Source organism: Neotabrizicola sp. VNH66, from assembly GCF_049445895.1.
Taxonomy (GTDB): Bacteria; Pseudomonadota; Alphaproteobacteria; order Rhodobacterales; family Rhodobacteraceae; genus Pseudogemmobacter.
Genome location: NZ_JBMSDW010000022.1, coordinates 1 through 55,648 on the forward strand (window position 1 = coordinate 1; position 55,648 = coordinate 55,648).

The 55,648-nt window shown below is 67.0% G+C and carries 51 protein-coding genes and 2 pseudogenes (1 of these 53 cut by a window edge); 22 read left to right on the top strand and 31 right to left on the bottom strand.

Going from position 1 to position 55,648, the window contains the following annotated elements; translation table 11 throughout:
- From ACO2Q5_RS21010 to ACO2Q5_RS21040, 7 genes and pseudogenes are all read right to left on the bottom strand, one after another.
- Positions 1 to 832, bottom strand: a pseudogene (locus ACO2Q5_RS21010) (dihydroorotase); the annotation flags it as partial.
- A 2-nt stretch (positions 833 to 834) separates the two neighbouring features.
- Complete coding sequence (locus tag ACO2Q5_RS21015) at positions 835 to 1,494, bottom strand: aspartate/glutamate racemase family protein (RefSeq protein ID WP_423294708.1); 660 nt, start codon at positions 1,492 to 1,494, stop codon at positions 835 to 837.
- A gap of 105 nt (positions 1,495 to 1,599) precedes the next feature.
- Positions 1,600 to 2,307, bottom strand: coding sequence for an ABC transporter ATP-binding protein (locus tag ACO2Q5_RS21020; RefSeq protein WP_423294710.1), 708 nt, complete (start codon positions 2,305 to 2,307; stop codon positions 1,600 to 1,602).
- A complete protein-coding gene (locus tag ACO2Q5_RS21025) occupies positions 2,304 to 3,071 on the bottom strand; it encodes an ABC transporter ATP-binding protein (RefSeq protein WP_423294712.1) in 768 nt (255 codons plus the stop codon). The genes ACO2Q5_RS21020 and ACO2Q5_RS21025 overlap by 4 nt, the downstream gene beginning before the upstream one ends.
- Positions 3,068 to 4,078, bottom strand: a complete 1,011-nt coding sequence (locus tag ACO2Q5_RS21030) for a branched-chain amino acid ABC transporter permease (RefSeq protein ID WP_423294714.1) — start codon at positions 4,076 to 4,078, stop codon at positions 3,068 to 3,070. Before ACO2Q5_RS21030 ends, ACO2Q5_RS21025 begins: the two co-directional genes overlap by 4 nt.
- Positions 4,075 to 4,950: a branched-chain amino acid ABC transporter permease gene (locus ACO2Q5_RS21035; protein WP_423294716.1), complete on the bottom strand. Its 876-nt coding sequence runs from the start codon at positions 4,948 to 4,950 to the stop codon at positions 4,075 to 4,077. The genes ACO2Q5_RS21030 and ACO2Q5_RS21035 overlap by 4 nt, the downstream gene beginning before the upstream one ends.
- 131 nt (positions 4,951 to 5,081) lie before the next feature.
- Positions 5,082 to 6,251 (bottom strand): ABC transporter substrate-binding protein, encoded by a 1,170-nt coding sequence (locus tag ACO2Q5_RS21040; protein ID WP_423294718.1) that lies wholly within the window; start codon positions 6,249 to 6,251, stop codon positions 5,082 to 5,084.
- A 182-nt stretch (positions 6,252 to 6,433) separates the two neighbouring features.
- Here ACO2Q5_RS21040 and ACO2Q5_RS21045 point away from each other — a divergent pair, with 182 nt between their 5' ends.
- The gene (locus ACO2Q5_RS21045; RefSeq protein WP_423294720.1) at positions 6,434 to 8,020 is read left to right on the top strand and encodes an NAD(P)-binding domain-containing protein; all 1,587 of its coding nucleotides are present in this window, start codon (positions 6,434 to 6,436) and stop codon (positions 8,018 to 8,020) included.
- A 52-nt stretch (positions 8,021 to 8,072) separates the two neighbouring features.
- Here the strand turns inward: ACO2Q5_RS21045 and ACO2Q5_RS21050 are convergent, their stop codons facing one another.
- The 4 genes from ACO2Q5_RS21050 to ACO2Q5_RS21065 form a co-directional block, all read right to left on the bottom strand.
- Positions 8,073 to 8,231 carry a DUF2474 domain-containing protein gene (locus ACO2Q5_RS21050; RefSeq protein ID WP_423294722.1) on the bottom strand — a complete coding sequence of 53 codons (159 nt, stop codon included), beginning with the start codon at positions 8,229 to 8,231 and terminating at the stop codon, positions 8,073 to 8,075.
- The gene (gene cydB, locus ACO2Q5_RS21055; RefSeq protein WP_423294724.1) at positions 8,231 to 9,241 is read right to left on the bottom strand and encodes a cytochrome d ubiquinol oxidase subunit II; all 1,011 of its coding nucleotides are present in this window, start codon (positions 9,239 to 9,241) and stop codon (positions 8,231 to 8,233) included. The genes ACO2Q5_RS21050 and cydB overlap by 1 nt, the downstream gene beginning before the upstream one ends.
- A gap of 3 nt (positions 9,242 to 9,244) precedes the next feature.
- Complete coding sequence (locus ACO2Q5_RS21060) at positions 9,245 to 10,654, bottom strand: cytochrome ubiquinol oxidase subunit I (RefSeq protein ID WP_423294726.1); 1,410 nt, start codon at positions 10,652 to 10,654, stop codon at positions 9,245 to 9,247.
- A 233-nt stretch (positions 10,655 to 10,887) separates the two neighbouring features.
- Positions 10,888 to 11,565, bottom strand: coding sequence for a hypothetical protein (locus ACO2Q5_RS21065; protein ID WP_423294728.1), 678 nt, complete (start codon positions 11,563 to 11,565; stop codon positions 10,888 to 10,890).
- A gap of 501 nt (positions 11,566 to 12,066) precedes the next feature.
- On the opposite strand from ACO2Q5_RS21065, the gene ACO2Q5_RS21070 reads away from it, so the two are divergent.
- Positions 12,067 to 13,374 carry an AAA family ATPase gene (locus ACO2Q5_RS21070; protein WP_423294730.1) on the top strand — a complete coding sequence of 436 codons (1,308 nt, stop codon included), beginning with the start codon at positions 12,067 to 12,069 and terminating at the stop codon, positions 13,372 to 13,374.
- Positions 13,371 to 14,462 (top strand): ParB/RepB/Spo0J family partition protein, encoded by a 1,092-nt coding sequence (locus tag ACO2Q5_RS21075; RefSeq protein WP_423294732.1) that lies wholly within the window; start codon positions 13,371 to 13,373, stop codon positions 14,460 to 14,462. The genes ACO2Q5_RS21070 and ACO2Q5_RS21075 overlap by 4 nt, the downstream gene beginning before the upstream one ends.
- Positions 14,463 to 14,773: 311 nt before the next feature.
- Here the strand turns inward: ACO2Q5_RS21075 and ACO2Q5_RS21080 are convergent, their stop codons facing one another.
- From ACO2Q5_RS21080 to ACO2Q5_RS21090, 3 genes are read right to left on the bottom strand one after another with little or no spacing between them, the layout of a single operon-like run.
- Positions 14,774 to 15,253 (bottom strand): flavin reductase family protein, encoded by a 480-nt coding sequence (locus ACO2Q5_RS21080; RefSeq protein WP_423294734.1) that lies wholly within the window; start codon positions 15,251 to 15,253, stop codon positions 14,774 to 14,776.
- A complete protein-coding gene (locus ACO2Q5_RS21085; protein ID WP_423294736.1) occupies positions 15,240 to 15,869 on the bottom strand; it encodes an FAD synthetase in 630 nt (209 codons plus the stop codon). The genes ACO2Q5_RS21080 and ACO2Q5_RS21085 overlap by 14 nt, the downstream gene beginning before the upstream one ends.
- Before the next feature lie 54 nt (positions 15,870 to 15,923).
- On the bottom strand, positions 15,924 to 17,477 hold the full coding sequence (locus ACO2Q5_RS21090) for a 4-hydroxyphenylacetate 3-hydroxylase N-terminal domain-containing protein (protein WP_423294738.1): 1,554 nt from the start codon (positions 17,475 to 17,477) through the stop codon (positions 15,924 to 15,926).
- A gap of 147 nt (positions 17,478 to 17,624) precedes the next feature.
- Here ACO2Q5_RS21090 and ACO2Q5_RS21095 point away from each other — a divergent pair, with 147 nt between their 5' ends.
- On the top strand, positions 17,625 to 18,371 hold the full coding sequence (locus tag ACO2Q5_RS21095; protein WP_423294740.1) for an IclR family transcriptional regulator: 747 nt from the start codon (positions 17,625 to 17,627) through the stop codon (positions 18,369 to 18,371).
- 14 nt (positions 18,372 to 18,385) lie between these two features.
- On the opposite strand, the gene ACO2Q5_RS21100 is transcribed toward ACO2Q5_RS21095, so the two are convergent.
- On the bottom strand, positions 18,386 to 19,303 hold the full coding sequence (locus ACO2Q5_RS21100) for a LysR substrate-binding domain-containing protein (protein ID WP_423294742.1): 918 nt from the start codon (positions 19,301 to 19,303) through the stop codon (positions 18,386 to 18,388).
- A gap of 224 nt (positions 19,304 to 19,527) precedes the next feature.
- Here ACO2Q5_RS21100 and ACO2Q5_RS21105 point away from each other — a divergent pair, with 224 nt between their 5' ends.
- The 4 genes from ACO2Q5_RS21105 (at position 19,528) to pcaD (ending at position 23,001) form a co-directional block, all read left to right on the top strand.
- Positions 19,528 to 20,706, top strand: coding sequence for a muconate/chloromuconate family cycloisomerase (locus tag ACO2Q5_RS21105; RefSeq protein WP_423294744.1), 1,179 nt, complete (start codon positions 19,528 to 19,530; stop codon positions 20,704 to 20,706).
- Positions 20,707 to 20,715: 9 nt separating this feature from the next.
- Positions 20,716 to 21,006 carry a muconolactone Delta-isomerase gene (gene catC, locus ACO2Q5_RS21110; protein WP_423294746.1) on the top strand — a complete coding sequence of 97 codons (291 nt, stop codon included), beginning with the start codon at positions 20,716 to 20,718 and terminating at the stop codon, positions 21,004 to 21,006.
- A gap of 70 nt (positions 21,007 to 21,076) precedes the next feature.
- Positions 21,077 to 22,015 carry a catechol 1,2-dioxygenase gene (gene catA, locus ACO2Q5_RS21115; RefSeq protein WP_423294748.1) on the top strand — a complete coding sequence of 313 codons (939 nt, stop codon included), beginning with the start codon at positions 21,077 to 21,079 and terminating at the stop codon, positions 22,013 to 22,015.
- Between the two features lie 188 nt (positions 22,016 to 22,203).
- A complete protein-coding gene (gene pcaD / locus ACO2Q5_RS21120; protein ID WP_423294750.1) occupies positions 22,204 to 23,001 on the top strand; it encodes a 3-oxoadipate enol-lactonase in 798 nt (265 codons plus the stop codon).
- 8 nt (positions 23,002 to 23,009) lie between these two features.
- Here the strand turns inward: pcaD and ACO2Q5_RS21125 are convergent.
- From ACO2Q5_RS21125 to ACO2Q5_RS21200, 16 genes and pseudogenes are all read right to left on the bottom strand, one after another.
- Positions 23,010 to 23,315 (bottom strand): annotated as a pseudogene (locus ACO2Q5_RS21125) (ABC transporter permease subunit); the annotation flags it as partial.
- 100 nt (positions 23,316 to 23,415) lie between these two features.
- Positions 23,416 to 24,243: an IclR family transcriptional regulator gene (locus tag ACO2Q5_RS21130; protein ID WP_423294752.1), complete on the bottom strand. Its 828-nt coding sequence runs from the start codon at positions 24,241 to 24,243 to the stop codon at positions 23,416 to 23,418.
- Positions 24,240 to 25,154 (bottom strand): ABC transporter ATP-binding protein, encoded by a 915-nt coding sequence (locus ACO2Q5_RS21135; protein WP_423294754.1) that lies wholly within the window; start codon positions 25,152 to 25,154, stop codon positions 24,240 to 24,242. The genes ACO2Q5_RS21130 and ACO2Q5_RS21135 overlap by 4 nt, the downstream gene beginning before the upstream one ends.
- Entirely contained in the window at positions 25,154 to 26,209 is a 1,056-nt protein-coding gene (locus tag ACO2Q5_RS21140) for an ABC transporter substrate-binding protein (RefSeq protein WP_423294756.1), read from the bottom strand. The genes ACO2Q5_RS21135 and ACO2Q5_RS21140 overlap by 1 nt, the downstream gene beginning before the upstream one ends.
- A 20-nt stretch (positions 26,210 to 26,229) precedes the next feature.
- The gene (locus tag ACO2Q5_RS21145; protein WP_423294758.1) at positions 26,230 to 30,120 is read right to left on the bottom strand and encodes an ABC transporter ATP-binding protein; all 3,891 of its coding nucleotides are present in this window, start codon (positions 30,118 to 30,120) and stop codon (positions 26,230 to 26,232) included.
- Positions 30,080 to 30,994 (bottom strand): ABC transporter substrate-binding protein, encoded by a 915-nt coding sequence (locus ACO2Q5_RS21150; RefSeq protein WP_423294760.1) that lies wholly within the window; start codon positions 30,992 to 30,994, stop codon positions 30,080 to 30,082. Before ACO2Q5_RS21150 ends, ACO2Q5_RS21145 begins: the two co-directional genes overlap by 41 nt.
- 389 nt (positions 30,995 to 31,383) lie before the next feature.
- Positions 31,384 to 32,157 carry an ABC transporter ATP-binding protein gene (locus tag ACO2Q5_RS21155; protein ID WP_423294762.1) on the bottom strand — a complete coding sequence of 258 codons (774 nt, stop codon included), beginning with the start codon at positions 32,155 to 32,157 and terminating at the stop codon, positions 31,384 to 31,386.
- The gene (locus ACO2Q5_RS21160) at positions 32,142 to 32,948 is read right to left on the bottom strand and encodes an ABC transporter permease (RefSeq protein WP_423294764.1); all 807 of its coding nucleotides are present in this window, start codon (positions 32,946 to 32,948) and stop codon (positions 32,142 to 32,144) included. Before ACO2Q5_RS21160 ends, ACO2Q5_RS21155 begins: the two co-directional genes overlap by 16 nt.
- Positions 32,945 to 33,796, bottom strand: coding sequence for an ABC transporter permease (locus tag ACO2Q5_RS21165; RefSeq protein ID WP_423294766.1), 852 nt, complete (start codon positions 33,794 to 33,796; stop codon positions 32,945 to 32,947). The genes ACO2Q5_RS21160 and ACO2Q5_RS21165 overlap by 4 nt, the downstream gene beginning before the upstream one ends.
- Before the next feature lie 22 nt (positions 33,797 to 33,818).
- A complete protein-coding gene (locus ACO2Q5_RS21170) occupies positions 33,819 to 34,886 on the bottom strand; it encodes an ABC transporter substrate-binding protein (protein WP_423294768.1) in 1,068 nt (355 codons plus the stop codon).
- 89 nt (positions 34,887 to 34,975) lie between these two features.
- Positions 34,976 to 35,296 carry a 4Fe-4S binding protein gene (locus ACO2Q5_RS21175; RefSeq protein WP_423294770.1) on the bottom strand — a complete coding sequence of 107 codons (321 nt, stop codon included), beginning with the start codon at positions 35,294 to 35,296 and terminating at the stop codon, positions 34,976 to 34,978.
- Positions 35,293 to 36,900 carry an FAD-binding protein gene (locus ACO2Q5_RS21180; RefSeq protein WP_423294772.1) on the bottom strand — a complete coding sequence of 536 codons (1,608 nt, stop codon included), beginning with the start codon at positions 36,898 to 36,900 and terminating at the stop codon, positions 35,293 to 35,295. The genes ACO2Q5_RS21175 and ACO2Q5_RS21180 overlap by 4 nt, the downstream gene beginning before the upstream one ends.
- Positions 36,901 to 37,099: 199 nt before the next feature.
- Complete coding sequence (locus ACO2Q5_RS21185; protein WP_423294774.1) at positions 37,100 to 38,413, bottom strand: type II toxin-antitoxin system HipA family toxin; 1,314 nt, start codon at positions 38,411 to 38,413, stop codon at positions 37,100 to 37,102.
- Positions 38,413 to 38,664: a helix-turn-helix domain-containing protein gene (locus ACO2Q5_RS21190; protein WP_423294776.1), complete on the bottom strand. Its 252-nt coding sequence runs from the start codon at positions 38,662 to 38,664 to the stop codon at positions 38,413 to 38,415. Before ACO2Q5_RS21190 ends, ACO2Q5_RS21185 begins: the two co-directional genes overlap by 1 nt.
- A 148-nt stretch (positions 38,665 to 38,812) precedes the next feature.
- Positions 38,813 to 39,946 (bottom strand): FMN-dependent L-lactate dehydrogenase LldD, encoded by a 1,134-nt coding sequence (gene lldD / locus ACO2Q5_RS21195; protein WP_423294778.1) that lies wholly within the window; start codon positions 39,944 to 39,946, stop codon positions 38,813 to 38,815.
- The gene (locus ACO2Q5_RS21200; RefSeq protein WP_423294780.1) at positions 39,943 to 40,737 is read right to left on the bottom strand and encodes an FCD domain-containing protein; all 795 of its coding nucleotides are present in this window, start codon (positions 40,735 to 40,737) and stop codon (positions 39,943 to 39,945) included. The genes lldD and ACO2Q5_RS21200 overlap by 4 nt, the downstream gene beginning before the upstream one ends.
- A 377-nt stretch (positions 40,738 to 41,114) precedes the next feature.
- On the opposite strand from ACO2Q5_RS21200, the gene ACO2Q5_RS21205 reads away from it, so the two are divergent.
- The 14 genes from ACO2Q5_RS21205 to ACO2Q5_RS21270 form a co-directional block, all read left to right on the top strand.
- Positions 41,115 to 42,062 (top strand): glutathione S-transferase family protein, encoded by a 948-nt coding sequence (locus ACO2Q5_RS21205; protein ID WP_423294782.1) that lies wholly within the window; start codon positions 41,115 to 41,117, stop codon positions 42,060 to 42,062.
- 91 nt (positions 42,063 to 42,153) lie between these two features.
- A complete protein-coding gene (locus ACO2Q5_RS21210; protein ID WP_423294784.1) occupies positions 42,154 to 43,080 on the top strand; it encodes a succinylglutamate desuccinylase/aspartoacylase family protein in 927 nt (308 codons plus the stop codon).
- A 129-nt stretch (positions 43,081 to 43,209) separates the two neighbouring features.
- Positions 43,210 to 43,920 (top strand): GntR family transcriptional regulator, encoded by a 711-nt coding sequence (locus tag ACO2Q5_RS21215; RefSeq protein WP_225027393.1) that lies wholly within the window; start codon positions 43,210 to 43,212, stop codon positions 43,918 to 43,920.
- A 258-nt stretch (positions 43,921 to 44,178) separates the two neighbouring features.
- On the top strand, positions 44,179 to 45,066 hold the full coding sequence (locus tag ACO2Q5_RS21220; RefSeq protein WP_423294786.1) for a tripartite tricarboxylate transporter substrate-binding protein: 888 nt from the start codon (positions 44,179 to 44,181) through the stop codon (positions 45,064 to 45,066).
- Positions 45,067 to 45,115: 49 nt separating this feature from the next.
- Complete coding sequence (locus tag ACO2Q5_RS21225) at positions 45,116 to 46,006, top strand: substrate-binding periplasmic protein (protein ID WP_423294788.1); 891 nt, start codon at positions 45,116 to 45,118, stop codon at positions 46,004 to 46,006.
- A 13-nt stretch (positions 46,007 to 46,019) separates the two neighbouring features.
- Positions 46,020 to 46,691, top strand: a complete 672-nt coding sequence (locus ACO2Q5_RS21230) for an amino acid ABC transporter permease (RefSeq protein ID WP_423294790.1) — start codon at positions 46,020 to 46,022, stop codon at positions 46,689 to 46,691.
- Complete coding sequence (locus ACO2Q5_RS21235) at positions 46,688 to 47,359, top strand: amino acid ABC transporter permease (RefSeq protein ID WP_423294792.1); 672 nt, start codon at positions 46,688 to 46,690, stop codon at positions 47,357 to 47,359. Before ACO2Q5_RS21230 ends, ACO2Q5_RS21235 begins: the two co-directional genes overlap by 4 nt.
- The gene (locus tag ACO2Q5_RS21240; protein WP_423294794.1) at positions 47,360 to 48,133 is read left to right on the top strand and encodes an amino acid ABC transporter ATP-binding protein; all 774 of its coding nucleotides are present in this window, start codon (positions 47,360 to 47,362) and stop codon (positions 48,131 to 48,133) included.
- Complete coding sequence (locus tag ACO2Q5_RS21245; RefSeq protein ID WP_423294796.1) at positions 48,133 to 50,391, top strand: GMC family oxidoreductase; 2,259 nt, start codon at positions 48,133 to 48,135, stop codon at positions 50,389 to 50,391. The genes ACO2Q5_RS21240 and ACO2Q5_RS21245 overlap by 1 nt, the downstream gene beginning before the upstream one ends.
- A complete protein-coding gene (locus tag ACO2Q5_RS21250) occupies positions 50,388 to 51,554 on the top strand; it encodes an NAD(P)/FAD-dependent oxidoreductase (protein WP_423294798.1) in 1,167 nt (388 codons plus the stop codon). The genes ACO2Q5_RS21245 and ACO2Q5_RS21250 overlap by 4 nt, the downstream gene beginning before the upstream one ends.
- A 1-nt stretch (position 51,555) precedes the next feature.
- Positions 51,556 to 53,514 (top strand): FAD-dependent oxidoreductase, encoded by a 1,959-nt coding sequence (locus ACO2Q5_RS21255; RefSeq protein ID WP_423294800.1) that lies wholly within the window; start codon positions 51,556 to 51,558, stop codon positions 53,512 to 53,514.
- 7 nt (positions 53,515 to 53,521) lie between these two features.
- Positions 53,522 to 54,817: an NAD(P)/FAD-dependent oxidoreductase gene (locus tag ACO2Q5_RS21260; protein ID WP_423294802.1), complete on the top strand. Its 1,296-nt coding sequence runs from the start codon at positions 53,522 to 53,524 to the stop codon at positions 54,815 to 54,817.
- A gap of 22 nt (positions 54,818 to 54,839) precedes the next feature.
- Entirely contained in the window at positions 54,840 to 55,232 is a 393-nt protein-coding gene (locus tag ACO2Q5_RS21265) for a hypothetical protein (protein ID WP_225027887.1), read from the top strand.
- 54 nt (positions 55,233 to 55,286) lie between these two features.
- Positions 55,287 to 55,648 carry the 5' portion of a creatininase family protein gene (locus ACO2Q5_RS21270; protein WP_423294804.1) on the top strand. 523 nt of this gene lie beyond the right edge of the window, so only the first 362 of its 885 coding nucleotides appear in the window; the start codon lies at positions 55,287 to 55,289; the stop codon falls past the right edge of the window.

Genomic DNA, 55,648 nt, shown 5'->3' on the forward strand with positions numbered 1-55,648 from the left:
CGCCCAGCCGTTCACCGTCGCGGGCCGCGTCGAACCACAGGTAATGCACGCAGAGTTCCCCCGTGGCGCGCGCGCCCATGCGGGCAAAGGCCTCGGTGATGCCGAACCCCTCGCCCGTGGTCAGATGCACCGGATGGGCATGCGCCCCCGCCGCCATCCCAAGCGCCATGAATTCCGCCGTGGCCGCCAGTTCTGCCGCCACCGGCCGCGCCGTGGCATGGGCCGCGATGCCGTCCTGCCCCGCGGCGCGGGCCCGCGCCATGCGGGTCATGACGATTTCCTGATTTTCATTGTGCAGGCCAAGCGGCAGATCGGTGCCCGCCAGCGCCTCGAACAGATCCAGCGTCAGATCGCTGGCAATGCGGGGGAACCGGGTCGGGCTGCTTTCGAAAGAGGAAATCTTGAAGGCGCAGACGCCGCCGCCGATCAGCGCGGAAATGTTTTCCACCCCGGTTTCACGGGTGGCCGTGCCGTAAAGCGCCATATCGGCATGGGAATGCGCATGGATGGCGGCCACCTTGTCGGCCAGCCGTTCGGGCCTGTCCAGCGGCAGCGGATTGTCATAGGGCATGTCCACCAGCGTGGTGACCCCGCCGGCCACCGCCGAACGGGTCGTGTCCGCGATTCCGGGCAGACCCTTGTAGCTGGTGGCATGGGTCTGGCCATCCACCACACCGGGCAACACCAGCGCCGCGCCGTAATCCTGCACGCGGGCGGCCGCGGGCGCCTCACCCTGCCCCACCGCGGCGATCCGTCCGTCCTTCACAGCGACCCAGCCGCCGTCCAGCACCGCGCCGGGGGTGACGATGGTGCCCCTGATCAACAGATCCATGGTCACACCGCCCCCGTATAGCCAAGGTCCAGCGCATTGATCGCGGCGGCCACGGCGGCCTGCACCGGGTCGATCACCGTCATGCCAAGGCTTTCCTGAAGCGCGGGCCGGTGGCCGCCCATCCCCGCGCAGCCCAGGATCACCACCCCTGCCCCATCCTCATCCCGCAGGGTCGAGGCGACACGTTCCACCGGGGCGCGGGCGCCATGGGCATCCGCCGCTTCGGCGACGGACATCTGCACCGCCCGGTCCCCCGCCAGACGCCCCGCCAGCCCCAGCCGGCCGATATGGGCGGCGTGGCGCGCGATGGAGGCCGGACCGAGCGAGACCACCCCGAAGCGCGGCGCCTGCTGCAGGGCCGCGTAATAGGCCGCTTCGGCAATGCCGATCACCGGTTTCGTCGTCACCTTGCGCGCCGCCTCGACCCCGGGGTCCGAGAAGCAGGCGATGACATAGGCATCGGCATTGCCTTTCGCGACGATCTCTACCACCAAGGGCGCCACAAAGGCCACATCGGCATCGGATTCAATGCCTTGCGGGGCCGAGGGGATATAGTCGCAGACGATCTCATGCCCCGTCCGCCCGCGCAGCGGCGCAATGCTGCGGGCAATGGTCTCGGTCACCTCGGACGAACCGTTGGGGTTGAGAACAAGGATCTTCATCTTCCGACCTTTCCTCTGCGGATCCTGGCCGAAGCCTAAGATGATCCACAATATTCATAGTGATATATTACAAACATGCGCAGCTTTGCAACCCGTCTGCGCGCCCTAGCCGCCCAGATAGGTGCGCCGGAACTCGGCATCCTGCAAAAGCGCCGCCGCCGACATGTCCGACCGCACCGCCCCCTGCGACAGAACCACGGCGCGATCCGTGACCTTCAGCGCCATCCGCACATTCTGTTCGGCCAGAACGATAGAGACGCCGCTGTCCTTCAGCCCGCCCAGAAATTCGAACACCTGTTCCACCATCAGTGGCGACAGGCCGAGCGAGGGTTCGTCCACCAGCAGAAGCCGCGGACGCGACATCAGCGCGCGGGCGATGGCCAGCATCTGCTGTTCCCCGCCCGACATGGTGCCCGCCGCATGTGCCCGCTTGCGCGCCAGCACCGGAAAGCGGTCATAGGTCGCCGCGATATCCCCGGCGATCCCGGCCCGGTCCTTGCGGGTATAGGCCCCCATCCGCAGGTTCTGTTCCACCGACAGCCGCGGAAACACCCGGCGGCCCGGCGGCACCTGCACGATGCCCAAAGGCACAAGGTCAGCCGTGTCCATGCGCGTGATCGGCTGACCGTCAAATCGGATCGCCCCGGACCGCGGCCGGATCTGGCCGGTGATCGCCTTGATGATCGTGCTTTTGCCCGCACCGTTGTGCCCGATCAGCGAGATACGGTCGCCCGTGTCGATGCGCATGCTCAGCCCGTCCAGAATGACGCGGTCGCCATAGCCTGCGCGCAGATCTTCGATTTCCAGCGTCATGCCGCCCCCGTTCCCAGATAGGCCTCGATCACCCGGGCATCGCGCACGACATCGCCGGGAAGCCCCTCGACCAGCTTCTGCCCCGCATCCATGACGACCATCCGGTCGGCAAAGCGCGCCAGAACCGGCACATTATGTTCGATCACGATCAGCGTCAGCGCGTGGCGCTGGCGCATGGCGGCCACCAGTTCAAGGATCTCGCCCGCCTGCACGTCGTTCATGCCGGCAGTCGGCTCGTCCAAAAGCAGGATGCGCGGCCGCCCGTTCAGCGCCCGCGCCAGTTCCAGCCGCTTGGTCTGGCCATAGGACAGTTGCGTGGTGAAGGCATTCTCATAGGCGCCCAGCCCCACATCGGCCAGACAGGCGCGCGCATGCTCGCGCCCCTCGGCCTCTGCCCGGCGAACGCGCGCGGTCTGGGCGATCTGTCCCAGAAACCCGGTAGGCGCCTCCTTGTGGCCGCCACAGATCACATTGTCCAAAGCGGTCATCCCGCCGAACAGCCGCAGGTTCTGGAAGGTCCGCACGATGCCTTGGGCGGAAATCCGGTGCGGCGGGGTGCGGGTGATATCCCGCCCCTCCAGCAGGATTCGCCCCGCATCGGCCCGTTCCAGCCCCGAGAGGATGTTGAAGAAGGTGGTCTTGCCCGAGCCGTTGGGGCCGATGATCCCCAAAGTCTCGCCCTCGGCCACGCTGATCGACACATCGACCAGCGCCTTCACGCCCAGAAAGCTCTTGCTGATGCCTTCGCAGGACAGAAGCGTCATTTCGCACCTCCCCACGGCAGGGCCGCCCGCAGCTTGCGCAGGATGGGCGGCGTCTCGCCCAGACCCAGAAGACCGTTCGGCCGGAAGATCATCAGCAGGACCAGCATCGCCCCCGCGATCCCGGGACGTGCGGTGATCAGCCACGGCTCCTGCGAACGCAGCGCCTCGGGGATGGCGATCATCAGGAAGACGCCAAGCGCGGTGCCCGGCATCGAGGCAAGCCCGCCCAGAATGGCCATCTGCATCAGCAGAAGCGACTCTTCCAGCTTGAACATATCGGGCGAGATGAAGCGCATGTAATGGCCGTAGATGCTGCCCCCCAGACCGCAGAGAAAGCAGCCCACGCCGAAGGCCAGCACCTTGTAGCCGGTGACATTCACCCCGATGGTGCCGGCGGCAATCTCGTCATCGCGGACCATCTTCCACGCCCGTCCGATGGGGCCGCGGGTCAGCCGCCCGACGATCACGAACAGCACGATCACCACAGCCAAGATCAGCCAGAACTGCTGGGCCGCGGTGGTGGCCTGCCAGCCGAAGGCCCCCATGGCGGGCACGCCCGGAATGCCCATCGGTCCGCGGGTCAGATCCATCCAGTTGTTGGCGACGACAAAGAAGATCTGGTTGAAGGCGATGGTGACCAGCGACAGGAAATCCGCCTTCACCCGCAGGCAGGGGATCGACAGCAGCGCGCCGGTGATCCCCGCCACCGTCCCCGCAGCCAGTGCGGCCAGGGGCCATGGCACGCCATACTGCATGGTCAGGATGACCGAGGTATAGGCCCCCATGCCGACAAAGGCCGCCTGACCCAAGGTCAGCATCCCGGCCCAGCCCGTCACGATGTTCTGGCCCAGCACGAAGATGGTGTAGATCATCGTCAGGCTGACGATATGCAGCCAGAACCGGCCGGGCAGCACCAGAGGCAGCACCGCCAGCGCCAGCACGAACAAAAGCACCGCAAGGCCGCGCAGGCGCGGGGCGGGTGCCAGTGAGGCAAGGGTCTGTGTCATGACCGCTCCTTGATGGTGGTGCCGAACAGGCCCGCGGGCCGCAGCAGCAGGACGCCCACGATGATCGCCATGCTGACCCCGTCCCGATAGGCCGACCCCACGGTGATCACGGCCAGCGTCTCGGCCAGACCCAGAAGGATGCCGCCCCAGAACGCGCCCTGAAAGCTGCCGATCCCGCCCAGCATGGCCGCCGCCCAGGCCTTGGTGGTGGCCAGAAGGCCCATCTGGATGAAGACCGCGTTGAAATACATGGCAAAGAGGATCGACCCCGCCACGCCAAGGAAACCGCCAAGCGCATAGATCGCCACGATCACCGTATTGACCGGAATGCCCATCAGCTGTGCCGCCACCATGTCCTGCCGCACGCATTGCGCCGCAAGGCCAAAGCGGGTGCGGTGCAAAAACCAGGACGAGGCGACCACCAGCACGACCGAAATCGCCAGGATCACCAGCGACTGCGACGACAAAGTCACCCCGCCGATTTCCACCGGGAACCGCGGGATCAGCTGCGGAAAGGACCGCACCTCGGGCCCCCAGATCAGCTGTGCCGCGGCAGACAGCACCAGCCCCGCCCCAAGCGCCGAGATCATCGGGATCACCCGGTTGGCATGGCGGACGGGACGATAGGCGATCCGCTCGACCAGCATGGCGATCAGCGCGCCGGAACAGCAGGCCAGCAGCACCGCCAACGCGGGATGCACACCCAGGGCCAGAAGCTGCAGCGCGACGAAAGCGCCCACCATGATCACATAGCCATGGGCGAAGTTGATCAGGTTCAGGATGGAATAGACAAGGGAATATCCCAAAGCGATCAGCGCATAAATGCTGCCGATCGCCAGTCCGTTGGACAGTTGCTCAAGATAATAGACCATCGGTCACCTTTGGGCCGGCGGAACGGGAAGACCCGCATCGCCGGCCGGAACCGGAGATGCGGGCAAGTGAGCGGCCGCCCCTCACGCGGGGCCGCCACCGGGGATCTCAGCAGGGCACGGGGCCGCCGGGATCAGCGCAGGACCTCAAGCCCGGTCTCATCGACGGTGATCCCGGTCGAGGCGAAAGCGCCGTCCTTGACGGTGACAACGGCAAAGGTGCGGTTTTCGACATCGCCCTTTTCGTTCCAGTTGTAGGTGCCGCCCACACCTTCGAAGGTCGCGGCCTTTGCTGCCGCGATCAGATCCGCCGCCTCGGTCCCGCCCGCCATCAGCGTCTGCACCAGCATCAGCAGATCGCAGGTGAACACCGCCACCTGGCTGGGCAGCGCATCGTAATCGCCGGCGAATTTGGCCATGAAGGCCACGGTCTTTTCATTGGCCGAATAGGGGTCATAGGCCGCCAACACGTTCGCGCCTTCGGCCGCGCCCTGCGCCAGTTCGATGAATTCGTTGTAAAGCAGCGAATCCGGCCCCACCGTCGGAATGCCGCTGACGCCCAGAGACTGCGCCTGACCCAGGAACAACCCGCCCTCGGTATAGTTGCAGTTCAGCATGAAGACCTCGACGCCCTTCGCCACGAAATCGGTGACGATGGCCGAGAAATCCTTGTCCACATTCGGGGTAAAGCCCGCATCGGCCACCACTTCGGCGCCCAGGGCATCGGCCGCGATCATCATCTTGTCGCGCAGGCCGCGGCCGAAATCGTCATTGGCGAACAGGATGCCCAGCTTCTTCTTGCCAAGATTGTTGACCGCATAGGCCGAATATTGCTGCGCGCCATAATCGTCGCGGATGGTGCAGCGGATGATATTGGTCCAGCCCGATTCCGTGACCTGCGAATTCGAGGACGACCCGCACAGCACCGGCAGGCCGGTTTCGGCATAGATCGGCATGGCCGCCAGCGTGCAGGAGGAATTCACATGGCCGATGACGGCGGCATAGATGCCCGCATCCACGATCCGGCGCGCGACCGAGGCCGCCTCGCGCGGCTGGCCCATGTCATCGAAGAATTCGACCACGATCTTGCGGCCGTTCACCCCGCCCGCCGCATTGATCAGCTCCATCGCCGCCGCCGCGCCACGCTGCGCGTTCAGACCCATCGAGGCGCTGTCGCCCGTCATCGGGCCGGCGATCGCGATATGGATGTCGCCATCCTGCGCCAGAACGCGGGCGGGCAAGGCCGCCAGCAATGCCGCGGCTGCACCGGATTTCAGCAGGGTCCGCCGTCCGAATCTCGTCATGTCGCATACCTTCCTTTGGGTTGGCCTGTGGGCTGGGTCCAGGGCCGCCTCTCTGTGCGGCCTCAAGTGCTACGATCATGGATATTTGACAAATATCAATAGTGATATATCAGAAGAAACCGGAATATGCGCGTGAAAACAGTGACTCACAGCTAGAATCGTTACAGGGAAGCCCACAAAATATGCAGCACTCCGAATTCCTGCCCTCAGACGGACATTCCTCGCAGCGCCCCGGTTACCGCGACTGGCTGATTCGACTGACGGCGCTTGCCCATGAAGAGATCCGCACCGGCCTGAAACCCGTCTTCCGCCAGCTTCCGCTGCCGGATGCCGAAGCGCGGATCGCCGCCCTCTCCGACCGGGTCCGCCACGATATCGAGATCCTGCTTTACCCCCGCGACGAATGGGTGATCCCCCGGCAGCATCCTTCGGGCCAGCATGTCTATGATGTGGTCATCGTCGGCGGCGGCCAGTGCGGTCTGACCCTCGGCCATGCCCTGCGGCAGGAGCGGGTGAACAATTTCCTGATCCTTGACCGGATGCCCGCCGGGCAAGAGGGGCCGTGGATCACCTATTCCCGGATGTGGACCCTGCGTTCGCCCAAGCATGTATCGGGGCCGGAACTGGGTATGCCCTCACTGGCGCCCCGCAGCTGGTTCGAGGCGATCTATGGCGAGGAGGGCTGGCACCAGCTGGACAAATGGCCGCGCCAGACCTGGCACGCCTATCTGGAATGGTTCCGCGAGGTGCTTGCCCTGCCGGTGCGCAACGATGCCGATGTGACGGGTTTTGTGCAGGACGGCGCCTTTGTCCGGGTGGAAACCGCCGACGGCCGCCATGTCATCGCCCGCAAGGTCGTGCTGGCCACCGGGATCGAGGGCATGGGCAACTGGAACGTGCCCGCCTTCGTGCGCGACAAGCTTCCGCCCTCGGCCTATACGCTCTGCACAGATGACGTGGACAGTCTGGACTGGAAGGGCCGCAAGGTGGCAATTCTGGGTGCCGGGGCCACCGCATGGGACCGCGGGGCAGATCTGCTGGAACTGGGCGCGGGCCATGTCACCCTGTTCATGCGGCGCAAGCAGATCCTGACCTCCAACGCCTTCCGCTATCTGGAAAAGGCGGGCTATCTGCGCCATTTCGCCTCGATGTCGGATGACGACAAATGGCGCTGGATTCAGGCCATCTTCACCTATGGCCAGCCGCCCACGCAGGATGGCGTGGACCGCTGCGCCATGTTCCCGAATTTCACCGTCCATGCCGGGGCCACCTGGACCGATGCCGCCATGACCCCGGAAGGCCGCATCCGCATCACCGCCTCGGACGGCTCGGTCGAGGAATTCGACCATATCTTCATCGGCACCGGCTTTTCCATCGACGCGGCCAACCGGCGGGAACTGGCCCCCTTCGCCGACAATATCGCGCTGTGGCAGGATGTGTTCACCCCGCCCGAGGGGCAGCCCGACAACTGGCTGATCACCTATCCTTATCTGACGCGCGACCTGCGCTTTGTCGAACGGGTGCCGGGCAAGACCCCGGTTCTGGCCAATATCTGGTGTTTCAACTACGGCGCCACGGTGACCAATGCGCATTCCGGCGCGTCGCTGTCGGGCATCCGCTACGGGCTGCCGCCGCTGATCCACGGGTTGACCCATGCCCTGTGGATGGAGGATGAGGCGGAGCATTTCCGCATCACCCGCAACTGGGACCAGATCGACACCGATCCCACCCCGCTGGACGGTCACATGTGGAAACCCCCGGCGGGCTGAACGCCGCGCGCCCGGCAGGCCGCAGCTTTGCTGTGGCCTGCGCCCCGCGGGCTCAGAGGCTTAGCCCCGCCAGCTTCATCACGACGCGGAACACATAGGCCACGGCCCCCAGCCCCAGCACGCTGAGCGCCCAGATCAGCGCCAGCCAGCCCAGCCGTTTTGCCCAGGACTCCGGCGCGTCCGAGGTCCGCCCGATCCTGACGCGTTTCATCAGTGATACCCGTCCCCGGCCCGCACCTTGCCGCGAAACACGTAATAGGACCACGCGGTATAGGCCAGGATCACCGGAATGATCAGCAGCGCGCCTACAAGGGCAAAGCCCATGCTCTGCGGCGGTGCCGCCGCCTCGCGCAGGGTGATCTCGGGCGGGATGATATAGGGCCACATGCTGATCCCAAGACCGGTATAGCCCAGAAACAGCAGGAACAGCGTCAGGAGGAACGGCGTCGGCCCCGGATCGCCGGTCCGCAGCGACCGGATCAGCAGCACCGCCGTCAGCGCCACCAGCGCCGGCACCGGCGCGAAGAAGAACAGGTTCGGCAGGCTGAACCAGCGGTCCGCCACCGCCTGATGCGCCAGCGGCGTCCAGAGACTGACCCCCGCCATCGCCACCAGCAGCACCAGAAGCAGCGGCCGCGCCAGCACGACCAGCCGGTCATGCAGCGCACCCTCGGTCTTCAGGATCAGCCAGGTCGCCCCCAAAAGCGCATAGGCCGCCAGAAGGCCAAAGCCGGTGAAGATGGAAAACGGCGTCAGCCAGTCCATCGCGCCGCCCAGATAGCGCGCGCCCTCCACCTCGAACCCGTTCAGGAATGCACCAAGCGAGACGCCCTGAAAAAAGGTCGCCGTGACTGAACCCGCCATGAAGGCCTTGTCCCAGAACGGCTTGTGCGTTTCATCGGATTTGAAGCGGAACTCGAACGCCACCCCTCGCCAGATCAGCCCCAAGAGCATGATCGCCAGCGGAATATACAGCGCCGTCAACAGGATCGAATAGGCCAGCGGAAAGGCCGCCATCAGCGCAGCCCCCCCCAGAACCAGCCAGGTCTCGTTGCCGTCCCAGACCGGGGCGACCGTGTTCACCATGACATCCCGATCCTCGCTTCCTTTGAGAAACGGGAACAGGATGCCGATGCCCAGATCGAACCCGTCCATGATCACATACATCATCAACCCGAAAGCGATGATGACGGCCCAGACGATCGGCAGATCAATACCCATGGCTCAATCCTCCTTGCTCAGGTCCGGCGCGGCCGAAAGCGGTCTGGCCGGGCTTTGGCCCGGGTCGTCATTCGCCGTGGCCGGATCTTCCTCGCCCGCCTCCGGCCCCTTGCCCACCAGCTGCAGCATATAGCGGGTGCCGAAACCGAAGACGCAGAAATAGGCAAGGATGAAGGCCACCAGCGTCACGCTCATCGTCAGCGCGGAATGGTCCGACACCGCGTCCCGCGTCCGCATCACCCCGTAGATGATCCACGGCTGACGGCCGATTTCGGTCGTATACCAGCCCGCCAGAATGGCGATCAGCCCCGATGGCCCCATCGCCAGCGCAAACCGCAGGAACCATCGCCCCTCATACAGCCTGCCGCGCCATCGCCGCCATGCCGACCAAAGCCCCAGCGTCACCATCAGAAGGCCAAGGCCCACCATGATCCGGAACGTCCAGAACACCACCGCCACCGGCGGGCGGTCCTCGGGCGCGAATTCCTTCAGCCCGGGAAACTGCCCGTCTAGGCTGTGGGTCAGGATCAGGCTGGACAGGTTCGGGATTTCGATCTTCCAGCGGGTGACCTCTGCCGCCTGATCGGGCCAGCCGAACAGGATCAGCGGCACCCCCTCGCCGGGGGTGTTTTCCCAATGCCCCTCCATCGCGGCAATCTTAGCGGGCTGGTGTTGCAGCGTGTTCAACCCGTGCTGGTCGCCCAGCACCACCTGCAGCGGCGCCACCAGCAGCAGCATCCACATCGCCATGGACAGCATCTTGCGCACCCGCGGATTGTCATTGCCGCGCAGCAGGTGCCACGCCCCGCTGGCCCCCACGAACAAAGCCGTGGACAAAAAGGCCGCCGTCACCATATGCGCCAGACGGTAGGGGAAGGACGGATTGAAGATCACCTCGACCCAGTTCACCGGCACCACAATGCCGTCGATGATCTCAAACCCCTGCGGCGTCTGCATCCAGCTGTTCGAGGCCAGAATCCAGGTGGCCGAAATCAGCGTGCCAAGCGCCACCATCACCGTCGAGAAGAAGTGCAGCCCCGGCCCGACCCGGTGCCACCCGAACAGCATCACCCCCAGAAACCCCGCCTCAAGGAAAAAGGCGGTCAGCACCTCATAGGCCAGCAAAGGCCCCGTCACCGATCCGGCAAAGGCGGAAAAGTAGCTCCAGTTCGTGCCGAACTGATAGGCCATCACAAGGCCCGACACGACGCCCATGGCGAAGTTCACCGCAAAGATCTTGGACCAGAAATGATATAGGTCGCGGTAGACCGGGTTCTTCTTCCACAGCCACAGCCCCTCCAGCACGGCAAGATAGCTGGCCAGCCCGATGGTGATTGCCGGAAAGATGATGTGGAAAGAAATCGTAAAGCCGAACTGGATGCGGGCCAGTTCAAGGGCAGTCAGTCCGAACATGGGCCATGTCCTTCCGAGGCGGGTTCAGAAGCACCTGCGGAGAAGGATACCCCTGCCCTGCCATTCGTCCCATGGTCTTGCACCCGGATCTGCATGGCTGGTTCGGTCGCCTTCGACTGCATGCTCTGCCCCCGAAAGGTGCAGGGGACACGCAGATTTCTCAAGGCGACAATTTCCCGCAGAAGATTTCCCGGCGCGAGGCTTCGGGAAAAAATGCGTCGCCCGCCGTGGCGTCAGATCACCCGGATCGTCAGCCCGGGCCCGCTGACCGCTTCGATCCGGGCCAGAAGATGGGTCTTGATATAGCTTGCATGAAAGGCATTCGGCGCCTTCAGCACCAGCTCGCCCGGCGCGGCAGGCACCTCCTGCAATCCGGCGAACCACGCGCCGAAGACCGCGGCATCCTGTGCCAGAAGACGCCGCGCCAGCTGGCCCCAGCGGGTATCCTCGGCCGGAACCTGCGGCGTCGGGAACGGGATGATCGTCGCCCCCGTCGCAGCCGCAGCTTCGGGAACCGGCGCCTCGGGCGCTGCCAGCCGTTCGGTCAGATCGGGCCCCACCCGCTCCCACACCGGGCGGGTGTCTTCCAGAATGCGGGCGATCCCCAGACCGTACAGCGTGACACGCCCCCGGGCGGCGGCCCGCTTCTCGACCAGCCAGCCGCGGTCCCGGAATGCGGCCATTTCGCGTTTGACCGTGCGGGGATCGACAGACCACAGCCGCGCGATCTCGGCCTGACCCACCGACAGCTGATCGTGTTGCCAGTTGTAGCGCGCGGTGATCAGGCAGATCAGCCGCAGCGTCTGACGCTGCAGGCTGCGGTCCTGCGACAGGGCATAGGTGCCAAGAATGGTCAGAAGGTCATATTTGCGCGTGGCACTGCCGCGGCCGACCGCCTTTTTCGTCAACATGCTCTGCCCTCGGGTGGTTTGCCCACCTTGATCTCTTATCATCTGTCCGCAACGCTGTTCCTGGACGGCGGGGCATCTACGCCTTCTGGCTGCTTCGCCTGCCGTCTCTCAACGCTTTTCGCCGGATGATGGGCATTAACGTCCGCAGCTTCGATTCTGTCAAGCGTGGTTTGTCATTCGGCTCTGCCCTGTGTCTTCATCAGATCGAATGAAAAGGTTCAGATGGTATTGGGGGACATCTTATCTGTCCCCCCAATTGACAGCAATGTCCCCTCAATCCTTGGTGTGGGGCGCCCTTCTGTCCCCCAAATGCGGGAACTCAGGCCTGTCTTCGGTGGGCCTGCCCGGTCCCGCGCCCGAATCGGCAACCCCCTGCCCCACCTCGGTAATCCGCAAAGCTGCTGTTTCGGCTGTTTATCATAACTAAGGTTTTGCGGTTCGTGCAAATCCGGCGTATTTCTGTCTTTGAGGATAATTTACGTTGCAGGAACGGAAACAGGCATGTTCACCCACGAAGACCTGGCCGCACTTCAGGCGCAGTCGCTGAAGATGCAGGGTCACATCCGGCGGCAGACCTTCTCGCCCGAGAATGAAAAGACCCTGCGCCGCTTCTCCAGCTGGGAGGTGGCCGAGCTGATCTTCCGCATCAACCACTCCACCTTCCGCGGCCGCCTTGCCGCCGACCCCGACCTGCCCGGGGGTGAGGTCGAGGAGGACGGCCGCCAGCGCTGGTTCAGCCTGACCGAGATCAACGAGCTGCGCCGCAAGATGAAGATCAACCGTGCGACGCTGATGCCGCGGCGTCCGGCGCGCAAGCGGGCGGTGCGGGTGGCTATCTCGAACTTCAAGGGTGGTGCGGGCAAGTCCACCGTCGCGCTGCACATGGCCCATGCGGCGGCGCTGGACGGCTACCGTGTCCTTGTCATCGACTTCGACCCGCAGGCCACGCTGACCCATTCGATGGGGCTGCATGACGTCAGCGAAGAGCTGACGGTTTGGGGCGTCATCGCCCGCGACCTGGTGCGCGAGACGGACCGGATGAATGCCGCCCCCCGCGCTGCGGAAAGCGGCACCGCGGTGCCGCAGCGCCGGTTGCCTGCCGCGGTCCGCGACCTGGGGCTGGGCGATCTTCGCGTGACCGATTTCATCCGTCCGACCGCCTGGCCCACCATTGATATTGTCCCCTCCTGCGCCAATGCGGCCTTTGTCGAATTTGCCAGCGCGCAGTATCGCCACCTGAATCCCGACTGGTCGTTCTTTGCCCCGGTGGCGCGCTATCTGGATGCGCTGACGCCGGATGCCTATGACCTTGTGATTTTCGACTGCCCGCCCGCCATCGGCTATCAGTCGATGAACGCGGTCTTCGCGGCGGATGTGCTCTATATCCCCTCGGGGCCCGGCTATTGGGAATACGATTCGACCACTTCCTTCATCGGTCAGCTGGCCGAGGCTCTGGGTGATCTGGCGGCCGGTTTCGATGCGACCTTCCCCGCGGGGAAGATGCGCCTGCCCAAGGCGTTTCTGGATATCCGCTTTCTGATGACCCGGTATGAGCCGGGGAACGAGCTGCATCGCGCGATGCTGGAAGCCTTCCGCAAGGTGTTTGGCGACACCGTCTGCAAAGAACCGATCGAGATGACGCGGGCCGTGGAACAGTCCGGCCGCTTTCTTTCGTCGGTCTATGAGATCGACTACCGCACCATGACGCGCGAGACCTGGCGCCGTGCCCGCGCCTCGTTCGACCGGGGCTATGAAGAGTTCAAGGCCTGTGTGCTGGGCGCCTGGGACAAGCTGGAGGATGAGCAATGAAGAAGCGCCGCACCTTCGAGATCGACCTTCCCGAAGAGCCGCAGACCTTCCCCGCGGGGAAGGTCGAGGAGGCGCCGATCCGCCGCTCGCCCATGGCGGCGGCGATCACCGAGAATGCCGGGTCCTTGCGCGAAAGGCAGGCTGTGGAGGCCGAGATCCGCGCCGAGAATGACCGGCTGGCGGCCGAGCATGTGCGGATGAAACAGCTGGGCCTGATCGTCGATCTGGTGCCGCTGGACATGGTGGATGCGGTCAAGCTGGCACGGGACCGGGCCAAGGGCGACGATCAGGAACTGGAGGAGCTGAAGGTTTCGCTTCGCGACATTGGCCTCTCGAACCCGATCCGGGTGGAGCCGCGCGAGGATGGCCGGTATGAGCTGGTGCAGGGGTTCCGGCGGTTATCGGCCTATCGCGCGCTGCTGGAAGAGACAGGCGATGCCGAGACCTGGGGCCGCATCCCGGCGGGCATCCTTCCCCGCGGGGAAGATGTCGAGGGGCTTTACCGCCGGATGGTGGATGAGAACCTTGTCCGCAAGGATATTTCCTTTGCCGAGATGGCGCAGATGGCGCTGCATTACGCCGCCGATCCCGGTACGCGCGAAACCGATCCCGACCGGGTGGTGGCCGAGCTGTTCCGGTCGGCCGGGTATCAGAAGCGCAGCTATATCCGCCAGTTCATCCGGCTGATGGCGCGGCTTGGCGAGGATCTGCGCTATCCCCAGCACATTCCGCGCGCGGTTGGGTTGAAGCTGGCCGCGGTGCTGGAGGACCGGCCCGAGGTGGCGGCGCAGATCCGCACGGCGCTGCGCGGATGGGAAACCCGGTCGGCGAGTGACGAGGTGGAGCTGTTGCGGCGGGCGGCCGGGGCAGGGGGGGAGGAGACCCCTGCCACACCGGCCGCACCGGCGCCCCCGCCGCGCAGTGCGGGCAAGGCGCGCACCACGTTCCAGGTGACCTCGACCCTTGGTACGGCAAAATGCACCGCGGCCAATGGACGGCTGGAGCTGCGGCTGGACTGCGATTTCTCGACCGTGGACCGGCGGCGGCTGGAGGCGGCGGTGGCGCAGATGCTGGCCGACCTGACCTGACCTTCCCCGCGGGGAAGATGGGGCAGGGGGCTGCTGCCCGCGTTTTCAATTCGGGGTGATGCCTGCAAACGACCGATTGAGAATGTAGGGAAGGCCCCGTGTCCCGGTGGGTGGTGGCGCCAAGATCTTGATTTCACGCCCGGAATCTGCGGATGCCATGGTGTCCTGCGCGTTTGGACGTGGAATCTGCGCTGCCGTGGTTCTCGCCTTAGGGGAAACCTTCGTGTTATGCGCAAAATTCCATAATTTTGCCCATTTGATCCGAGGCCGGTCTGATTTTATTCGACTTTCGGCGTGACCGGATCAGGCCACTACACCGTTGCGGCCAGCCGGGCGAAGCGGCCGCCGCAGAACAGCAGCGGCTCTGCCTCCGGCCGCCGCTCCAGATGCGTCACGCGGCCGATGAACAGGGTATGATCCCCGGCCTCCACCTCTTGCGCCACCTCGGTCAGGAAGATGGCCGCGGCGCCGGGCACGACGGGAAGACCGTGGCGCCGCTCCAGAATGGCGGACAGATCGGGATTGTGGCGCCCGGCGAAGTGCCAGGCGATATGCTCCATCTCGCCGCCCAGAACGCTGACGGCATAGCGCCCCGCGGTGCGGATGCGGTCGCGCATCCGGCTTTTGTGGTCCAGCGAGATCGAGATCAGCGGCGGATCCAGCGAGACCGACATGAAGGCATTGGCTGTCATGCCATGGTCGCCCTCGTCCGTGCGGGTGGTGATCACGGTGACGCCGGTGGCGAAGCTGCCGCAGGCGTTGCGCAGGTCGCGCGCGTCAAATCCAGACATGATCGTCCTCTCTGTGCCGGATATCATGGGTCAGAAGCGCCGCGCCAAGCGCCATCAGCGCGGGCGGCGGGGCCAGAAGGCGGGTGGCCTCGTCCCGCTGACCCGCGGCCTGCAGCGCACGGATGCGGCTGGAGGAGATGGTCTCTCCGGCGGCACAGCAGGTGGGCGGGGCCAGCGCGACGGGAAACCGCTCAGCCAGCAGCGCCACATCGCCCTGTTGCCGCGCGCCAAAGCGGAAATCCGCGCCGACATGGATTTGCTGCGGGCCTATGCGGGCCAGATCGGCCAGAAACGCGGCAGGGCTGCGGCGGGCATAGGCCGCGGTGAAGGAGGCCACCACGATCCAGTCGGGGCCGAGTGCGGCGATCCGCGAGAGCTTTTCGGGCAGCGGCAGAAGTTGCGCGGCGCGGCCGAAATGCACCTTGGGCGGCGGATCGAAGGTCCAGACCACCGCGGGCAGCTGCGCGGCGCGCGCCTCGGCCACCATGGTGCGGATCAGCGCCTGATGGCCGCGGTGCACCCCGTCGAAGGCACCGATGGCTAACAGGCTGGCGGGCAGCGCGATCTGCCGGTCGGTCACGATGCGCGCGGGAATGCCGGTGAAATCCAGAGCCATCTTGCCCTCCGCTGCGGTCAGGGATGGGGCGGCCGGAGGAGGCCGCCCGCAGGGTCAGCCCTGAAAACCGGCCTTCAGGCGGTTCACGTCCCAGGGGTTGATCAGATCAGGCGCGGTCCAGCCGGTCAGGTCATATTCCGCCATATAGTCGCGGACCATCTGCTGCAGCGTGGCCATCTCACCCGTGGCCTGGGCGGTCAGCATGGTTTCGATGCGGATATTCTCGTAGTTGCCGGCATAGTTCGTCTCGTAAAGCTCATGCCGCCCGCCGAATTCCGAACCCATGGCATCCCACAGGAGTTTCAGCAGCTTCACCCGGTCGATGGCCACCATCCCGTTCGAGCCGCGGACGAAACGGTCCAGATAGGGCCGCACGGCATCCGAGGCGAAGTCCAGCGAGGAGGAGGGCAGGTAGATCAGCCCCGAGGCGACGTGCCGTTCGATCAGTTCCTTGATCCGGCTGTAGGCCATCGGTGCGAAGATGCGGTAGGCCAGCCCGTAATTCATGTTGGGCAGCACATAGCCATCCGTGCCCTGCCATGGGATCGGGCTTTTCACCATGGCGTCGGACAGGCCCCAGAACAGGTTGCGCCAGCCCAGAACCTCGCCCACGGCGGTTTGCGGGCCGCGGAAGGTGCCCGATCCGGTCGCCTCCAGCGCCATCGAGAACAGGCCCGAGATGAAATCCAGCTTCACCGCCAGCCGGGTGGTGCCGTGCAGGGTGAAGCGCGGCACAAAGCCCGAGGCCGGGAAGAAGGCGTTGATCTTCTCGATATCGCCGTAGATGAAGATATTTTCCCACGGAACCAGCACCTTGTCGAAGACAAGGATTGCGTCGTTCTCGTCCAGACGGCTGGAGAGCGGATAGTCGAAGGGCGTGCCCATCACCGCCGCGTTCAGCTCATAGGACGCGCGGCTGATCAGCTTGACCCCGGGGCTGTCCATCGGCGCGGTGAAGATCAGGGCGAATTTCTTCTCTTTGATGGGAATGCCGTAATGCGCGATGAAATTGTAATGCGTCAGCGCCGATCCGGTGGCCACCACCTTGGCGCCTGACACGATCAGGCCCGCATCGGTTTCCTTTTCCACCTGCATATAGACATCGCCGGTCTCTTCCACCGGAAGATGGCGGTCGATGGGCGGGTTGACGATGGCGTGGTTCCAGTAATCCAGACGTTCCTGCGTGCGGTTGTACCAGGCCTTGGCATTGCCGGAATATTCGCCGTAGAATCCGGCATTCGCGCCAAGGGTGCCCAGAAACGCCGCCTTGTAATCCGGCGACCGGCCCATCCAGCCGTTGGCCACCCGCTGCGTGGCGGCGATGGCATCGCGGCCCGCCACCAGCTCCTCGGCCGTTTTGGTGCCCATGAAGAACGGATGCGTCCAGCCGCCCGAACCGGTGTCGGTGGGCCGGCCCAGCGTGGCCTTTTCAGCGTTCAGCTTGTCATACCAGCGCGCCACCATCCGGGCCGAATTGCGGAAGGCGGGATGCGTGGTGACATCCTTCACCCGCTCACCATGGATATAGATTTCGCGCCCGTCGCGGATGCTGTCCAGAAATTCGGTGCCGGTATAGGGCGCCTGTGTGGCGCTGCCCTGATCCTTCATGTCGTCCTCCCTGCGGCAGGGTGCCGCCGTTTCCCGGGCAAAGACTGACAGCGGCCGGGGAATGCCGGAAGGTATCGGGTCATACCTGTTCCTTTTCCGGCAATACCGGAAAGTATCTGAAAAGAGGAGCGAGAGGAGGGACGCAAAATGAAGACAATCCGGAAATTGGGGGAAGTCCTGCGCTGCTTTTCGGCAAGTCAGCCGGAGCACAGCGTCACCGCCCTGTCGCGGGCCATCGGCAATTCGGTCAGCGGCACACATGATCTGGTGGAGGGGCTGGCGGGGATCGGTCTCTTGCGCAAGGTGGAGCGGGGGCGCTACCGGCTGGGCCCGCTGGTCGCCACGCTGTATCATGCGCTGGAAGACAGCTCGGCCCTGGTCGAGGCCGCACGGCCGGTCATGACGCAGCTGGCGGCCGACCATGGCGAGACGCTGCATCTGACCATGCATGATCATGGCCGGCTGCTGCTGGTCGAGGCGATGGAGGGCACCCGTCCGCTGCGGGTTGCGCCGGGGGTCATCGGTCCGCACCTGCCGCTGCACCGGGCGCCGCCGGGACGCCTGCATCTGGCTGCTTTCACCCCGGCGCGGCTGGAGGCCTGGCTGGACGAACAGGCGCGTCCGGGCGGGGCCATCACCTCCCGCGAGGGGATGCGGGAGGAGCTGGCCGCGCTGGCGGCCGAGGGCTTTGCCGCCGGTCCCATTTCCGATGATGGCGATCTGGTCTGTCTGGCGGCGCAGGTGCTGGACCATGCCGACCGGGCGGTCGCGGTCCTGTCGATGACGGTTCCGGCCAGCCGCCACGCCCGCCAGCCCCGGGCCTTCCGTTCTGTCACGGTCGAGGCGGCCCGGCAGATTTCCAACCGTCTGGGCCACCGGCGCGACGGGGGATAGGGTCGGGGGATAGTTCAGCCGGCGGCCGGGACGGGGGCGGCCGCTGTGGCGGCCCGGGCGAATTTCCGGGTGGTTTCCATGAAGTTCAGGACCTGCGGCGCGCGGTTGTCCAGCCGCGCATGCACGGTCAGGCCGGTGCCGGGGTTGTGGCCGGAATAGGGGCGGTAGATGACGCCCGGCCGTGTGGTGCGGCTGACCGATTCCGGCACCACCGACAGGCCCACCCCGACGGAGACCAGCGAAATCGCGCTTTGAAAATCCTGCGTCAGTTCAAGGCCTGCGGGTTTGAAGCCTTCGCGCTCGCAAATTCCCAGCACGACATCGGCATAGCTGGGCCGCGGGCGGCGGGGGTAAAGGACGAAGGTCTGGTCGGAGAGATCGGCAAAGCGCACCGTCTCGGCCGCCGCCAGCGGCGAATCCTCGGGCAGGGCAAGGATCAGCTTTTCGCGGAACAGCAGTTCGCGGCGGAATTCTTCGTCCTTCAGTTCGGGCCGCGCGACGGCAATGTCGATTTCGCGGGTGATCAGCGCGCGGTGGAGTTCGGCATTGTTCAGCGCCGACAGGGCCAGCTCCACCTCGGGGTAGGTGGCGCGATAGGCCTTGATCAGCATGGGCAGCGGCCCGTGCGAGGCCGATCCGACAAAGGCGATGCGCAGCCGTCCGGCCCCGCCCGCCCCGACCAGCCGGGTTTCGCGGCGGGCGGTGTCCAGCCGGTCCATGATCTGGCGCGCGTGATCCTGCAGCACCTGACCGGCCTGCGTCAGCCGGATCTGGCTGCGGCTGCGGTCGAAGAGCTGCACGCCAAGCGCCTCTTCCAGCCCGGCGATCTGGCGCGACAGGGGCGGCTGCGCCATGTCCAGACGGGTGGCGGCGCGGCCGAAATGCAATTCTTCGGCCACGGCAAGAAAGTAGCGGAGCTGCCGGAATTCCATGATCTCCTCCCAGAGCGGAACCCGAGGGACGCAACCTTTACGGTATCGCCCGAAGGCATGAAGGATGCCGATTTCCGACCCGTCCGCAAGGGGAAAAGCGGTATCGCCCGATACCGGACGGGTATAGGGCAGGGGGGTGGCTTGGGCTGTCTGATACCTTTTGGGTATCATATGAAATGCAAATGATCTTGGACGTGCCCGCCGCCCGGCGGCATGATGCCGGCATGAACAAGACCCTTGCCCCCCTGTCCCCCGTCACGTCCGGCGCTGTTGTCGAGCGGGTCGAAACGCTCTTGGTGGATCTGCCGACGATCCGGCCGCACAAGCTTTCGGTGGCGACGATGAACGGCCAGACCCTCATGCTGGTGCGGGTCCGGTGCAGCGATGGCGTGACAGGGATCGGCGAAGGCACCACGATCGGCGGTCTGGCCTATGGCGGCGAAAGCCCCGAAAGCATGAAGCTGGCGATCGACACCTATTTCGCGCCGCTGATGATCGGGCAGGATGCGACGCGGGTGCAGGCGCTGATGGCGCGGATCGGCAAGATGGTGAAGGACAACCGTTTCGCCAAAAGTGCGGTGGAGACCGCGCTGCTGGATGCGCAGGGCCGCCGTGTCGGCCTGCCGGTGAGCGAGCTTCTGGGCGGGCGGATGCGCGACCGGCTGCCGGTGGCCTGGACGCTGGCCTCGGGCGATACGGCGCGCGACATTGCCGAGGCCGAGCGGATGCTGGACCTGCGCCGCCACCGGATCTTCAAGCTGAAGATCGGGGCGAAGGCTGTGGATCAGGACGTGGCCCATGTGGCGCGGATCAAGCAGGCGCTTGGCGACCGTGCCGCGGTGCGCGTCGATGTGAATATGGCCTGGACCGAGGCCGAGGCCGCGCGGGGCATGGCCGCTTTGGCCGATGCCGGTTGCGAGCTGGTGGAGCAACCCGTCGCCCGGGCCGCGGGGCTGTCGCGGCTGGTGCGGCGGTTCCCGGTGGCGCTGATGGCGGATGAATCGATCACCGGGCCGGAAGAGGCCTTCGAGATTGCCCGGGTCCATGGCGCCGATGTCTTTGCCATCAAGATCGAGCAGAACGGCGGTCTGTTCAACGCGCAGCGCACGGCGGCCATCGCCGATGCGGCGGGGATCGGGCTTTATGGTGGCACCATGCTGGAAGGGGCGCCGGGCACCGTCGCCTCGGCCCATCTCTTCGCGACCTTTCCGCGGCTGGACTGGGGGACCGAGCTGTTCGGGCCGCTGCTGCTGACCGAGGAAATCCTGCAGGAGCCGCTGGACTACAGCGATTTCCACCTGACCGTGCCGGAGGGTCCCGGGCTTGGCATCGCGCTGGATGAGGATCGCGTGGCCTTTTTCACCCGCGACGGTCTGCGCCGCACATTCACCCCCGCCGGATAGGAGCGAGGCATGCTGTTTCACGTCCGCATGGATGTCAAAATCCCCCGCGACCTGCCGCCGGACGAGGTGGCGGCGATCCTGGCGCGCGAGAAGGCCTATTCGCAGGATCTGCAGCGCCGCGGGACATGGCGCCATATCTGGCGCATCGCGGGCCAGTATTCGAATGTCAGCATCTTCGATGTCTCCGGCAATGACGAGCTGCACGCGATCCTGTCCGGCCTGCCGCTGTTCCCCTTCATGAATATCGAGGTGCAGCCGCTGCTGCGCCATCCGTCCGCCATCCGTGACGACGACAGCTGATCGCGCATTCCGGGCCGCAGGAGGCGCGGGCCCGACCCAGTTTCCAAAAGAATCCAGGAGGAGAACGACCGTGAGTGTCAAGATTTTCGACCGCCCCGATGTGCAGGAGTTCCTGACCGTGCTGAGCGGGCTGGACAAGGCGGGCGGCAGCCCGCGCATGAAAGAGATCACGCATCGCCTGATGACGGACCTGTTCCGCGCCATCGACGATCTTAACATCACCCCGGATGAATACTGGACCGGCATTGCCTGGCTGAACGACATCGGCGCGGCGGGTCAGGCGGGTCTGATCTCGCCCGGGCTGGGGCTGGACCATTTCATCGACGAACGGCTGGATGCGATCGACGCCGCCATCGGCATTGAAAACCCCACGCCGCGCACCATCGAGGGGCCGCTCTATGTGGCGGGCGCGCCGGAATCGGTGGGCTTTGCCCGGCTGGATGACGGCCGCGACATCGAAGGTCAGACGCTGATCATGCATGGCGTGGTGCATGGTGCCGACGGCAAGCCGCTGCCGGGTGCCAAGGTCGAGGTCTGGCATTGCGACACCCGCGGATTCTATTCGCATTTCGACCCCACCGGGCTGCAGGCGCCCTTCAACATGCGCCGGACGATTTTTGCCGATGAGAACGGCCGCTACAAATTCCAGAGCATCCTGCCTTCGGGCTATGGCGTGCCCCCGGGCAGCCCGACCGAGCGGCTGCTGTCGGCCCTTGGCCGCCATGGCCAGCGCCCGGCGCATATCCACTTTTTCATCAGCGCCGATGGCCACCGCAAGCTGACCACCCAGATCAACATCGAGGGCGATCCGCTGATCAACGACGATTTCGCCTATGCCACCCGGGAAGGGCTGGTGCCGCGGGTGATGGAACGGGACGACGAGGCAAGCATCCATGCCAACAACCTGAACGGCCCCTTTGCCGAGATCGAATGGGACATCTACCTGACCGCGCTGGTGGACGGGGTGGACAATCAGGTCAACGAACAGCGCAAACGCGCCGCGGCCTGAGCTTCTGGGTCCGTGGTCCGGCCATGATGGCCGGGCCGTTCCCCTGCATCCGGCCCCCGGATGCCCGACATCCTGGCCGCGACCGGAGCCTTGTTCCGGTCGCGGCCGTTTTTGCCATAACGGAATGCGATCATGACCGAAGCCTGTGCCTGCCCGCCGTTGCGTCATCTCTGCGGGGGGCTCTGACCATGCCTGCGCTTCTGCGGCCCTGGGGGAGGATGCATTACCGGATCGACGGGCCGGATGACGGGCCGGAGCTGGTCTTTGCCAATTCGCTGGGCACCGATCTGCGGCTTTGGGACGATGTGGTGCAGCTGTTGCCCGAATTCCGCTGCATCCGGTTCGACAAGCCCGGCCACGGCCTGTCCGATGGTGCAGCTGCGGTCACCATCGACAGTCTGGCCGAGGATGCCGCCGCCCTGATCGGCAGGCTGGCACGGGGTCCGGTGGTGCTGGTGGGCCTGTCCATCGGCGGGATGATCGCACAGGCGGTGGCGCTGCGGCATCCCGGGCTGTTGCGCGGGCTGGTCCTGTCCAACACGGCGGCGAAGATGGGCACGGCCGAAGGCTGGTCGGACCGGATCGCAGCCATCCGTGCGGGCGGACTGGAATCCATCGCCGATGCCGTGATGGACCGCTGGTTCGCGGCGGAGTTCCGCGCCGGCCCGGATCTGGCGATCTGGCGCAACATGATGGTCCGCACCCCTGCGGCGGGCTATATCGCCGCCTGCGAGGCGCTGGCCGCGGCGGATCTGACCGGCGCGCTGGCAGGGCTGCGGCTTCCTGTCATGGTGATCGCGGGCGAGGAGGATCGCGCCTCGCCCCCGGATCTGGTGGCCGGGCTGGCCGCGGCGATCCCCGGCGCGCGTTTGCACCGGCTTGCCGGGACCGGCCACATCCCCCCGGCCGAGGCGGCCGGGCCGATGGCCGGGCTGCTGCGCAGCTTTGCGGGGATTCTGGCACCTCTGGAAGCCGTGGACGGCTGACCGGGGGGAGCGAGCGGAATTAGCAGGCCGATGCCGTAGCCGATCATCCCGATCAGGATGATCCCATGATGACGATATCGGTCAGCTGGAATTTCGACGCGACAAGGATCATCATCCCGGCGCCCTTTTCCGCCGCCCCCAGTTCGGCCGCGACGACGGTGCCCCGGCAGACCCCATGGCCACCCGCGCGCCGGTAAAGATGGCGGGCAGGCTGTTGGGGATGAGCACATGCCACAGGACCTGTGCTTTGGACGCGCCAAGCGAATAGGCGGCATGGCCTTGGACAGCCGCACCTCGGACAGGCCAGAGGCAGCCCGGTCCCACTCCAAAGGCGTGCCGCGAACAGCCGCGGCATTTCGCGGCCGGCACCGTGCAGAGATGGAAGCTGGGTTTCCCGCAATGCGCCGGCGGCGGCTAGAAGGGCAGCAGGTCCAGCCGGCCGGCCAGCTGTTGCGCGGCCTCTTTCAGCGCGGCGGCGATGGCACCCTCTTGCCGCGGGTCGAAGGCGGCAACGGCGAATTGCACGCCCAGAGCCAGGCGGGTCCCGGTTGCCGATCCGCTGTCGGGCAGCGGCACGGCGATATCCAGCACGCCAATCCGGGTTTCGTTGCGGCTGAGCGCGTAACCGCAGGTGCGGGCCGTCTCGATCGCCTCGGCCAGCGCCTCGGGTTCGGTCAGGGAATGCGGCGTCATCGGCTGCAACGGGCCAAGGGCCCGGGCCATCTGAAGCGCGGGGCGGGGCTGCGCGGACAGGATCGCCTTGCCCAATGCGGTGCATTGCAGGTTCAGCCGCTCTCCGGGGCGATAGCCGCTGCGGGCGCGGTCCTCTGTTCCGGCGGCGAACAGGATTGCCACGCAGGTTCCGGCCCGGAACCCAAGACCGGCCCGGCCGCCGGTGGCGGTGGCCAGCTCCTGAAGGATGCCCATCTCGCGCGCATAGCCCTCCTGCGACATCAGCGTGCAGGACATTGCCATCAGCATCGGGCCGGGCACGTAGCGGTCTTCATTCGGCAGACGGATCAGGACCCCGGTATGCGTCAGGGTGCGCAGCATCCGGTAGGCGGTCGAGACATTCATGCCCGTGCGCCGGGCCAGTTCGGACAGGGTGGCCCCGGGACTGTCGCCCACGAAGCAGCCGATCAGCGCCACCGCCTTGAGCACGGAAAGGTTCTGCTGCGCGGAATCCGGGGCAAGCGGCTCGGCGTCATCGGCATAGGGATTTGCCCACAGGGGTGCTTTCACATCGCTGCCTTTTGTGCCGCACTGTCCAGCCCAAGCTCTTGCAGCAATTGGCCCCGAAGGGCAATTGCCCTGGCATCGCCGCGGTCGCGCGTCTCGGGCGGAAGGCCCGGCCGGTCCAGCGTGATCCGCCCCTCGCCCAGAACGATGATCCGGTCCGCCAGCAGGATCGCCTCGTCCACGTCATGCGTCACGAAAAGCACCGCCGGCCGGTAGCGGCTGCACAATTCGCGCAGCAGGGCATGCATCCGGATCCGGGTCAGCGCATCCAGCGCGCCGAAGGGTTCGTCCAGCAGGATCAATTCGGGGGCCCGCACCAGCGCACGGGCCAGAGCCACGCGCTGCGCCTCTCCTCCGGAAAGGGTCAGCGGCCAGGCCCCGGCGCGGTCGGCCAGCCCGACCTCTTTCAACACGCGCAGGGCGGTTTCGCCGGCGTTGCGCAGGCCAAGCCCCAGCGTGACGTTTTCCAGAACCCGTTTCCACGGGATCAGCCGGGCATCCTGAAACACCACCGCCCGCCGGGCCGCGACCCGGATCGTGCCGGAGGCTTCGCCGTCCAGCCCGGCCAGAACCCGGAGACAGGTGCTTTTGCCCGATCCGCTGCGTCCCAGCAGCGCGACGAATTCGCCGGGCGCGATATCAAGGTCGATGCCGGACAGCACGTCGCGCCCGTCAAAGCGGCGGTGCAGGTTGCGCACATGGACGGCCAGGGCAGGGGCATGCCCGCCGCCGGAGGCGGTGCCGGGAAAAACGCTCGCGAACTGGCGCAGCGGTGCGCCTTCGGGGCGCGACAGATCCTCGACCCGCCCCGAGAAGGCCCCGCCCGCCGCCGCGGGCGGGGGGACGGGACGAAGCCTTTCGGCCTCGCGATCCGTCCGGTGTCCGGCGGGTTTCAGGGCAAGATCGGCACGCATCAGTTCGTGGCCTTGGGCGGCACCGTCGGGCCGGGATTTGCCAGAACCACCGCATTGAAACGGTCATCGAAGCCAAGGGCGGCGTCGATTTTGGTCTTGGCCACGCCTGCGTCGTGGAAGACATCGGCCTGACGCTGGTTGGCCGCGATCACCTCGGCATCAATGGGGACATAGGCGGTGATGTTCTCAGCCGCGTTCAGTCTGGCATCCTCGGGCTTCTGGCGGCCGGTTTCCTCGAAGATCCGGGCGACTTCATCCAGGTTCTGCGATTCCCACAGCAGCGATTTCTGCAGCCGGACCAGCACATCGGCAGTGGCCGCGGCGCGGGCCGGGTCTTCCAGCGTCTCCGGCCGCGCGACGAACCAGGCATAGCTGTCGAACAACCCCTCAGAGGTTGCAATCACCTTGCCGTCGCCGCTGGTGACCAGCGGGCGCGAATTGCTGATGGCCGTCACCAGCGCATCGACGGATTTGCCGACAAAGGCCGCCCGCGCCTCGGACAGGGGCATCAGCACAAGGTTGAACTTTTCCAGCGGGATGCCGGCCGCCTCGGCCGCCAGTGCAAAGAAGTAGTGGTTGGCGGTGCCCTTGGCAAAGCTGACCGATTTGCCGACCAGATCGTCAATCGTTTCGATCCCGGCATCGGGGTGCACGATCAGCGCAATGCCGGCGCGGTTCAGCTGCTTGGCGGCGCCGATGATGACGAAGGGGCGGTCGGTGGCCGTCCAGGGCGTATTGGCATTGGCCTGATTCAGCACCGGCGCGGAAAAGTTCAGGCCGACATCAAGGTCGATCGCCCCGGCATTCAGCGCCTCGACCGCGGCATTGGCCCCGTCGAAATTCGCCCATTCCAGCGTATAGGGCGTGTCTGCGAAGGCGCCCGAAGCCTCAAGCAGGGCCACGGTCGCGCTGGAGCCGCTGGACTGGATGCCGATGGTCAGCGTGACCTTGCTCAGGTCGATCTCTTCCGCGCGGGCGGGTCCGCCCAAGGCGATCATTGCGGCCATTCCGGCTGCAAGCGCGGCTTGGGCGAGAGGGGGGAGCCTGGTCTTCATGGGTCTGGTCCTTTCAGGGTTCACGCAGTGACGGGACGTGCCGTATGCGGGGCGTCTTGTGCGGCCGCGAACGGCGTATCGCGGGGGGAAGGGGCGCTGCCGCCGCTGGCGGCATGCAGGGCGGCGAAGGGGCCGTTCTGGCGCAGCAGATCTTCGGGGCTGCCGTCTTCAGCCAGCTGACCGGCCTCCATCAGCAGGATGCGGTCCGCCTGCAGCACGGTTTGCAGCCGGTGTGCGATGAGGATGACGGTGCGCTTGCCACGCTCGGCGGCCAAAACCCGGCGCACCAGCGCCTCGGCCCGCAGGTCGATCTGGGCGGTGGCCTCGTCCAGGATCAGGACCCGCGGCTCTGGCAGCAGCGCCCGGGCGAGGCAGAGAAGCTGCCGCTGGCCCGCGGAGAGCGACCGCCCTTGTTCGGCCAGAACGGTCCGGTATCCCTGCGGCAGCCGGCGGATGAATGCATGCGCGCCCACCCGCCGGGCCACGGCCTCGATTTCGGCCGGGGTGGCCCCGGGTCTGCCATAGGCGATATTGGCCGCAACCGTCGTGGCAAACAGCATGGGTTCCTGGGGGACATAGGCCAGATGGCTGCGCAGGCTGTCCGGATCGAACCGGGTCAGCGCCACACCGTCCAGCAGAACCTGACCCCGGTCCGGATCGGCAAAGCGGGCCAGCAGCCGGGCGAGCGTGGATTTCCCCGCCCCCGTCTTGCCGACAACCGCCAGCATCTGCCCCGCGGGGATTTCCAGCGTCAGATCCTTCACCGCCGGAGCCGGGGCGCCGGGGTAGCTGTAGCCCACGCCGACAAGCCGGAACGCACCGGAAATCTCCGGCGGCCGCTCGGGCCGGATGGGGGCCGGGGTCTGCGACCGCTCGTCCAGGAACTCGCGCAGGCGGCGCAGCGAGGCCCCGGCCTGCAGCCATTGGTCGAAAGCCTGCGACACCTGCTGAACCGGGGCGAAGAACTGGTCAGCATAGAGGAGGAAAGCGGCAAGGACGCCGATCGCCAGCTCTCCGCGGGTCACCAGCGCCGCCCCTGCCAGAAGAACGGCGGCCTTGGCCACGACAGCCAGAAATTGCAGGAAGGGAAAGTAAAGCGCGGCAATCCGCGAGGCCCGCTCACGCGATGCGCGGTAGCTGTCCGAATCGTGCCGGAACCGCGTCGCCGCACCCTGTTCTCCCGCCAGCGCGCGGGTGACGCGGCCGCCGGAAACCCCTTCCTGAATTCCGGCATAGACCGAGGCGATTTTCTGGCGCGAGGTTTCATAGGCCCGGGCCGAGGCCCGGCGATACCATTCGGTGGCCACGGCCAGCACCGGCAGGACGATGGCCATGGCCAGCGCCAGCCGCGGCTCCAGCAGGGCCAGCACCGCAAGGATACCGCCGCAGGTGGTCAGGCTGACAAGCGAGGTCAGAAGCCCCTGCTGGAGGAAGGTGGACAGCGCCTCGATGTCGCTGGTGGCGCGGGCCATGATGCGGCCGGAGTCCTCGCGTTCGAACCTGTCGACGGACAGCCGCTGCAATTGCGCAAAGACCCGGATCCGCAGCGCAAAGAGAATGCGCTCGGCCGTGCGTGCGGTCTGAAGTATCAGGGCCCGGCCGATGATCCAGGCCAGCACCAGCGCCACGGCGAACCCGGCCGAGGCCAGCCAGAGCAGATCCTCCCGCCCCGAGACGATGCCGTCCAGCCCCCAGCCCACCAGAACGGGCCCTGTCAGCCCGGCCAGCGTATCGGCCATGATCAGCCCGACCCCGGCCAGCAGGCCGCGGCGGTAGGGTTTCAGAAAGGCGGGCAGGCGGAATGGGCCGGTGTCCGTCGCCTCGAACGCCTCATCAATGGCGGGCCGGGCCTCTGCGGGGGGCAGCGCGGCCACCCGGCTCTGGATGCTGGCCGCGCCGGTGGTGGCCAGCATCGCCGCGGTCGGGGCCGTCTGCCGGGCATGGCCGCCGGCCTGAACGGTTTCGACAAAGCGCAGGGGTGCAGCGTCCTCGGGCATTCCGGCGGCTTCTTCGGGCCAGGCAGCGGCTTCGGGTCCGTCCCCGGCCTCCTGCGGCGCTTCGGCCAGATCCCCGGGGGCGAGCTCCGTTTCCAGGAGCTGGCGATAGGCCGGGGACCGGGCCACCAGCTCCTCATGTGTGCCCGCATCGGCGATCCGCCCGCGATCCAGCAGGACGATGCGATGGGCAAGCGCAAGCGTCGAGCGGCGGCGCGCCACGATCAGCGTCGTCCGTCCGTGCAGCGCATCCCGCATCGCCTCCAGCACCTGTGCTTCGGTGCGGGCGTCAATGGCCGATGTCGCATCGTCCAGCACCAGAACGCCCGGCTCGGTCACCAGCGCCCGCGCGAGTGTGAGCCGCTGGCGCTGGCCGCCCGAAAGCGTGGCCCCCAGTTCGGCGACCGGCGTGTTATAGCCCTGCGGCAAGGCGCGGATGAATTCATCGGCGCCCGCGATGCGACTGGCCGCCTCGATCCGGGCGCGGGTTGCACCGCTTTGGCCGCGGGCGATGTTCTCGGCCACGGTGCCCGAGAACAGGAAGGGCTCTTCGAAGACGATGCCGACCGCACGGCGGAGCGAGGCGAGCGTGACGCCGGAAATGTCCTGCCCGTCGATCAGGATCTGTCCGGAGGCGGGGTCGTGAAGCCGGACCAGCATCTGGGCCAGCGTCGACTTTCCCGAGCCCGAGGCGCCGACCACCGCGAGTGTTTCGCCCGCCGCAAGATCAAGCGTCAGCCCGTCCAGCAGCGGGGCCGCGGCGGAATAGCCGAAGGTCACATTGCGGAAGGCGACGGCGCCGCCGGACAGGCGCAGCGGGCGCGCGCCGGGCTTTTCGGTGATCGCGGGGGTATGATCCAGCAGTTCCAGCACCCGCTCGGCCCCGGCGCGGGCCTGTTGCGCGGTGGTCAGGGCCCCGGCAAGGGTGCGGACCGGGGCAACCAGCTGCACGAGATAGGAGAAGAAGGCCAGAAAAGTGCCGACCGTGACCTGCCCCCGCAGCACCAGCCAGCCGCCGAAGGCCAGCACGGCCAGCTGCCCCAGGGCGGGAATGACCTGCAGCATCGGCGCAAAGCGGGCGGTGATCCGCGAGGTCCGCACACGCGAGGCGAAAAGCCCGCGGGCGGTGCCGGTCAGGCGGGCCAGTTCGCGCCGCTCCTGTCCGAAGGCGCGCACGACGCGGGCGCCCCAGATCGTCTCTCCGATCTCGCCGGCCAGCCGGGCCTGCGCGCGCTGGTCGCTCCAGACGGCGGGAAAGACCTCATGCCGCAGCCGCCGGGCCACCAGCCACATCAGCGGCAGGCTGACGAGCATGATCAGGCTGAGCGCGGGCGACAGGTAGGCCATGACGCCAAGCGCGGCGGCCACCATGATCAGGCTGCCCAAAAGCACATGCATCTGGCTGAAAAGTGTCTGGACAAGGGTGATGTCCGCGGTCGACCGGGAGATGACCTCTCCGGTCGAGAAACCGCCCGCATCGCCGGTCCCGATCTCCAGCCGCTGGACGTGGCGATAGACCGCGTCCCGCAGATCGTGCTGGAGGGCAAAGCCGAAGGCATTGCCATTGGCCCGCCGGATGACGGTGGCCAGGGCATTCAGCGCGGCCGCCGCCAGAAGCAGCACCAGCCAGGGCAGCAAAGGATGGCGGTTCGCGATGATCGCATCGTCGATGATGATCTTTTGCAGCAGCGGCACCGCCGCCGCCGCCAGCTGACCCACCAGTGTCGCGGCCAGTGTCAGCACGGCCTTGCGCCTGTGTGCCAGAAAGAAGGGCATCAGCCGCTGCAGCCAGCTGCCCTGCCAGTGCCGGCCCGGCCCGCGCAGACCTGCCCCCGGAGGGGCAGGTTCGGGCCGGTCCGAAGACGCGCGGACCGTCTCAGGCACTTTCCAGAACCCGGTTGTCCACCAGATTTTCATAGCTGTCCTGCTTCAGCAGGTTCCAGCTGCGCATCCAGTTGTAGGAGCGTTCGAAGTCGCGCTGCGAATAGACCGAAGGATTGGCATAGCGCAGGCGGGTGCGGGCGAAATCGCCGGGCTCCAGCGCCACGATGGACGGATCGACATCGGCGATCAGATATTTGACGAAAGGATAGGGATCGTTCTGCAGGTCCTTCACCGCGCGGCGGACGGCGCGGTTGATCGCCTCGAAGGTTTCGGCATCCAGCGAGGGGCTGGCGATCTCAAGGCCGACATAATGCGCCTCGGCGATCACGCGGTATCCCAGCTTTTCGGCCACGGTGATCCAGGGTTCCATCACCGTCACGGCTTCGACCCTGCCTTCCTGCAGCGCAAGAAAGCGGTTGCCGCCCTCGATATGGACGACCTTGATCTCTTCCCGCGGCAGGAATCCTTCCAGCAGCTGAAGCGTCACGTAATGCGAGCCGTGGTGGAAGCTGACGCCGATCTGCACATCGGCCAGATCCTGCGGGATCAGATAGGGCGAATCCGGACGGACGATGATGGCCTGGCTCGCGCGCGAGGCACGTTTCGCCACCAGCTTTCCGCCGACGGCGCTGTCCTGCGTGCGGCGGACCTGGCCCCATTCGCAGGCGCGGTACAGTGCGGTATCGCCCTGTTCAAAGGGCGAGGGGCCGCCGAAAGAGCTGACGGCCTCGTGATCCTCGATCAGCTGCACACCTTCGGTGGCCCCGATCTGCGGCTTGTAGGATGCGCGTTTGACCAGCTCGACATCCAGCCCTTCCTCTTCGAAATAGCCCAGTTCCTTGGCGACATAGAAGGGCAGCGAGAAGATCGTTCCGCTGACTTCATTGCGGATTTTCCGGAGCGCCATTGCCATACCTCACTTGCAGGTTGCGATTAAGTTTTCGGACAGTGAAAATGATTACTCATGAGGTCGTGTTTATAAAGGGAGCGGTTTTCTAAACTTCGGGGCTATTTCAACCTGTGAAAACCGCCGCGCCCGCCCGGACGATAAGCAAATGCCCCGCACCCCGCTTCCGGTCTGAATCCTGCGCCGAATCAGTCCTTTGACTGCCGCTTCAGCAGGGTCGGGGCGTCTTCTGACCTCCGCCGGGTGCAGAAATGCCTTGGCCGGCCACAGAGATCTGATCTCCGGACCGGCCGCATCTGGTTTCTGTTCAGTGGCCAGGGGAACCCGTGTCATCCTGCCCGCTGACGGCCCTGCGCCGTCAGCGGGCAGGATGAAAGATCCGTCCGCCGTCAGGCATAGGCATGAAGCCGCGCGGCGATGCGCTGGCGCAGGGTGACGAAGGCCATCGCCTCGCGCCGGCGCGGGCGGGGCAGGTCCACGGCCACCTCTTCGGCGATCCGGCCGGGCCGCGGGTCCATCACGATGACCCGGCTGGCCAGCACCAATGCCTCTTCGACATCATGGGTGATCAGCAGAACCGTGGTGCGCTCGGTCTCCCAGATCCGCAAAAGTTCGTCCTGAAGCCGGGTCCGGGTCAGGCTGTCCAGCGCGCCCAGCGGTTCATCCAGCAGCAGGACCGGCGGTCGCGGCGCCAGCGCGCGCGCAATCGCCGCCCGCTGCGACATGCCCCCTGAAAGCTGATGCGGCAGTGCCTGTTCAAAGCCGGACAGCCCGACCAGCGCGATCAGTTCGGCCACGCGGGCCGCCTTTGCCGCATCGGGACCGGGGCCGCGGCGCAGCGCCAGCGCGATGTTCTTTTCCACCGTCAGCCACGGCAGCAGCCGGTGGTCCTGAAACACGATGCCGCGGGTCAGCCCCGGGCCGGTGACCGGCACGCCGTCCAGTGCGATACTGCCATGGTCCGGCACCTCCAGCCCGGCGATCAGCCGCAGAAGCGTGGACTTGCCGCAGCCCGAGGGGCCGACGATGGCCACGAATTCACCCGTCGCGACCGAAAGCGACACATCGGCCAGCGCGGGCACCTCCCGTCCCCCGACATGGAAGGTCCGGCTGATGCCGCGCAGCGCCAGCGCGCCGCGCGCGGGGGTCAGGGTCTCTGCCATGGGGCAACCTTTCGGGAAAGATGAACGATCAGCCGGTCCAGCGACACGCCGATCAGACCAAGGACCAGCACACCCAGAAGCACCCGGTCCATCCGCAGATATTCGCGCGCGGCCGAGAGATAGGCGCCGATCCCGTCGCCTGCACCGTTGATGTAGCCGGTGCCGATCAGATATTCGGCCCCGAAGGTCCCCAGCCATGCCACATTCAGCGACAGCTCCACCCCCGCCAGAATGCCGGGCAGGGCGGCGGGCAGCACGATGGTCCGCAGCTGCTCGGCCCGGGTCAGGTCCAGGACAAGGCCCACCTCGCGCCAGCCCTGCGGAATGGTCTGGCAGGCCGCCTGTGCGGCCAGCGCCATCGGAAAGAACGCGCCAAGGGCGATCAGTGTGATCTTCATGGATTCGCCATTGCCCAGCCAGGCCGACAGCAGCGGGATCCATGCAAACAGCGCGATCTGGCGCAGGCCCACGACCGTGGGGTCGAAGACCGCGCGCAACAGGCCCAAGGTGCCGAGGGCCACGCCGAAGATCAGCCCCGCAGTTGCCCCGATCGCCCATCCGCCAAGCGCCCGCGCCAGCGAGGCCAGCGCCGCCCCGGGCAGGGCACCGCTGGCGGTATCCTCGGCCAGGGTGACGATAACATCGGCCGGAGAGGCGAAAAGCCGGTCATTGGTCCAGCCCAGACCATCCAGCCCGGCCCAGAGCGCGACCAGCAGCGCGGGAAAGATCAGCGCTTTCAGGAAAAGGTTGCCCTCTGCGCCGGTGGCGGCGGGGACGGGGCGCCCGGTCATGCCTGCCCCCTGCCCTGAAAGGACCAGCCGGTCAGCCGGCGCTGTCCGCTGAGCACGGCCCAGTCAAGGAACCAGCCCACAAGCCCGATCACCAGAATGGTGGCAAAGACCACATCCAGCTGAAACGCCTTGCGGCCCCACATCATCAGATAGCCCAGCCCCGCCGCCGAAGAGATCATCTCGACCAGGATCAGCGCCTTCCACCCCTTGGACAGCGCCAGCCGCCAGCCGGTCAGCACCCCGGGCAGGATGGCCGGAACGGTGACAAGGCGCAGGCGGTCCAACGGGCGCAGGTCCATGACTGCGGCCACCTCGTCCCAGGCTTTCGGGCGGTTGCGGATCCCTTCATAAGAGGAAACCATCAGCGGCAGGAAGCAGGTCTTGGCGATCAGCACGATCTTCAGCACCTCTCCGATCCCGAAGATCAGCATGAAGAACGGCAGCCAGCCCAAGGACGGCACAAGGCAGAAGGCCCGGATGGTGGGGGCGATGTAGATATCGGCCCAGCGGGACAGGCCGAAGGCCAGCCCGGCCAGAAGCCCAAGCCCGCCCCCCAGCAAAAGCCCGCCCGCCACCCGTTGCAGGCTGGCCCACAGCTCGCGCTGCAATTCGCCCGAGGTGATCAGCCATGCCGTGGTTTCCCAGACCAGCGCGGGCGCGGGCAGGATCTGCGGCGGCAGCCATTCCTGCGCCGCGGCATGCGACCACAAAAGCAGCACGGCCATGGGCAGCGCCAAGGCCAGCGCCGCCGCCCGCAGCGCCGGACGCAGGGCTGCGGCAAAGACCGGGCCGGACCAGCGCCCGAAGGTCCCGCTCAGCGCGATGTCTTTGAAGCCGATGTCGGCCATGCCGCTCTCCTTCCTGACGGGATCAGACTTCGGCCGCGCCGTCGGTGCCGCGGGGCACCCAGACGTTCTGGTAGCCCTTGGCCGCCAGCGTCTTCTGCAGCAGGCTGTCGTCCACCCATGCGGTCAGGTCGAATTCCTTGCGCACCAGCCGGGTTTCCAGCGTGAATTTCAGCCCTTCCTCCAGATTGGCGCGGTAGAACCCGTCCAAGAGCGGCGTATGCCGGTCGGCCAGAGTGTCGCCTTCATAATCCGCGACATAGCTGTCGCGCGGGGTGCCGGTCTGGGCGAAGATGTCGAACACCTTGTCGCGGTTTTCCTCCAGGCTGCCCCAATGCGCCGCCTCGACAAAGGCGGCCAGCACCCGCTCCACGATCTCGGGCTGCTCGGCGGCAAAGCCTTCGTGCACGGTGAAAGAGCCGAAGGTCGACCCGGGCGCGGGGGTGCCCTTGGTGGTGAAGATCACCTTGGTCAGCCCCTCTTTCACGGTCTGCAGCGTGGAATTGCCCTGCCCCACCAGCACATCCACATCGCCAGTCTGGATCGCGGCGATCTGGTCGGCGCCCTGAATGTCATAGATCTCCACATCGGCATTGGTCAGGCCGATCTGTTGCAGGATGCGGTAGAGCGACAGTTCAAAGATCGTGCCGCGCTGGAAGGCCACCTTCTTGCCCTTGATATCGGCCAGTGTCTCGATCCCGGCCTCGGGCCGTGCCACCAGATAGGTGGGCGAGATGCCGGAACCCGCCAGCACCTTGGTCGGCACGCCCGCGCCCTTGCCCACAAGATTGGGCAGGCCGCCGTAGCTGGCGAAATCCAGCTGTCGGTTGGCCAAGGCCTCGTTGATGGCGGGGCCGGTGCCGCGCGGGAACTGCCATTCGATGGTGATCTTGTCGGCCTCGAACTCCTTTTCCAGAAGCTCCAGCCCGCGGAGCAGGCCGATGGTGCCGTTGCCATAGGGGCGGCCCGCGGCATTGCCCGGCCCGGCCAGACGGATCACCGAAGGTGCACCGGCTGCAAAGGACAGGGCGGGGGCGGCCAGTGTGCCGGCGGCAGCGGCCCCGGCAAGGAAGGATCGGCGGGAGATGGTCATGGGAACCTCATGCAGAGAGAGACGGGTCCGCAGGACCCGGTGTCGGGGAGAAGGCCGCGCCCTACGGGCGCGGCGGTGAGAGGGATGGATCAGCCGCGCAGCCGGGCCATGGTTTCGGGCGGGGGCGGGGTGCGCCCGCCCGCGGCCCAGCCGACCGCACGGCGGTAGCTGCCGAACAGGCCCCGCGCCTCCAGCTCGGCTTCGGTGATGCCGGTCACGGCATCCGCGTCATGGGCCACGTAAAGCGCATCCTCGGGACACCAGACCTCGCACATATAGCAGGTCTGGCAATCCTCCTGCCGGGCGATCTGCGGGATGCCGCCCTTCACCGCCTCGAACACATTGGTCGGGCATGCGGTGACGCAGATGTTGCAGCCGGTGCAACGGCTGGCGCTGATGACCTCGATCATGCGGCCAGAACCTCGACGGCGGGTCCGGCGGCCGGGGCGGTCGCGGTCCAGACCTCGTCCAGCCCGCCGGTCAGGATATGGTGGCGCTGCGCCTCGTCCTTGGCCGGATGATCCTCGCGCTTGTGCATGCCGCGGCTTTCGGTCCGTGCCAAAGCCGAACGGTACATCCAGCGCGCGGTGGCCAGCATGGCCAGCCCCTCACGCGTGCGCTGCGCCTCGGCCCGGTCGGCCATGTCGGCGCCCTGCACCCCCTGCCAGATCCGGTCCAGCCGTTGCAGCGAAGCCTCCAGCCGGTCGCCATGGCGCTGATAGGTGTTCTGATAGGGCAGAACTTCGGCGCGGACGGCGGCGGTCAGGGCGGCGGCGTCGATGCGGTCCCGCTTGCCTTCGGTCACGCCCAATCCGCCCGCCAGCGACAGCACCCGGCTGCGGCCCCGGTTCGCCCGGGCATGGCCCGCCGCCCCGGCCCCGGCCCAGAAACCCGAGGACATGGCCCAGGCCGCATTGTGGCTGCCGCCGCCGGTGAAGGCGCCGCAGATCAGCTCCCGCGTCGCCGCATCGCCCGCGGCATAAAGCCCGGGAACCGAGGTGGCGCAGCTTTCGTCGCGCAGCCGCAGCCCGCCGGTGCCGCGCACCGTCGCCTCCAGCCGCAGCGTGACCGGGAAACGGTCGGTGAACGGGTCGATCCCGCTGCGGTCCAGCGCCACGAAGAAATTCGGCTGCGCATGGCGCATGGCGCGCTGTTCCTCGGCATCGGCATTCAGCCGGGCATAGACGGACTTGCCCGCGCCCAGCGTGCGGGCGATCACCGACCGGCCGCCCTTGGAGGCCGCCCCCGGAATGGGCGCACCATCGGCATAGGTGAATTCCGCCCAGTCATAGAACCGGGTCTTGGTGACAGATCCATGCTCCAGCGCCATGGCATAGGCCGAGGAAAACTCCATCCCCGAGAAATCCGCCCCCAGTTCGGCGGCCATCAGATAGCCGTCGCCGGTCAGGACGTTGCAGCCAAGCGCCCTGGACAGGAAGGCGCAGCCGCCGGTCGCAATGATCACCGCACCCGCCCGCACCGTCCACAGATCGCCGCGCTGGCGGCGCAGGCCGGTGGCGCCGGCCACCGCACCCGACCCGTCACGCAACAGCTGCAGCGCGGGGCTGTGGTCAAGGATCCGCACCCCTGCCGCCTTCACCCGCTTGCGCATCAGCCGCATGTAATCCGGCCCGTCCAGCGAGGTGCGGATCTCGCCGCCCTGACCGTCACTCAGGAACGGGTGGCCCCATTCGGACAGCAGGTTCACGTTTTCATAGGTGCGGTCCAGCACCCGGCGCATCCAGGCCGGATCGGCCAGACGCCCGCCCAGATCCCAGCGGCCATTCATCGCCTTGGTCCGCGCCGCCGGGTCGGGCTTCACATACCAGACGCCGGTGCCCGAAGGGGCCGTCGCGCCCGAGGTGCCGCAGAACCCCTTGTCCGCCAGCACCACCCGCGCCCCCTGCGCCGCGGCCGAGATCGCGGCCCATGTGCCCGCCGGGCCGCCGCCGATCACCAGCACGTCGGCCTCGTATTCGACGGCGGGAAGCAAGGAAGGGAAAAGCTGCGTCATGCCTGTTCTCCGGTTTGGTTGCCCCGAAGGTGGCGCCAAATCCCGACAAACCAAATAGATAATTAAGGTCGATATTCCGGTCCGGGCAGATTCGCTCTGCTCTGTCCGGGCAAGGTGGCAAGGCGGATGTTTTGCGGGGGAAGAAATGCCCTGCGACTCCGGCCCGCGGGGGGAATTCCTGCCCCGCGGGCCGGATGCGTTATATGCCCCCGGCGTGAAGCCGCGGCAGGCGCTGGTCAAAGCCGCGCCGGATGGCGGCGGACAAGTCTGCGGGAAACCCCGGCGGCATCGCCGCCAGGGCCGTCTCAAAGGCGGGCGCGGCCATATCGGCGATCTCGTCGAACACCTGCGCGATCTGCCGGCGCGAGAAGCCCGCCTCCAGCGCCGTTTCGGTGAAATGCCGGCCCTGAAGCTCGGAAACGCGGTAGTGCCGCCCCCGGCCCGCGCGCATGGCAAGCTTCATGTCCTTGTCCTGAAGCTGCCCGGCCTCCAGCTGCGGCTGAAGCGACAGCACGTCATACAGCGGCGTCAGCGTGAACCGGCCGCCCGGCATCAGCGCGATGCTGAAGTTCTTGGCATGGCCGTCGGTCGCACCGATCAGCCAGAACAAGACATTGGCCTTCAGAAACCCCGCGCGGTCGCGCAACGGCGCATCGCTGCCCTGCAGCAGCGCGCAGATCTCGGCGATGCCGGGGCCGCCCTCGTTCTGGTATTTGCGCGTGGGCGGCACGGCCAGTGCCTGACAGCAATCTTCCTGCGGCAGGCGGATCAGGCGGCCGTCGCGCGTGTGCAGCCGGTCGAACCGCTCCACGACCAGCGCCTTGACCCCGGCGAATTCCGCAATCTTCGTCCGGGCCGCGGGCAGGCCGAAACCCGCCATCAGCCGCAGGCAGAAATGTTCGTTCTCGACGCTGTCGCTCAGGTCCATGCCATTGGGCAGCTGGCCGATGGCGGGCTTCAGGATATGCGTCGTCGGGGTCGATCCGGTCGGAAGCACCCATTGCCCGTCCTGAAACAGCAGCGCGGTCTTTTCCTGCGCGCCCGCGACCGAGATGCGGAAATCCCGATCCGCGCGCAGGCCAAGCGGCGTGCGGGGCAGATCCCGCAACATCGCGGCAATCTCCGGGCCGGACATCGGCTCTCCGGTCAAGCGGCCGTCCTCTTCCGGGGCCTCGCCCTCCGGCAGGAATTGCAGCGCGCCCACGCAGTCCCGCCCGATCCGGGCCAGCAGGCTGTAGGCATCCACCCCTTCGGCGCCGACCCGCTCCGCCACGCGACGGCGGATGTCGTCGCTGTCGGGCAGCAGGTTTTCAAAGACCGCGATGACCCGGGGGCCGGTGTAACGCTCTGCCCGCAGTGGCAGCGCGCGGGAAACCGGCAGGGTGTTCTCCCATGACAGCCATTCGGGCGCATAGGTGAAGGCAAAGGCCCCGTCCGCGTCGCGGAAATACTGCCCCACCCTGCGGCGGTTCATATAGACATCCAGCGGCCTGTAGGTCCGCCTGCGTCCCATCAGAAGATGTCCTCAAGCTGACCGGGCGTCATCTTGCTGCGCGGCACGATATGGATCTCCAGATCCAGGGCCGCCAGCAGGTCAAAGATCGTGTCCAGCCTGGCCCCGCCGGCCCCGGTCTCGATGGTCGAGACGGTGCGCTGCCAAAGACCGGCACGCGCCGCCAGCCCGTCCTGTGTCAGGCCCTGGGCCTTGCGGGCGTGGCGCAGGGCATTGCCCAGGTCCTGCGGGGTGCGGGCGATCTGATCCATCGGTTCATCCTTTCCCGGAAAAGGATGAACCAACGATCATAAATCGTCAATATGCGCTAAAGATCATAAAATCAATTTATGATCTATGGATCATAGGCCAACCCGATTGCCTTCCCCGCGGGGAAGGCGCCACGGGCCGGCCGCCGGATCAAATCACCAGCGCGCTGCGGTCGATTTCCGCGATGGATTTCACCCCGGTCAGCGCCATGGCTACCCGCATTTCCTTGGCCACAAGGTCCAGCATGTTCTGCACCCCCGCCTCGCCCGCCGTGGCAAGGGCATAGATGAAGGCGCGGCCCATCATGCAGCAATCGGCCCCAAGCGCCAGCATCCGCACCACATCCAGCCCCGAGCGCAGCCCGCTGTCGGCCAGAATGGCCAGATCGCCCTTCACCGCATCGGCAATCGCCGGCAGCGCGCGGGCCGAGGACAGAACCCCGTCCAGCTGCCGCCCGCCATGGTTCGACACGACGATGCCATCGGCGCCGAATTTCACCGCATCGCGGGCGTCCTCGACATCCAGAATGCCCTTGATGATCATCGGGCCCTTCCAGAAATCGCGGATCCATTCCAGATCCTTCCAGCCGATCGAGGGGTCGAAATTCGCTCCCAGCCAGCCGATGTAATCCTCCAGCTTGGTCGGGCTGCCGCGATAGGCCGAGATATTGCCCAGATCATGCGGCTTGCCCTTCACGCCCACGTCCCAGGCCCATTGCGGATGCAGCGCCGCCTGGACGAACTGGCGCATCTTGGCATTCGGCCCCGACATGCCGGAATGCGCATCGCGGTAGCGCGCGCCCGGCACCGGCATATCCACGGTAAAGACAAGCGTGGTGATCCCCGCCGCCTGTGCGCGCTCCAGCGCGTTCTTCATGAAGCCGCGGTCCTTCAGCACATACAGCTGAAACCAGATCGGATTGGGCGATTGCGACTGCACCTCCTCGATCGGGCAGACGGAGACGGTGGACAGCGTGAACGGCACCCCGCGCGAGGCGGCGGCCTTCGCAGCCTGCACCTCGCCGCGGCGGGCAAACATCCCCGTCAGCCCGACCGGCGCCAGCGCCACCGGCATGGCCAGCTGCTGGCCCAGAACCGTGGTCTCAAGGCTCAGCGCCTCGACATTGCGCAGAATGCGCTGGCGCAGCGCGATGTCGGACAGGTCCGAGACATTGCGGCCCTGCGTGTATTCCGCATAGGCCCCGCCGTCGATGTAATGATACAGGAACGGCGGCAGGCGGCGGCGGGCGGACCGGCGATAGTCGGCAATCGAAGAGATGATCATGGCTTGGTGCTTTCGGGGGTAAGACCGGCCGCGCGGGCGGCATGCGCGCGGGCCGTGCGGGCCAGATCGTCGTCGATCCGGCGGATGGTGGTTTCGACAAAGTTCAGATGCGCGTCCGAGGCGGCCCGGGCCGCCTCCGGCTCGCCCGCGGCAATGGCCTCATACAATGCCAGATGCTGGCGATAGAGCACCCCGGCCATCTGCGGCGCCTGAAACAGCTTCTCCCGGCTTTCCGAGATGGTCGCTTCCAGCAGGCCGAACAGGCTGGACATGACCTGACGCAGGACGGCGTTCTCGCTGGCCTCGGCGATGGCAAGGTGAAAGGCCGCATCGTTGCGCGCCTCGGCCAGCGGATCTGCTGGCACCGCATCCGCCTGCATCACATCCAGCGCGGCGCGGATGCGGGCGCGGGCGGCGGCATCGGCGCGCTGCGCGGCGTGATAGGCGGCGGTGCCTTCCAAGGCCAGCCGGATTTCCATGACATCATGGCCATAGCCGCGATGCCGCGCCAGAAGCGGCGCCAGCGGCGCGGCGATGGTCTCGCGCGCCCAGATCCGGGGGTCGGGCTGCGCCACGGTCAGGCCGGTCTTGCGCACCTCGACCTTGCCGCGCGCGGCCAGCCGGCCGATGGCCTCGCGCAGCGCCGTGCGCGAGGCGCCCAGCTGTTCCGACAGCGCGCGTTCGGACGGCAGCCGCGCCCCGGGCTGCAGCCGCAGGGACGCGATCATGCGCTCAAGCTCGGCCTCCACCCGGGTGGAAACGCCGGTGCGGGCCGGTTCGGGTCCGGTCACGACGCGGCCCCCCGCCAGCGGCGCCACGGCTCTGAGATCTGCGGTCGGATCAAAAGCGCCCCCATCTGGTATGACCAATATGGATCATCGGCGCCGTGCTGAAGCGATTTCATGATTCAGTCAAGAAAATATTGTGTACCTTCATAAATCAGGCCCCAGAAAGCGTATGCGCCCGTATCAGAAGGCGCGATCAGACTGGATCTGAGGCCCGTTGGTCCGCCATCTGGTATGACCAAGTGGCCCGCCTGCAGATGCTGTCCTGTCTCCCTGAGGTGTCAGCCCCGCCGCACAGGACTGACACCCGCCCCGCGCTGCGGTTGCAAAGACCGGCCGGATGCGGTCCTGATGGGCCGGACCACCCCAGCAGGAGAACCGCGATGCTTGTCGATGGCAAATGGACCGAGAACTGGCAGCCGGTGCAGGCGACCGATGCAAAGGGCGGCTTCGTCCGCCAGACCTCCAGCTTCCGCAGCTGGGTGACGCCGGACGGCAGCGCAGGCCCCACGGGCGAGGCGGGCTTCACCGCCGAAGCCGGGCGCTATCACTTGTATGTGGCGCTGATCTGCCCCTGGGCCAGCCGCACGCTGATCGCGCGCAAGCTGAAAGGGCTGGAGGAGGTCGTCTCGCTGTCCGTGGTCGAGCCCGAGCTTGGCGATCAGGGCTGGCGCTTTGCCGTGCCCGATCCGGTGACCGGGGCCACCTATATGCACGAGATCTACAGCAAGGCCGATCCGCATGTGAACGGCCGGGCCACGGTGCCGGTGCTGTGGGACAAGAAGACCGGCCGTCTGGTCAACAACGAATCCGCCGAGATTCTGCGGATTTTCAACACGGGGTTCGGGGATCTCGCCTCCGGCCCGGACCTGTATCCGGCGCCCCTGCGCGCGCGGATCGACGCCCTGAACAGCCGGATCTATCCGCGGCTGAACAACGGCGTCTACCGCGCCGGTTTCGCCACCACGCAGGCCGCCTATGAAGAAGCGTTCCGCGATGTGTTCGCCGAATTGGACCTGCTGGAGGAGGAGCTGGCCGCGGGCGGGCCCTGGCTGACGGGGGAAAGCTTTACCGAGGCGGACATCCGGCTTTTCGTGACGCTGGTGCGGTTCGATGCGGCCTATCACGGGCTGTTCAAGACCAATCTCCGCCGGATTGCCGACTACCCCGCATTGTCGGCCTATCTGGCGCGGACACTGGCCCTTCCCGGGGTGCGAGAGACGGTGAACATCGACCATATCAAGCGCGGATATTATTCGATCAAGCGGCTGAACCCTGTGGGGATCGTGCCGGTCGGCCCCGCCCTGCCCTGGCTTTCGCCGGAGGCGTGACCGGGTTTCGGCCCCGCGCGGGGTTTTAGGTTGCACGAAGTTACGGCTTCTCATATTTCATCAGAAATATCAGAAGCAGACCGAAGCCGCCATGTCCCCGCAGCCCGCAGCCCTTGCCGCCCCATCCGTCCTGCCCTCTGCAGAGATGCCACTCTGGACCGAGATCGGGTCGGGCGACGGGCCGACGGTCCTGCTGACCGGCGGCGTTCACGGCGACGAATACGAGGCGCAGGTCGTGCTGCGCCAGCTGGCGGCGCGGATCGACCCCGCCCGGCTGACCGGACGGCTGCGCATCGTGCCCATCGTCAACCATCCGGCTGCCTGTGCGGGGCTGCGGGTTGCGGCCGAAGACGGGCAGAACATGAACCGGGTGTTCCCGGGCCAGCCCGACGGCACCCTGACCGAGCGGATTGCCGACTGGCTGGTCACCCGCATCTTTCCGGGGGCAGATCTGCTGATCGACGTGCATGCCGGGGGGCGGGATGTCGCTGTGGTGCCCATGGTCTTTGGCTTTTCCTCGGCCAGTTGCCGCATCGGGCCAGAGGCGCTGCGCCCGATCCTGCACGGCTGGGGCTACCGCTTCGTGCAGCATATGGACTGCGTTCCCGGCACGATCTGCCATGCGGCATTGCAGGACGGGCTGGCCTCGGTCGAGGTGGAGGGCGGCGGCGGGGCCCTGCGCAGCGATGCGCTGGAGGTCATGACCGGCGGCATTCTGAACGGGCTGGTGGCCTGCGGCGTGATGGCCGGGACCGTGCCCGCCTTTGACGGGATCGAATTCGACGTGCCGGAAAGCGCGCAGATCTATGCCCCGGCCCGCGGCGTGGTGGAGCATGTCGTGCCTTTGGGCGCCCGGGTGGAGGCGGGGCAGACGATCGCGCTTCTGCATGTGCTGGACGGGCCCGCCGGGCCGCCCCGGCCGATTGCCGCGCCCGGGGGCGGCATCGTGCTGCGCCAAAGCCAGAGCGCCTGGCTCGCGCAGGGGCGGCAGATCGGGAATATCGGCATTCCGCGATGAATCTGCACGGGATTTGCGAGGGAAGCTTGATATATTCCTGGAATATCAGATAGGCTGGTCACAGACCGCATCCGTCCCGCACGGCTGTTCTGTCACGCTGAAACCGCACCCCGGGGGAGGGGGATCGACTTGGACGCCGCCGCAAGCAGGAAACCGCGCCAGAAGAAGACGGCAAAGCCCGTCTCGCTGACCGGCAAGGTCTATGAAATGCTCCGGTCCGAAATCCTGACCTGCGCCCTGCAGCCCGGACAGGAAATCAACGAGGCCGAGCTGGCCGAACGGTTCAAGATCTCGAAAACCCCGGTGCGCGAGGCGCTGTCGAACCTGCGGCAGGAGGGGCTGGTGCGCACCTTCCCCCGCCGCGGCTATCAGATCACGCCGATCACCTTCGGCGACATGAACGAGCTGTTCGACATCCGCACCATTCTGGAGGCTGGGGCCGCCGAAATGGCCTGCATGCGCGTCACGGCCGAACAGATCGACCAGCTGAACAAGCTGGCGGATGTGGCCTATGACCGCGGCGAACAGCCCAGCCTTGGCCCCTTCGTCAGCGCGAACCGCGAATTCCACCTCGCCATCGCCCGCGCCTCGGGCAACGGGCGGCTGGAGGATCTGCTGTCGCGCCAGATCGACGCGCTGGAACGGTTCTTCTACCTTGGCGCACAGTTGCGCGATGTCAGCAGCGAAACCACCATCTCTCACCATGAGATCGTCGAGGTGCTGTCCCGGCGCGATCCGGTGCAGGCGCGGCAGATCATGATCCGCCACAATGACCAGACGCGGCAGGGGCTGATGCAGGCCCTGACCAGCAGCCGCGCCTTCGGCAGCATCAGCCTGTAACGGCAAAGGCCCGACCCGCCGGGTGATTCCGGCTTTTCGGGCGTTACGCCGGCCTGCGGAAGCGGCAGCCGACGGGCTGATTGCCGCAATTCGGGCATATGGCCGGGCCGGTCAGAAATCTTTCCACAGAGATGCATCTTTATGCGCATTTCGGCGCCGTTTGCCGGAACAGCAGGCAGGGAAAAGGCATCTCTTGGATTGACGTAAGAAATATCAGACGTAACATCACAAGAAATCTGAACTGCCGGAAGACTGCTGATGACGCCCCCCGAGACTGTCGAATTCATCATTCACGGACCGCCCGGATCGGCCCCGCCCGTCCTGGCCGAGGCCTTTGCCGCCGGGGTGGCAGAGGCCGCTGCAGATGACCGCAGCTGGCAATTCGTGCCGCGGGGCGACGATCCCGGTGTCGATTCCATGAATCTGATGATCACCCGGCCGGGGGCAGAGACCATGATCTCGACCTGCACGCCCGTATTCATACAGGCCCCGCTGCTGCGCGGCATGGCACTGACGCACCGGGACCTGACTCCGGTGGCGCGGCTGGTGGCGGACCGCTTCTTTCTGGTCTGCCGTGCCGATGCGCCCTGGGCCGATGCGGCGGATTTCCTGCGCGACATCGGCCGCCGCACCACCCGGACGGGCGGGTATTTTCTGGGCGGGATCAACCACCTCCTGTCGCTGTCCATCGCAAAGGGCGCCGCGGCGGATGTGGAATTCATCGTGGTCCCCAGCGAACCCGCGGTCTGGAACGGCCTGATCGAGGGCACGCTGGACTGGGGCTGCGGCGTGGCCGCCGAAATCCTGCCGCATGTCGAGGCGGGCACATTGCGGGTGCTGGCCGCGCTGGATGACGCCCGCCTGCCCGCCTTTCCCGACGTGCCCACCCTGGGCGAGGCGGGCGTGCCGGTGACGTTCCAGCTGTGGCGCGGGCTGATGGCACCGCCCGGCGTGTCGCCCGAGGCGCAGGCCCGCTGGCATGCCATCATCGAAAAGGTCCGCGGCACCCGGGCCTGGGCGGATTATCTGGCCCGCAACGGGCAGGCCGATGCCTACCTGCCCGGTCCCGCCTTCTGCGCATTCCTTGACCGCGAATGGGACTGGTACCGCAGCCATCTGGGGCTGGCCGGGCTTTTGCCGGGCTGACCCGCACCGAAGAAGACCAGACAAAAACACCAACCGGGAGTTTCAACAAATGATCGCGCAGACGACCAAAGCCCTGATCTCGGCCGCGGCCCTTGCGGCCGGGCTGACCGCCCTGCCCGCAAAGGCGCAGGAGGCCGCCGCCACGACCGCCTTTGAAGACGCGATCGGCGCGCCGCAGCCGTTCCTGAACTATCCCAAGCCCTGGCCGCTGAAGCATCTGATCAAGGATGGCGTCCTGACGGTCGGCACCACCGGCGCCTCTCCGCCCCGGACCTTCGTCGATCCGGTCTCGGGTGAGCTGAGCGGGTCCTATGTCGAGCTTTTCGGCAAGCTGGCCGAGGATCTGGGGCTGGAAGTCGAATTCGTACAGCTGGAATGGGCGGGCATCCTGCCCGGTCTGGCCGCGGGCCGCTTTGACATCGCCTGCGACGGCGCCTCCTGGAATGCCGAGCGTCTGGGGTCGGACCAGTTCCTGATGACCTCGCCCACCGGGCTGAATGCCACGGTCGGGATCACGCTGAAATCCTCGGGCATCACCACCTTCGATCAGGGCGGCTTTACCCTGGGCGGCGTGCGCGGCGAAATCTATTTCGAAGGCGCAAAGACCAAGCTGCCCGAAGCTGAATCCATCGAATTCCCCGGCCTGCAGGAATCCCTGCTGGGGCTGCAGAACGGGCAGGCACAGGTCATCGTGATGAACCTGTCGAACGCGCTGTCCACGCTGGAATCGGCGCCGAACAAGGATGATCTGGTGATGGTCGGCCCCGCGCTGGAGGTCTTTGCCCAAAGCCTGTGCGTGAACCCGAACGAGCCGGATCTGCTGGTGGCTGTGAACACCCTTCTGGGCAATTACCGCGCCGATGGCACGCTGGCGGAACTGGTGGGCAAGCATGCCACCTCGACCGCCGAGGTCGATCTGCTGAACCGCATCGGTTACTGAAGGCTGCGTCGGCATGGAGCTTGATTTCAGCGGCGTGCCGACCGTCTGGCCAGCGCTTCTTCGCGGGGCGCTGGTCACGCTGCAGCTGACCGTCGCCGTCCTGCTGATCGCGACACCCATCGGCTGCGTTCTGGCGTTGCTGCGCAATGCCCGCTCGGCCCCGGTGCGCGGCGTTCTGATGACACTCAGCTGGATCTTCCGCGGCATCCCGCCGCTGCTGATCCTGTTCTTCGCCTTCTTCGCGCTGCCGCTGATCGGACTGAAGCTGAACCCCCTGCCCTCGGCCATCGTGGCGATGTCCAGTTACATGGCCTTCTACTTTGCCGAAGCCTTCACGGCCGGGCTGAACTCTGTCCCGGCCGGACAGTGGCAGGCGGCCCGCGCCCTTGGCCTGTCGCCCGCGCGGACGCTGATCCGGGTGATCCTGCCGCAGACCATTCCCGCCGCGCTGCCCCCCTATATCAGCCACGCGACCGAGATCCTGAAGGGCACCGCACTGGCCGCGGCGGTGGCCGTGCCGGAGCTGGCCTCAGCCGCGAAGCGGGTCTTCGTGGTCACCTACCGGCCGCTGGAAATCCTGATCGTGGCGGCGGCGATCTATGCCGTGCTGGATGCGATCCTGCTGATCCTGCAGATGGCCGGGGAACGCTGGGCCGCCCGGCGCCGGCGGGGGGGCCGCACATGAACCCCGCCCGTCTGATCGAATACTGGCCGCAACTGTGGGAGGGGCTGCTTGTCACCCTGCAGATTTCGGCCGCGACGCTGATCCTTGCCACCCCGGTGGCGCTGCTGATCGCCATCCTGCGCGAGGCACGGGTGCCGGTGGTGAATGCCCTGCTGATCGTTGCGGTCAATGCGGTGCGGCTGCTGCCTGCGGTGATCGTGCTGTTCTTCGTCTTCTACGGCGGCCCGCAGCTGGGGTTGAGCCTGTCGCCCATGGCTGCGGCGATCATCGGCTTATCGGTGATGGGTGCCGCCTATATGAGCGAGGATATCCGCGCGGGCCTGTCCGCGGTGGACCGCGGACAGTATCAGGCGGCCCGCGCGCTTGGTCTGTCGCCGGTGCGGATCTTCTGCCGCATCATCATTCCGCAGGCCATTCCGCTGATCGTGCCGCCCTATATGACGCGGGCGATCATCATGGTGAAAGGCTCCTCGCTGGCCTCGATGGTGGCAGTCGGAGAGCTGACCGCCGCGGCCAGCCGGGCCTCGTCCATCACCTATGATCCGTTCACCTTCATCCTCTTCGCCGGGGCGCTGTATCTGATCATCAGCGGGGTGCTGGTGCTGTTTCAGGCCTGGGCGGAACGACATCTGCGGCGGCGCTACCGCCTGACGCCCGGAGGGCGCTGAATGACGCATGTTCCTCATCATGTGGAAGAGCGGCTGATGGTTCAGGCCATCAACCTGAAAAAGACCTATGGCACCTATGTCGCGCTGGAGGATGTCAGCCTGTCCGTCCGCAAGGGCGAAGTGCTGGCCATTGTCGGCGGCTCCGGCTCGGGCAAATCCACGCTGCTGCGCTGCCTGAACTTCCTGGATCCTCCGGATTCGGGCGAGGTGATCGTGGATGGCCGCCAGATGGGCGCTGCTTTGGGCGAACGGGCCCTGCGCCGCCGCCGCGCCGACATCGGCATGGTGTTCCAGCAGTTCAACCTGTTCCCGCATTTCACCGTGCTGCAGAACCTGATCGAGGCGCCGATGGCCGTGCGTGGCCTGTCGCGCAAAGAGGCCGCTGCCCGCGCCCGCGATCTGCTGGCGCAGGTGGGGCTGGCCGACAAGGAAGCGCGCTTTCCCTCGGAATTGTCGGGCGGGCAGCAGCAGCGGGTGGCCATCGCCCGGGCGCTGGCGATGGAACCGCAGGTGATGCTGTTTGACGAGCCGACCTCGGCACTGGACCCCGAACTGGTGGAAGAGGTGCTGAACGTCATGCGCAATCTGGCGGCGCAGGGGATGACCATGCTGGTCGTGACGCATGAGATGCAATTCGCCCGCGATGTGGCCGACCGGATCGTCGTCTTCGATCAGGGCCGCATCGTCGAACAGGGCCCCACGGCAGAGGTGCTGCGCAATCCGCAGCATCCGCGCAGCCAGGCCTTCCTGAAAAGACTGCTGAGGACCTCCTGATGACGGATGCCAGCCTGCCGGAGGCGGCGCCGCTTTCCCCCGCCGAAAGCCGCACGCTTGATGCTTTGTTCGACCGGATTTTTCCGCCGGGCGGGGACGGAACCCCCGGCGCGGTAAAGATCGGCGCGGCGGATTATGTCCGTGCGGCACTGGCCGGACCCTATGCCGGGTTCGTTGCGGAATATCGCGCGGTCCTGTCCGCACTGGATGCCGCGGCCGCGGGTGATTATGCGGCGGCCGCAGAGGCGGTGCAGGATGACATTCTGGCCGCATTCGAGGCCGGCACCCTGCCCGGCCTGCCGCAGAACCCGGACCGCAGCGCTTTTGACCTGATCTGGCGGCATCTGCGCGAAGGGCTGTTCTGCGATCCCGCCCATGGCGGCAACCGCAATGCGGCGGGCTGGGCGCTGATCGGCTTTCCGGGCGCGCAATTCGGCTATACCGCCGAGGATCAGCAGGCCGGGCGCAGGATCACCCGCGCTCCGCAACCCATGGCGCAGCTGCCGCAGGATGCCCGGCTGCCCGATGCCCCCGAAACCACCGATGCCACCGGCCCGGTCGAGGCGCCCGATGTGCTGATCGTGGGTGGCGGCGCCGTGGGCAGCTTCATGGCGCACCGTCTGGTGCAGGCTGGCAAGACCGTGGTGATCCTTGAGGCGGGGGGCCGCCGCTCCGGCCGGGAACATGCGATGGACGAGCTTTCCGCCACCGCCTTCCGCAACATCGGCGGCGCGGAAAAGTTCAATGACGAGGTGCCGACCTGGCGCCTGCGCCCCGGCCAGCCCGCCCGCCGCGCGGTGATGAGCCAGGGTCTGGAAACCGCGCTTGGCGGCAATTCCATCGCCTGGGGGGCGGTGGCGATGCGGTTCTATGAAGACGATTTCCGCGTCCGGTCCGCCACCGTAGCGAAATACGGCGAGGACAGCATCCCGGCGGACAGCACATTGGCGGACTGGCCGATGTCCTATGCCGATCTGGAACCCTATTACGACACGGCGGAACGCCTGCTTGGCGTGTCGGGCCATGCCGGGGGCAAGGCGACCTTCGGCCGCCGCAACCGCGGCAACCCGTTCGAGGGGCCGCGCAGCCGCCCCTATGCCATGCCCGCGCTGCGAACATCGGGCCTTGGCCAGATGTTCGCCGATGCCGCCGAAAGCTGCGGCTACCATCCGTTCCCGCTGCCCGCCGCGATCCTGACCGCGCCCTATGAGGGGCGGCACGCCTGCACCTATTGCAGCTTCTGTTCGCGCTTCGGCTGCCATGTGGATGCCAAGGCCTCGGCCCAGAACACGGTGCTGCCCAAGGCGCTGGCCAGCGGGCGGCTGACCGTGCTGACCGGCGCACGGGTGATGGAGATCCTGACCGAGGAGGGCCGGGCCAGCGGCGTGGCCTTTCTCAGCCGCGACGGCCAGCGCCATGTGCAAAAGGCGCGGACGGTGGTGGTGGCAACCTATGCCTTTGAGAACACGCGCCTTCTGCTGTTGTCCCGGGATGATGCGCATCCGCAGGGCCTTGGCAACACGTATGGACAGGTCGGCCGCCACTACCTGACGCGGCAGCAGCCGTCCGTTCATGCGGTGTTCGACACGCCGGTGAACCGCTTCATCGGGCCGACCGCGCAGGCGATGGCGGTGGCCGATCTGTCCTGCGACCATTTCGACCACACCGGGCTTGGCTTCATCCGCGGCGGCCGGATCGCCGCCTTCAACCAATATCTGCCGATCGAGGCTTCGGGCGTGCTGCCCCCCGACGTGCCGCGCTATGGCCGGGCCTGGCGCGATTTCTTCGTGGGCGCCTATGCCCGCACGGCCATGCTGTTCATCGACCCGGAAATCCTGCCGTCCGACAACAACCGGCTGGATCTGGACCCCGAGGTGAAGGACGCCCATGGCCGCCCGGTCGTGCGCATCACCTTTGACGTGGGCGAGAACGAGAAGAAGATGATCCCCTATGTGCAGGATCGTGCCGTGCAGATCGCCGAGAAGATGGGGGCGGTCCGGATCTGGCGCCGTCCTGTGCTGACCGGGCCGATCAGCACCCATGACACCGGCGGCACAAGAATGGGGGATGACCCGCGCACCTCGGTCACCGACGGGTTCGGGCGGGTCCATGATACACCCGGACTGGTGGTGGTGGGCGGGTCCAGCTTCGTCTCGCTGCCGCCGGTGAACCCGGCGCTGACGATCCTTGCGCTGTCCCTGCGCGCGGCGGACGGCATCCTTGCCGATCAGGCGGCGGATGCGGAGGTGGCGGCATGACCCGCCCGGATGTGATTGTCGCCGGGGCCGGGATCATCGGCACCATGATCGCCTGGCATCTGGTGCGGAACGGCGCGCGGGTCGTGCTGGCCGATCCGGCCCAACAGCCCGCCAGCGCCAGCAGTGCCACATGGGCCAGTGCGGGCGGATTGCGCCGTCAGGGCCGCAGCGCCGCCGACCAGCCGCTGACCCGGATCGCCGCCGCCCGTTGGCCCGGGACGGAGGCGGAGCTGGAGGCCGATCTGGAGGTCAGCCTTGGCGGCCACCTGCATCTGACCGAAACCGAGGCGGGGCTGGAGGTGATCCGCGCCCGGGTGGCCACGGACCGGAACGCCGGGCTGGAGATTGAACTGGTCGAAGGCGCGCATCTGCGCGAGATCGCGCCCGAAGTGACGCCCCGCGCGCTGGCCGGGGCATGGACGCCGGGCGACGGGCAGGCGCATCCGGGCCGCGTGGCGCGCGCGGTGCTGGCCGCCTTTCTCCGCGCGGGCGGAGAGGCGCGGCTTGGCGCCCCGGTGCGGCTGACCCGGGGCGCGGCAGGCGTGACCGGGATCACCACCGGCCCCGACGCGCTGGAGGCACCGCTGACCATCGTGGCTGCCGGGGCATGGAGCCTTGAGCTGCTGGCCGGACTGGGCCTGACGCTTCCCCTGCGCTGGCGCGCGCTGACCATGCTGCTGTCGGACATGGCGGTGCCCGGTCTTCTGGCCCCCACGGTCACCGCCGTGGGGCGGAATCTGTCGCTGAAGCAATTGCGTTCGGGCCAGTTCATGCTGGGCGGCAACTGGATGTCGCGCCCCACGGGGCAGGGTCTGCAGGCGCTGCCGGTGGATACGCATATGTCGGAACAATGGTCGACCGGCGTGGCGGTGATGCCGCGGCTGGCCCGGCACCGCATGGTTCACGCCTGGGCCGGGGCCGAGGCGCAATCGCCCGATGGCAACCCGCTGATCGGGCGCATGTCGATGCCGGGCCTGTATCTGGCGGCGGGGTTTTCGAACCACGGCTTCCAGATCTCGCCCGCCGTGGGGGCAGCGGTGGCCGAGGATGTGGCTCGGGGCGGGCACCCGCTGTTGGTGCCGTTCGATCCGCACCGGCTGGATGCCATGGACCGGGACGCGCTGGCGCGGTTCCGCTCTGCCCCCATCCTTGCGGTGGCCTGAGATGAGCGCCTTTCCCAACCTCCTGTCCCCCATCCGCCTGGGCAAGGTCGAGGTCCGCAACCGTGTGGTGCTGACCGGCCATGGCACCGGCATGCCGCAGGACGGCACCCCCAATGACCAGCTGATCGCCTATTACGAGGAGCGTGCGAAGGGCGAGACCGGGCTGATCATGCTGGGCTCACAGCAGGTGCATCCGTCCAGCCCCGGCATCACCGGACTGCTCTGCAACTATGACGACCGCATCATTCCCGGCCTGTCACGGCTGGCGCGGCGGGTGCAGGCGCATGGCACGCGGGTCTTCGGCTATCTGTCGCATATGGGGCTGGCCACCTCGGCCCGGCCGGTGCCGCTCTGGTCGGCCTCGGCCACGTTCGAGGGGAAATATGCCGAGGTGGCCCATGCGATGACGCATGAGGAAATTGCCATCATCGTGCAGGCCCATGCCGATGCCGCCCGCCGCTGCATCGAGGCCGGGCTGGACGGGATCGAGGTCCATTGCGGCCACGGCCTTCTGGTGCAGCAGTTTCTGTCGCCGCTGACGAATTTCCGCACCGACGCCTATGGCGGGCCGCCGGAAAACCGCGCCCGGTTTGCCATGGAAATCCTGTCCGCCGTGCGCCGCGCCATCGGGCCGGATATTCCGCTGGGCATCCGCTGCTCGGGCGATGAGCTGGTGCCCGGCGGGCTGACCAGCGGGGATATGGCGGCCATCGTGCCGCTTCTGGTGACGGCCGGGGCGCTGGATTACGTCGATGTCAGCGCGGGAACCGATGGCGATCTGGTGTCCAACATGCTGCATGAGCCGCCGATGGGCCTGCCCCCCGGCCCCTACCGCCCGGTGGCGCGGCGCATCCGCGATGTGGTGGATGTGCCGGTGATCCACGGCACCCGCATCCATACCGCCGAATTCGCCGAAGAGATGCTGGCTGCGGGCGATGCCGATATGGCGGGGATCGCCCGCGCGCTGATTGCCGATCCGCATATGGCGCGCAAGGCGCGGCTGGGACAGGCGGCACAGATCACCCCCTGCATCGGCTGTGAGCAGGCCTGCTTCGGCCGGCTTTACCGCGGGCGGCACATCAGCTGTGTCGGCACCCCCCGCACCGGGCGCGAGACGGTTCACCCCGAACCCGCCCGTGTGGTGGCCGCGCGCCGTGTGCTGGTGATCGGCGGCGGCCCTGCGGGGATGGAGGCGGCGGGCCTTGCGGCCGAACGCGGCCACCATGTCACGCTGGCCGAGGCGGGTGCAGAACCGGGCGGGCGGATGGTCACCGCCGCCCTGCCGGACGGCCGCGGCGAATGGTTGCGCCTGCGCGACAGCAAGGCGGACCGGCTGCTGCGGGCGGGGGTCACCCTGCGGGTGAACACCCGCGCCGATGCCACATTGATCGCGGAACTGGCCCCCGATGATGTGGTGCTGGCCACCGGCGCGCGGCCGCGGCCACTGACGGTGCCGGGGGCCGAAACAGCGCCGCTGATGGATCTGGATGCGGCCGTGCTGGACATGGCCGCGGGGGGTGCAGGCATCGGGCCGCGCGTTCTGATCGTCGATCACCTGAACCGCGCCCCGGGCATGGCCGCCGCGCTGATGTTCGCCCGCGCGGGCCGCAATGTCGAACTGGCCACCATGGCCTTTCATGCGGGCGAAAAGCTGGAGATCCAGAACCTCAGCTATTTCCAGCGCGAATGCCTGCTGGCGGGGGTGACCTTCCGGCCCACCGTCACGCCCCATCGCTTCGACGGCGGCGCGGTGGAGTTCTACAACATCTTCACCCGCACCGTCACCGGCCATGGCCGGTATGACACCATCGTCGCCGTACTGCCCGGACTGGCCGAGGACAGCCTCTTGCCGGTGATCCGCGGCATGGGCCTGCCCGTCCGCGTGATCGGCGATGCCTATGCCCCGCGCGACATCGAAGCCGCCATTCTGGACGGGTTCGAAACCGCCATGACGCTGTGAGGGGATGATGACCGAAGCCACCGGCTCTCTTTGGGAAGCCATCACCCCGCCTGCCCCACCCTTTGCGCCGCTGGACGGCGCCGTCACCGCGGATGTGGTGATCGTGGGGGCGGGGTTTCTGGGCCTGTCCGCCGCGCTGCATGCGGCCATGGCCGGGCTGGATGTGGTCCTGCTGGAAAGCCACCAGCCGGGCTTTGGCGCCTCGGGGCGGAACACCGGCTTTGTGGTGCCCAGCCTCAAGGCCTCGATCGGACCAACCGATGTGGTCCGCGCCATGGGAGAGACCCATGCCGACCGCCTGCTGCGGCTGGTCGCCGGGTCCGGGGCAGAGGTTTTCGGCCTGATCGCCCGCCACGGCATCGACTGCGGGGCCGTGCAGAACGGCTGGCTGCAGCCCGCCCATTCCCGGCAGGCCGAGGCGGCGCTGCGGGGCCGCCTGCCGCGCCTCTTGCAGGCGGGGGTGGATGCCGACTGGCTGGACCGCGATGCCATGGCCGCCCGCACCGGCATTGCGGGTCTGCATGGCGGCATCCGCGTCGCCTCGGGCGGGCAGATCACGCCTCTGGCCTATGCGCGCGGACTGGCGCGGGCGGCGGTGGCCGCCGGGGTCCGGCTGCACGGCGACAGCCCGGTCACGGCGCTGATCCCCGATGGTGCGGGCTGGCGGCTCAGCACACCCGGCGGACAGGTCCTGGCCCGCCGGGTGCTGATGACCACGAATGCGCTGATCGGCGATCTGCTGCCGGACCTGCGCGCCTCGGTCATCCCGGCGCGGGTGTTCCAGATCGCCACACAGGTGATGCCCGGCAGCCTGCGCCAGAGCCTGCTGCCCGACATGGCCCCGGTGGCCGATACCCGCCGGCACACCTTTGCCCTGCGCTGGTCACCCGACGGGCGGCTGGTGACCGGCGGCATGGTGCCGCCGCTGCCCGGGCGGCTGGCGCTGGCCCGGCGGCAGTTCGCTCGGCGGCTGGCGCGGCTGGTTCCCGGCCTGCCCCCGATCCGGGCCGATTATGCCTGGACCGGGGTGATCGCCGGCACGCTGGATTTCCTGCCGCGGATGATGCGCCTTGCCCCGGGGCTGGAGGCGGCCATCGGCTGCAACGGCCGCGGTGTGGCCCTGACCACCGCCCTTGGGCGCGAGCTGGGGCCCTGGCTGGCCGGGCGCATCCCGGATGATGATTTCGTGCTGCCCGTCACGGCGGCGCGGCCCGTTCCCTTCCGCAGGATCGCCGGGCTTGGCCCCGATCTGATCCTGCCGGTCTGGAGCGCGCACGACGCCTTTGAAGCGCGCTTCCGCTAACCCCATCCAAAGGAGAACCGACATGAGCGAAGACACCCCCGGCGGCAAGATCAAATGGTCGCGGCAGGAAGATGTGGCCCTGACATGGGTGCACAAGGGGCAGGAATTCAGCCACCGCCTGATCACCAAGAAGCTGCACGGCTCCTCCATCTCGTTCCACATCACGACCTACATGCCGCATTTCGACGTGATGGTCGAAGGCGACGGCGTGCATGAGGTGATCCTGTATTGCCTGCACGGCTGGTCACGCCAGATCATCCAGAACCCCGACGGCACCGATGGCGAAGAGCATATCTTCAAGCCGGGCGATGCCATGTATCTGCCGGTCAACTACCGTTACCGCCATATCATCGGCGAAGCGGGGCTGGTCATCGCCGTGGCCGCCAACCCGTCCAAGGAAGCGGGAGACATGTAAGGACGGCGTGGCCCGCCCGACCGGCGGGCCGCCCCTGCAACCGGGACAAAGACCATGACAACACAGCGCCATTTCGCCCCGCGGGATCTGATCTGGGCCGAACTCAGCCGCACCGAACTTGCCGCGAAGCGCGAGGCGGGGGCCCTTGTCATCGTGCCGACCGGCGCGATCGAACAGCACAGCGACCATCTGCCCGTGGAAACCGATGCCCTGCTGGCCGTCGCAATCTGCGAACTGGCCGCGATGCGGGTGACGGCCGCCGAGGTGGTGGTGGCCCCGGTCGTGGCCACCGGCTTCTCGCCCCATCACCAAAGCCTGACGGGCACGATCAGCCTGCGGCTGGAAACCTATCTGGCCGTGCTGGGCGATACGGCGCGGTCGATCCTTGCCTCCGGCTTTCCGCGGGTGCTGTTCGT

Excerpts from the sequence above, each read along its gene's own strand:
- ACO2Q5_RS21160 (WP_423294764.1), bottom strand. The coding sequence starts at position 32,948 with ATGACCGGGCGCCCCGTCCCCGCCGCCACCGGCGCAGAGGGCAACCTT.
- catC (WP_423294746.1), top strand. The coding sequence starts at position 20,716 with ATGCTGTTTCACGTCCGCATGGATGTCAAAATCCCCCGCGACCTGCCG.
- ACO2Q5_RS21070 (WP_423294730.1), top strand. The coding sequence starts at position 12,067 with ATGTTCACCCACGAAGACCTGGCCGCACTTCAGGCGCAGTCGCTGAAG.
- ACO2Q5_RS21085 (WP_423294736.1), bottom strand. The coding sequence starts at position 15,869 with ATGGCTCTGGATTTCACCGGCATTCCCGCGCGCATCGTGACCGACCGG.
- ACO2Q5_RS21185 (WP_423294774.1), bottom strand. The coding sequence starts at position 38,413 with ATGGGACGCAGGCGGACCTACAGGCCGCTGGATGTCTATATGAACCGC.
- ACO2Q5_RS21255 (WP_423294800.1), top strand. The coding sequence starts at position 51,556 with ATGAGCGCCTTTCCCAACCTCCTGTCCCCCATCCGCCTGGGCAAGGTC.
- ACO2Q5_RS21145 (WP_423294758.1), bottom strand. The coding sequence starts at position 30,120 with ATGAAAATCTGGTGGACAACCGGGTTCTGGAAAGTGCCTGAGACGGTC.
- ACO2Q5_RS21030 (WP_423294714.1), bottom strand. The coding sequence starts at position 4,078 with ATGACACAGACCCTTGCCTCACTGGCACCCGCCCCGCGCCTGCGCGGC.
- ACO2Q5_RS21235 (WP_423294792.1), top strand. The coding sequence starts at position 46,688 with ATGAACCCCGCCCGTCTGATCGAATACTGGCCGCAACTGTGGGAGGGG.
- ACO2Q5_RS21035 (WP_423294716.1), bottom strand. The coding sequence starts at position 4,950 with ATGGTCTATTATCTTGAGCAACTGTCCAACGGACTGGCGATCGGCAGC.
- ACO2Q5_RS21245 (WP_423294796.1), top strand. The coding sequence starts at position 48,133 with ATGACGGATGCCAGCCTGCCGGAGGCGGCGCCGCTTTCCCCCGCCGAA.
- pcaD (WP_423294750.1), top strand. The coding sequence starts at position 22,204 with ATGCCTGCGCTTCTGCGGCCCTGGGGGAGGATGCATTACCGGATCGAC.
- ACO2Q5_RS21050 (WP_423294722.1), bottom strand. The coding sequence starts at position 8,231 with ATGAAACGCGTCAGGATCGGGCGGACCTCGGACGCGCCGGAGTCCTGG.
- ACO2Q5_RS21045 (WP_423294720.1), top strand. The coding sequence starts at position 6,434 with ATGCAGCACTCCGAATTCCTGCCCTCAGACGGACATTCCTCGCAGCGC.
- ACO2Q5_RS21140 (WP_423294756.1), bottom strand. The coding sequence starts at position 26,209 with ATGAAGACCAGGCTCCCCCCTCTCGCCCAAGCCGCGCTTGCAGCCGGA.
- ACO2Q5_RS21230 (WP_423294790.1), top strand. The coding sequence starts at position 46,020 with ATGGAGCTTGATTTCAGCGGCGTGCCGACCGTCTGGCCAGCGCTTCTT.
- ACO2Q5_RS21090 (WP_423294738.1), bottom strand. The coding sequence starts at position 17,477 with ATGAAGGATCAGGGCAGCGCCACACAGGCGCCCTATACCGGCACCGAA.
- lldD (WP_423294778.1), bottom strand. The coding sequence starts at position 39,946 with ATGATCATCTCTTCGATTGCCGACTATCGCCGGTCCGCCCGCCGCCGC.
- ACO2Q5_RS21250 (WP_423294798.1), top strand. The coding sequence starts at position 50,388 with ATGACCCGCCCGGATGTGATTGTCGCCGGGGCCGGGATCATCGGCACC.
- ACO2Q5_RS21075 (WP_423294732.1), top strand. The coding sequence starts at position 13,371 with ATGAAGAAGCGCCGCACCTTCGAGATCGACCTTCCCGAAGAGCCGCAG.
- ACO2Q5_RS21020 (WP_423294710.1), bottom strand. The coding sequence starts at position 2,307 with ATGACGCTGGAAATCGAAGATCTGCGCGCAGGCTATGGCGACCGCGTC.
- ACO2Q5_RS21105 (WP_423294744.1), top strand. The coding sequence starts at position 19,528 with ATGAACAAGACCCTTGCCCCCCTGTCCCCCGTCACGTCCGGCGCTGTT.
- ACO2Q5_RS21040 (WP_423294718.1), bottom strand. The coding sequence starts at position 6,251 with ATGACGAGATTCGGACGGCGGACCCTGCTGAAATCCGGTGCAGCCGCG.
- ACO2Q5_RS21150 (WP_423294760.1), bottom strand. The coding sequence starts at position 30,994 with ATGGCGCTCCGGAAAATCCGCAATGAAGTCAGCGGAACGATCTTCTCG.
- ACO2Q5_RS21080 (WP_423294734.1), bottom strand. The coding sequence starts at position 15,253 with ATGTCTGGATTTGACGCGCGCGACCTGCGCAACGCCTGCGGCAGCTTC.
- ACO2Q5_RS21180 (WP_423294772.1), bottom strand. The coding sequence starts at position 36,900 with ATGACGCAGCTTTTCCCTTCCTTGCTTCCCGCCGTCGAATACGAGGCC.
- ACO2Q5_RS21265 (WP_225027887.1), top strand. The coding sequence starts at position 54,840 with ATGAGCGAAGACACCCCCGGCGGCAAGATCAAATGGTCGCGGCAGGAA.
- ACO2Q5_RS21260 (WP_423294802.1), top strand. The coding sequence starts at position 53,522 with ATGACCGAAGCCACCGGCTCTCTTTGGGAAGCCATCACCCCGCCTGCC.
- ACO2Q5_RS21025 (WP_423294712.1), bottom strand. The coding sequence starts at position 3,071 with ATGACGCTTCTGTCCTGCGAAGGCATCAGCAAGAGCTTTCTGGGCGTG.
- ACO2Q5_RS21135 (WP_423294754.1), bottom strand. The coding sequence starts at position 25,154 with ATGCGTGCCGATCTTGCCCTGAAACCCGCCGGACACCGGACGGATCGC.
- cydB (WP_423294724.1), bottom strand. The coding sequence starts at position 9,241 with ATGGGTATTGATCTGCCGATCGTCTGGGCCGTCATCATCGCTTTCGGG.
- ACO2Q5_RS21175 (WP_423294770.1), bottom strand. The coding sequence starts at position 35,296 with ATGATCGAGGTCATCAGCGCCAGCCGTTGCACCGGCTGCAACATCTGC.
- ACO2Q5_RS21225 (WP_423294788.1), top strand. The coding sequence starts at position 45,116 with ATGATCGCGCAGACGACCAAAGCCCTGATCTCGGCCGCGGCCCTTGCG.
- ACO2Q5_RS21060 (WP_423294726.1), bottom strand. The coding sequence starts at position 10,654 with ATGTTCGGACTGACTGCCCTTGAACTGGCCCGCATCCAGTTCGGCTTT.
- ACO2Q5_RS21155 (WP_423294762.1), bottom strand. The coding sequence starts at position 32,157 with ATGGCAGAGACCCTGACCCCCGCGCGCGGCGCGCTGGCGCTGCGCGGC.
- ACO2Q5_RS21220 (WP_423294786.1), top strand. The coding sequence starts at position 44,179 with ATGACGCCCCCCGAGACTGTCGAATTCATCATTCACGGACCGCCCGGA.
- ACO2Q5_RS21210 (WP_423294784.1), top strand. The coding sequence starts at position 42,154 with ATGTCCCCGCAGCCCGCAGCCCTTGCCGCCCCATCCGTCCTGCCCTCT.
- ACO2Q5_RS21190 (WP_423294776.1), bottom strand. The coding sequence starts at position 38,664 with ATGGATCAGATCGCCCGCACCCCGCAGGACCTGGGCAATGCCCTGCGC.
- ACO2Q5_RS21100 (WP_423294742.1), bottom strand. The coding sequence starts at position 19,303 with ATGGAATTCCGGCAGCTCCGCTACTTTCTTGCCGTGGCCGAAGAATTG.
- ACO2Q5_RS21015 (WP_423294708.1), bottom strand. The coding sequence starts at position 1,494 with ATGAAGATCCTTGTTCTCAACCCCAACGGTTCGTCCGAGGTGACCGAG.
- ACO2Q5_RS21095 (WP_423294740.1), top strand. The coding sequence starts at position 17,625 with ATGAAGACAATCCGGAAATTGGGGGAAGTCCTGCGCTGCTTTTCGGCA.
- ACO2Q5_RS21065 (WP_423294728.1), bottom strand. The coding sequence starts at position 11,565 with ATGTTGACGAAAAAGGCGGTCGGCCGCGGCAGTGCCACGCGCAAATAT.
- ACO2Q5_RS21165 (WP_423294766.1), bottom strand. The coding sequence starts at position 33,796 with ATGGCCGACATCGGCTTCAAAGACATCGCGCTGAGCGGGACCTTCGGG.
- ACO2Q5_RS21205 (WP_423294782.1), top strand. The coding sequence starts at position 41,115 with ATGCTTGTCGATGGCAAATGGACCGAGAACTGGCAGCCGGTGCAGGCG.
- ACO2Q5_RS21240 (WP_423294794.1), top strand. The coding sequence starts at position 47,360 with ATGACGCATGTTCCTCATCATGTGGAAGAGCGGCTGATGGTTCAGGCC.
- ACO2Q5_RS21170 (WP_423294768.1), bottom strand. The coding sequence starts at position 34,886 with ATGACCATCTCCCGCCGATCCTTCCTTGCCGGGGCCGCTGCCGCCGGC.